The organism is Acrocarpospora sp. B8E8 (assembly GCF_039871605.1).
GTDB lineage: Bacteria > Actinomycetota > Actinomycetes > Streptosporangiales > Streptosporangiaceae > Acrocarpospora > Acrocarpospora macrocephala.
Map to the genome: position 1 here is coordinate 57,097 of NZ_JBDPLV010000016.1, position 55,630 is coordinate 112,726.

The following is a 55,630-nucleotide window of genomic DNA, read 5'->3' on the forward strand; positions in this document are numbered from 1 at the left end:
TCGGCCCGGTTCCGAGTGGTTTGCTCCGTCCCCAGGGCTTTCCGAGTTCGGCGAACGTGAGCCGCGCCTTCTTGTCCGTGACCTGGCCGATCACCGGAGAGCCCGTCCCGGGGAATCGTTTCAGCCGGACGATCTCGCCTTCGGGGATGCGCTTGACTTCCATCGTCGGAGTAGGGCTGGGGCTCGGAGTAGGCGGTTCGACCGGAGTGGCGACCACTACCTCAGGGGTCGGAACCACGTTGATCGTCGGGGGCGGTGGCATCACGGCAACCGGATCCGGTTCGCCCGAGCCGACAGTTAGCGAGATGCCCACCACAACCTGGGTGATCAGCAGAGCCGAGCCGACGACGTTCACGGCGGTGGGAACGCGGCCGAAGATCTTCTCGGCCCGGGGGGAGACCTTGGGCATCAGCTGGCCTCGGGCAGCAGCACGAGCCCGGCCCGGCGGGCGTCCTTGACGCTCTCGCGGAGCGCGGCCTCGACCAGGCGGGCACGTTCGGTCATCGCGTCGATCTCCCCGGCGGCCAGGCGGTCCCGCACCGTCCTGGCCAGCAGCTCCCGGTACGCGTCGCTGTCCTCAGCCAGGTCCTGGAGCGTACGCCACTCGACATACGCCTCATCCGCCGCCATCGTCCGCAACGCGTAGTCCTCCAGCGCGTCCACCCGCTCAGCCAGCGACTCGGCGGCCAGCCGCAACGCGTCCTGATGCGAGTCGAGCATGGTGGAGATCCGGTCGGTGACCTTTCCTTTCCGTACGGAGCGCTGCTCGCGGCGGAGCCGGGTCATCTCGGCCAGTGTTTCCGCGATCTCCCATTCCTGGCGAGGGAGGGTGACCCGGTTGGCGATGTCGTCCAGCAGCCCGGCCTCGTTGACCTTGGATTCCAGCACGGCGGCGACGGCGGCCTGGGCGCGCTTCATCAGGGCGGCGTCCTCCCGGTCGAAGTCCGCGGCCAGCCGGAAGCGGCCACGGTGACGGCGGGCCAGGCGGCTCACCGGGGACTCGCCGGACAGCGCGAGCAGGAGCAGGAAGGCGACGAGCTCGATCGTGAGGCCGGTCAGGAACATGGCGGTGAAGCCGTACCCGATCCAGACGGCGAGCAGGCCGGCTTGCAGGAGCAGGCCGCCGATGAGGGCGAGGCGGCCGTAGAGGGGGGCGACGAGGGCGGGGAGGAATCCCCACAAGGAGGCCGAAAGCAGGCTGGCCCAGGCGTCGGCGGGCACGCGGCCACCCCAGCGGGGGCGGGCCTGCGGGGTGTTCAGGAACTCGGGATGGGCCGCCATCTTGGCACGGTCCGACGCCGGGAGCTCCGGGTCCAGGATCGGGTTCATCCGACGGTTTGACCCCAGATCAGGAGCATGGTGATGACGAACACGATCATGACTCCGGCGTACGCGACATTGCCCAACCGGAAGAACCTGCGCACCTTGTTCAGCAACCAGACGAACAGGAACGCCAGGAAGATCAGGAGAATCAGCCCGGTGGTGTCCATGGGCTCATTATGAGCGGATATCCGGGCCAGTGGCGGGCATCAGTCAGAAGCCGAAAGAGCGGCCGATGATTTCCTTCATGATCTCGGTGGTGCCGCCGTAGATCGTCTGGACGCGGCTGTCCAGCCAGGCCCGGGCGACCGGGTATTCGGTCATGTAGCCGTAGCCGCCGTGCAGCTGCACGCAGCGGTCGATGAGCTTGGTCTGGAGCTCGGTAGTCCACCACTTGGCCTTGGCGGCGTCCACCGCCGTGAACTCGCCGGCGTTCAGGGCGAGGATGCACTTGTCGATGTAAAGCCGGGCGATGTCCACTTCGGTCGCCAGTTCGGCCAGGACGAACCGGGTGTTCTGGAACGAGCCCAGATTGCGGCCGAACGCCTGCCGGGTCTTGCAGTAGTCGATGGTCATCGCCAGCACCGCCTCCGCCGCCGCGACCGCGGCAACCGCGATCGACAGGCGCTCCTGCGGGAGGTTCTTCATCAGGTGGAAGAAACCGTGGCCGTCCTCGTCGCCGAGCCGGTTGGCGGCCGGGACCCGGACGTTCTCGAAGAACAGCTCGGCGGTGTCCTGGGCGTGCATGCCGACCTTGTCCAGGTTGCGGCCCCGGACGAAGCCCTCCATGCCGCGCTCGACCACGAACAGCGTGGTGCCGCGCGCTCCAGCGGTGGGGTCGGTCTTGGTGACCACGACGACCAGGTCGGAGTTGATGCCGTTGGTGATGAACGTCTTCTGGCCGTTGACGATGTAGTCGTCGCCCTCGCGGATGGCGGTGGTGCGGATGCCCTGCAGGTCGCTGCCCGCGCCCGGCTCGGTCATCGCGATCGCCGTGATCAGCTCACCGGAGGCGAAACCGGGCAGCCAGCGCTGCTTCTGCTCGTCGTTGGTGAGATCCACGAAGTACGGCGCCATCACGTCGTTGTGCAGCGAGAAGCCGATGCCGGACGTGCCGGCCCGCATGATCTCCTCGACGATGACCGCGTTGTAGCGGAAGTCGGTGATGCCGGCGCCGCCGAACTCCTCGGGCACGCCGAAGCCGAACATGCCCAGCTTTCCGGCCGATTTCCAGACTTCGCGGGGGATGATGCCGTCCTTCTCCCACTGGGGGTGGTGCGGGACGACCTCGCGGGCCAGGAACTCGCGCACGGTCTCACGGAAGAGCTCGTGCTCTTCGTCGAAGAGGTCACGCTGCATCGGGTACGCCTTCCGGGGTTCGGGCCGCTTCCGCCGTGGCCAGAATACGATTCGGTTTCGTGTGGGTACACCGTTCTGGAGGATTCGTACCCGCCCTCCGGTCTCCGACGATCTCCTCAAACGTTCCTTCTGTTACAACTGGGCCACATCTCGTCGAACTGGTGCTGAAGTGGCTGCTGGGGCATCCTCGAACCCCCTAGGCTCTCGCCTGATTCGTGTTGAGTGGTCCGATCTGGGCCGATCTTCGACCACTTGGGGTGTGCGGTGTTCAGGCGGCGATCAGTACTCCGACAAGCAGCGGTCGCGTCCACAGTTGGCCTCCTGGGAAGCACACTGTTACTGACCTCATCGGCCGAGGCTGTGGATACCGGACACCATCACTTCGTGTATCGCTGTGAGCTGGGACCCAAGCAGGGCGCGCTGCTCGGTGCGAGTCCAGTTGATATTGATGTCACCATTTCGGTCCCTGAAACGGTCTTTGTCGGTCAGGCGCTGCAGATCGGATGGTCGATCAAGCAGCCTGCTAGCGGATCAAGCCTGAAGTTCCCGAACGACTACATCGCGGGAGGGAAGGTCTCCGCCCTGGGTCGTGTCAACGTGAGTGGTCTGCTGAACGGGAGCCTGGATTCCTTGGGCGCAACGGCTGCGCTCCCCGCATTGAAGGCAAAGGACAACGTCACCTACCCTGACCTGTCCTCGGGTACTGCGGCGACTGACAAGGAGGGCCAGATCTCGGTTGCACCGGGAGGGCTGAGGATTTCCTTCACTCCGCCGAAGTCGAAGATCGAGGTCAACGACAACGTTTCGCGCACCGCGTCCGCGCCGGTGCCTCAGCCAGCCCACACTGAAGGGCCGATCGCGTACCCCTCCGGATGGGGTTACGACACAGGCAGGGCCAGCAACACAGACATCAAGTGGGGCGACGACAAGCGCGACCGCAAGGACGACATTCACCTGAACACCGCCACCGGTTCCGCGACCATCGACTTCGAGGGCACCGGAATCGAATACGTCGGCGAGCGTCACCGGCTCTATGGTGATGTCCAGGTTCAGGTGCTGAATCCTGCGGATAACGGGCCGATCACTGGGCATCCTGAGGAAACGGTCCGCCCCTGGCAGAAGTCGGCCACGAACCCCGAACCGGTCGACGCGAACACGTGGTTCGCGGATCAGATCCTTTGGAGCAAGACCGGCCTTCCGTATGGCAAGTACCGCGCGAGGATCTCTTACGATCATGATCCGGCGCGCACCTTCGTCGTCGTGGACGGTTTCAACGTCCTGACGCAGGAACTCGCTACTCCGCCGCAATACTTCGATGTCCTCTGTGAGCCCCCAGCAGGGGCGGTACCTGCCACGGTGAAGGTCGTCAAGCCTTCGGCCACTCCGACGCCTACTACTACCCGGACGGCGACGGTGACGCCGACGCCGAAGCCCACTACGACGGTTACGGTGACGTCGTCCGCTTCTACCAGTCAGTCGCCGCAGGTGATTGTGACTCCTAAGGGTGGGGCGCAGACCGGGGAGATGGCGGTTGGCGGGCCTTCGGGGCGGGTTTATGTGTGGTTCGGGATTGTGCTGGTGTTGGGGAGCGTTGGCGCGGGGCTGGTTTGGCGGCGGCGTGTCAGGGCGGATTCCGGGCGCGTGGGCTGAGGTCGTCGGGTTGTCATGAACGAGCTGGAGCCTGGGCAGATGCCGGTGCCGTCGGCTGAGGAGCAGCGGCGGCAGCGGTGGAACAAGGCGCTGCCCGCGATCCTGATCGTCGGGTCCTTCGGCGGCATCGCGCTGATCATGGCGGGGTTGCTGGCAGTGCTGGCACCGGAGGAGGTCTCGGTCGAAGGCATGCCGGGTCCGGGGACCACGCCGATGGCGCAGCAGATGCCGGGCGCGCTACCGCCGACCGTGGGACCAGGAGGGGCCGATGTTCCGCTGACGGCGGCGGCCCCGAGCGCACCCCCGCCGATCCCGGCTGTGGTCCCGGTCGCCCCCATCGTCAGCACCGGCTCGGTCGCTCCAGCCAAGATCGTGATTCCGCAGGTCGGACTCAACGCCGCATTGCGCACGGTCGGCGTGCAGCGTAATGGCGAAGTTCAGGTGCCTCCGCTGTCCCAGCCAAAGGTGGCCGGGTGGTACAAGCTCGGCCCGGTGCCCGGCCAGCCGGGACCCGCGGTGATCCTCGGCCACGTGAGCACCCGCCGGGGACCGGCCGTTTTCTCCCGCCTCCGCGAGGTGAAACGCGGCCACAAGATCCAGATTGTCCGAACCGACGGCACGGTAGCCGAATTCACCGTGGACGGGGTCGAACAAGTCAGCAAGAACACCTTCCCGACCAATCGTGTGTACGGCAGGCTGGATACTGCCGGGCTTCGCCTCATCACCTGCGGCGGCGTCTACAACCGCAGAACCGGCCACTACACCGACAACATCATCGTCTACGCCACCCTGAGCGCCACCAAGACCGCGTAGACCCGCTCGGCGGCGATGGATTCCAGCCGAATTCACACCGGATTCTCAGGATCTACGCCGCATAACACCAGATATTTCCTGAAATGCTGTTGCGCGATCTGGCCACCATCTAGGGGAGCGGAAGTGACGACGACAACAGGACGGCACCGTTCAGCCGCCAGAGCCGCCGTCGCCGGGGCCGTCACGCTGATCGGCTTGATTGCCATTCCGGTCCTCGCCGCCGACACGACCACGCCGGTGCGCTACACGTGTGGCGGCCCGACCTACCCCCTCACCGTCGTCCTCGACGGCCCGGACACCAACCCGGAGCCCAGCGACACGATCACGGTGCTGTGGCGGATGACCCCGGCCTCGCCGTCCAGTCCGCCGGGGGGTGGGGCGGTCACGGAGTCGCTGATGACCGCTCCCGTTGACCTCGCCACCAGCCATGCCATCATTGTCGACGGCCTGGCCACCATCTCGGGACCGCCCCTTGCCGGTATCACGGTGACGGCGTCCCCGAGTGCGAGCGACGAACCAGCCAATTCAGTCACGCAGGGTGCGACGATGTCGCCCATTCCCGAAATGACCATTCTCCTCACGCCCTCGGCGGCTGGCACTTTGGGAGTCGTGGCGGGTGGCTTCAATCTGAAGATCAGCCCGTCTGGGGGAGCTGTCAGCACGCCCTACATCTGTACCCTCGCCAATCCGGCATCCGCAGCCACGCTCGCCATCGTCGTGGCGACGTCCGCCTCTTCCTCCGACGACACTGACGACACCACCACTGCGACCGCGACCTCCACCGTGTTCGAGACCGAGACCGTCATGGAGACGGAGACGGTCACCAGCACGGTCGACACCACGAATACGTCAACAGTTTCGGTCACCAACACGGCGCAGGTTGGGCTGACCCCGGTCGGAGGGGCTCAGACCGGAGGCGGCGGAACCATGGGTCCGGACGGACGGCTGATCACGCTACTCGGAACCGCGCTGATCCTTGCCGCCGTCTTCGGCGGCCTGGTGCTTCGTCAGCGGCTGAGCCGCGGCAGCGACGCACGAGACGTGTGATGCGATAGTTTCGGACTTGACTGTTACCTTGAGCCAATGTGGGTAGTCGATGACGGATGGGCCGTATCCACCACAGATCCCACGCCAACTCCATAGGATCGGGATACCGAACCGTGACCATGGCCTGGAAAGCTGGCCCAACCGTAAACCGGGCAGACTGTCTGAAATGGGAGAGAAGTCAGTGCTGAAGTTGAGGGCACGGCGTCGCATCGCCACCAAGGCCGCCGCAGCCGGAGTTGTCAGCGCAGGCATGCTCTTAGGCGTCTTTCCGCTGTTCGGCGCCGCCGCCGACACCAAGACGATCAGCTACAACTGCACGATCACGTCAGGCACCACCCAGACCCCCGACCTCAGCGTCACGCTGACCGGCTCAGCCACCGCCGGGACGCCGGTTCAGAAGATCTCCATGGTCTGGACCAACCTGAACACGGGCACGGGCACCAAGTTGATGACCGCGCCCGTGGCCATCGCCACCACCGACACCGTCCTGTTCGACGGCGAGATCGTGGTGACCGGTCCTGGCACGGCCGAAGCGGCCACAATCTCGGCCGTGGCCACTCTGACACCCACTGCGCCGGTTGCGGTGGGAGCGGCGATTCCGTTCCCGACGGTCTCGGCGACCGCCACCCCGGCCGCGACGGGCTCCGTCACGGTCAAGACGGGCGCTTTCACCTTGCGCATCGGCCCGGCTGGCGCGCCCGGCACGCACGTTTACGATTGCAATATGGCCACTACCGCGACCGCCGCCTCCGCCGTCGTCGTGGTGGCGTCGGGTTCGAGCAGCACGACCCCCACACCCACGCCTACGCCCACTCCCTCGGCCACGACTCCCACGCCCAGGCAGACCCGCACCTTCACTGCGACCGTCACGGCCTCCCAGCCCGGCCAGGTGACCAACACGCCCGACGGCGGTATCGCGACCGGCGGTGGCGGGGAGATGGGCCCCGATGGCCGGGTCCTCGTCCTGACCGGGACCGCGCTCATCCTCGCCGCCATCACCGGCGGCCTGATGTTGCGTTCGCGTCGCAGCTCCGTACGCGACTAGGACGCGTATGACGACGCCGCCGGGACACTTTCCACCCGGACATCCGGGTTACCAGCAGCAGCCGGTCTACGGGCAGTCCGTCTATCAGCCGTACGTTCAGGAAGAACGTCCCCGGCTGAACGGCACCCAGGTCGTGCGGGCGGTGCTGATTCTGGCGGCGTTGGCCGGGATGCTCACGGTCGGGGCCGGGCTGATGTTCTGGCTGGGCTCCCCGGAGGAGTATGCGGCGCCCGAGCGGACCACGCTCCGGGCGCAGACGGGCGCGCTGGCGCCGAGCGTCGGGCCTGGCGGTCCGGGCCAGCCGCTGACCCAGGCGGATCCGACGGCGCCGCCACCGGCCCCGCCCCTGCCCGCCGCCGAACCCCTGTTACCCTCCTCGCCCAAACGGCTGATCATCGCCAAGCTGGGCATCAACGCCCCGATCAAATCCGTGGGCGTGGACAAACGAGGCGCGATCGAGACCCCGCCGATCAGCAACCCCAACCTGGTCGGCTGGTACCGGGGCGGACCCACAGCCGGCGAGGCGGGCCCCGCCATCATGCTGGGGCACAAGGACACCCAAACCCGCAGCGCCGTCTTCAGCCGCCTGCACGAACTCCGGTACGGCGATACGATCGAGGTCATCCGGGGCGACGGCACCATCGCGATCTTCACCGTCGGCGGCGTCGAACAGGCCAACAAGGAAACCTTCCCCACCAATCGGGTGTACGGCAACGCCGACGACGCCGAACTGCGCCTGATCACGTGCGGGGGCACGTATAACCGGAGCACAGGTCACTATGTGGACAACGTCATCGTGTACGCGAGGATGACCAGCACGCGGCTCGCCAACTCCTGATCACAAAGACCATCAAATACGACTATCGTGCTCCTCAAAAAGAGGAGGAGGACTCGTGGGCCTGCTATCGAATCTTCTGTTGCCCGGGCGGCTGAGGACGGGTCCGACGGTTTTGCTGCCCGCGAAGGTGAAGCCGGACGCGTTGCTGGAGGCCGTTCAGCTCGCTGACCCGACCGCCGCGCAGGACGGCGAGGAACTGCTGGCGGCCGGAACCCGGATCCACGCACCCCTGGAACTCACCGCCGACCTGCTGCGCAAGCTGAGCATCCAGGACGAGGATCGGCTCTGGGCCTACCGGGTGGTGGCCGAGCGGCCACTGCCGATGGACTACTACGACAAGTTTCTCGCGGCTGGAATCGCCTACCGGTATGGCGGCTGGTCCCTCTGCGAGGGCTCGGCGGACGACCCGGCCGAGGACGAATCCCGCCTTGCCGCCGTCTATTTGCCGGAAATGCCCGACCAGGAGGAGCTCGCCACCCTTCTCCGTGGCCTGCTCCGCCTCCCAGAACCCACCGCCGAAACCGACGCTGAGACCGACACCGATGCTGAGGCCGGAACCGACACCGAGGTAGCAGAGGCGGCCGAGACCGCTGAGGAGTCCTCGGACGAAGCCACGGCAAGCGCGGACGCGTCGGACGAAACCGCAGCTGAGAAGACGGCTTCGGAGGAATCGGCACCCGAGGAAGCCGCGCCCGCAGCCACTACGGCTGACGAACCCGCTCCCGAAGCGTCCGGGGAGTCCGCGTCTGACGAAACCGCGTCCGCGGATGATTCAGCGGAGGGTGCGTCGGAGGAAGGGCCCTCTGACGAGGCCGCGGAAGCGGGGGATGACGACGAGTCCGACAAGAGTGGGCTCGTGCAGATCCAGTCAGGGCAGACCATCGTCTACACCGGCGCCGACATTCAGGTCACCGCCAGCTATGAAACCCGATTTCCGGCTGTGGTCGCGGGGCTGATGCCGTACGCGACGGAAGTGGTCAGGATCGCGGTGCGGGCCCTTGAGGATGGCGAGCTGGACGGGGACGGTCTCGTGCTCGAACCCGGGAAGGTGGCCCTGGCTCTGGGGAACGCGCTGGACGGGCCGGTCGTGGACGCCTGGGGGTTCCAGATTCTCGAGGTGGAGGATCTGCTGCCCGCGCGGCGCGTCTGATTAGACGGAACAAACAGACGGATCCCTCCGTGCCAGGCACGAAGGGATCCGTTTCTGTTTTTTCCTATTCTCGCTAGGTCACCCCGGCAAGACCTCGGCTATCGCCTTCAACCAGCAACCGCGAACCGGCCGCAGTGGTGGTGGCGGTGGTGGATGACGCCGTGGTGGTGGTGACGGTGGTGGAAGTGGCCGTGGCCGTGGTGGTGGTGACGGTGGTGGCCCCAGTGGCGGTGCTCACCGTGGTGGTGGGCCCAGTGCCGGTGCTGTCCGAACTCCTGGTGGAACAGACGGTGGTGCCCGAACAGGCGGTGGTGGCCGCGGTGCTCGTTGAAGAAGCGGTGCTCGCGGTGATCGTTGACGCGCTGCTCGACGAACTGGCGCTGGTCGTTGTCCTGACGCTGACGGTTGTCGATGTCGATGTCGATGTCGTCCCGGTTCTTGTTCCGGTTCTCGACCTCGTTCTCGTTCTCGTTGTCGTTCTCGTTGTCAGGGTCGTACGGCAGGAGGTTGGCCTCCTCCTCGACCGGCTGAACCGGCTGCGGCTGAACCGGCTGGACCTTCACGACCTTGGTGCCGATAGCGACAGCCGCGGCCTGGGCGCTGGGGGCCATGGCGAACATGGCCGCCATCGCCGGGACAACGGCGAAGCCGGTCGCCACTGCGAGCTTGAGTTGGCTCTTCATTAGACGATCCCTTCTTATTATGAAGAAACGATGCGAGATTGTCGATCTCGTATCTAAGTGATCTTCTTACTCGAATCGCTTGCTAATTGTCGATCTCCCCGATTCTCGAAAGAACCAGACACACTAATGCGTAAAGGACGCTTGATTTTCGCACAAGCCGTTTCTTTGCCATTTAGTACGGCGTGGCGCGATTGATTGACCGGGACAGGATGGTAGGGGACCGGGCTGGTTACCGGGAACGCTCGTGTCGCTTCTCCTAATTTCGGGTCTTCGCGTGCCATAGTTCTTTCGTTGGTTTCTTTCGGAGGTGTCCGATGCGAGTACCTTTTCTGCTCTCAATAGCCACGGGCGGCGCGCTCTGCGTCGCGGCTCCTGCTGTCGTCGAGGCCATGGGCGCGACCGCCTACGCCGAGACCGTCCACGCCAGGACCATCCACGCGCAGCACGTCGACAGGACTGCTTCGCACGCGAGCCCGCCAGGTGAGGTCAAACGCCCTCATGACCGGAAATCCCGGCACGCCAAGCGACCCCAAGAGCGGCGACAACGCGAGGCCAGGCGAGCGCAGCACCAGCGATCACGTGAGGTCAGGCGGTCGCATGCGGGGCGGTCGCATGCGGGCAGGCGGTTCTCTGAGGGGCGAGCGCAGGAGATCAGGCGCTCGCATGTGAGGCGGTCCCATGAAGAGCCACCGCGTGAGATCGGCCGGTCTCAAGTAGTGCGGCAACATCAGATCAGCCGGTCTCACGACGATCGCTCGCGTGAATTCAGCCGGTCTAACGACGATCGCCCGCGTGAAATCAGCAGCTCTTACGACGATCGCCCGCAGGCGATAATGCCGAGGCAGCTTCCGTCCGGACTAAAGAGACAATTGCCCCGCACCACGACATGGGCGACATTGCGGAGGGTTCCGCTGGATCGGGACACCTTCGACCGCACAGAAGGCCGCACAATCCATCCGAATAAGCAAAAAGTCGTATATAACCGCCCAGGCGGCATGCCCGTCGCGGTCCTGCCCACCCATTTGCTGGGTAATCCGACATGGGTGCCCGTGGTGGATTCTTACGGCGATTGGGTACGCGTACTGCTCCCCAGCCGCCCTAATCGTTCGACCGGCTGGGTCCACACCGGTTCAGGCGTGGATTGGGGCCAAACCGACTACAAAATCTACGTTTCCCTGCGACTACACCGAATGTCGATCCACAAAGGCGGACGCCGGATCGGCACCTGGCCCGTCGCCACCGGTGCGCCGAACACTCCCACCCCCGTCGGGCGGACCTTCGTCATGGCCTCGGTCGACACCGGCCACGGCTACGGCGTGCCGGTCCTTCCCTTGGGCACGCATTCGCCCACCATGAGTCACTTCGGCGGCGGCCCTGCCACGATCGGCCTGCACGGCTGGCCCCATGGCAGCGGAGTGTTCGGCCACAGCGTCAGCAATGGCTGCGTCCGGGTGCCCCAGTCCGCGCTCCCCGTCATGCGCCGGGTCCCGCTCGGCACCGTGGTCACGATCACCAGGTGACCCGTCGACGGAATAACGTTCTGGGTTACGCTGTTACCCGAACAATGCTCGGTTTCTTTGTTGGAGGGCACTGTGGCAGAGGCGTACATCGTGGGAGCGGTCCGGTCCCCGGTCGGTAAGAAGAAGGGCGGCCTGTCCACAGTCCACCCCACCGACCTGGCCGCGCACACGCTCAGCGCGCTCATCGAGCGCACCGGCGTCGACCCGGCGGCCGTCGAGGACGTCATCATGGGCTGCGTCATGCAGTTCGGACCGCAATCGATGGACATCGCCCGCAACGCGTGGCTGAGCGCGGGCCTCCCGGAGACCGTGGCGGGCGTCACCATCGACCGCCAGTGCGGCTCCTCCCAGCAGGCGATCCACTTCGCCGCGCAGGGCGTGCTGTCCGGCACCCAGGACCTGGTCGTCGCCTCCGGCGTCGAATCCATGTCCATCGTCCCGATGGGATCGAGCATCACCGCCGCCCTGGAGAAGGGCATGCCCTTCCCGTTCGGCGAAAAGTGGGTCGAAAGGTATGACAAGCAGGAGATCTCGCAGTTCCGCGGCGCGGAGTTGATGGCCGAGAAGTGGAACCTGTCCAGGGAGGACCTGGAGCGCTACGCGTACGAGAGCCACCAGCGGGCGGCGAAGGCGGTCGCCAACGGGTACTTCCGCGAGCAGATCGCGCCGCTCAACGGGGTCGAGGACGACGAAGGGCCGCGGCCTGACACGACCCTGGAGAAGATGGCCGAACTGCGGACGCTGCGGGAGGACGGTCGCATCACCGCCGCCACCTCGTCCCAGATCTCCGACGGCGCGGGCGCGCTCCTGATCGCCTCAGAGCAGGCCGTACGCGATCACGACCTGACACCCAGGGCGCGAATCGTGACGCTGGCCCTGACCGGTGACGATCCTGTCTACATGCTCACCGCGCCGATCCCGGCCACGCACAAGGCCCTGAAGAAGGCCGGTCTGAGCATTTCCGACATCGACGTCATCGAGATCAACGAGGCGTTCGCTCCGGTTCCGCTCGCCTGGCTTCAGGAGCTGGACGCCGATCCGGCCCGTACGAACCCGAACGGGGGCGCGATCGCGCTCGGCCACCCGCTCGGCGGCACCGGCGCGATCCTGATGACCAAGCTCCTGCACGAGCTGGAGCGCACCGGCGGTCGCTACGGGCTCCAGACGATGTGCGAGGGCGGCGGCCAGGCCAACGTCACCATCATCGAACGCCTTTGACATCCTCCCCGGCGTGAACGCCGGGGACTCCCCCACGTCGCCGTGGAGTTCTTACTGCTTCTGCTACGCCGCGTGAGCGTCGTAGGTTGCGGGCGGTGCCAGGGTCGGAATTGCCTCACCTGGTCTTACCTGCCCTCGACAGTCGTTTCGCGTGTCCGCCAGCCCGGCGGCCACCATCTCCTTGTCCTGCTCTCCCCCGGTCGGGGTCACCTCCGCCTGCGCGCGCAGGTGGAGGCCCTCGGCCAGAATGTTCAGCGCGGCGGCGCGGTCGCGGTCGTGGTGTTCCCCGCAGGACGGGCAATCCCACTCCCGCACCCCCAGCGGTGTCTTCCCGTTCCGCCACCCGCAGCACGGACACAACTGCGAGGAGGGAAACCAGCGGCCGACCGTGACGACCGTCCGCCCATAGCGGGCCGCCTTCCCGCCCAGCAGAGTACGGAACGCACCCCAGGACGCGTCGTTCACCGATTTGGCCAGCCGGCCGCGGGCCAGACCCCGCACCGCCAGGTCCTCGATCGCCACCGTTTGGGTCTCGCGGATGATCGATGTGCTGGTCTGGTGCAGGAAATCCCGGCGCGCGTCGCCCACCTTGGCGTGCTGGCGAGCCACCGCGATCCGCGCCTTCTCCCGGTTCTTTGATCCCTTCTGTTTGCGTGACAGCGCCCGTTGCAGGCGGGCCAGCCGTTTGGCCCGGCGCCGCAGCCACCGCGGATTGGCGATCTTCGTGCCATCCGACAAGACCGCATAATGAGTCAAACCCAGATCGATCCCGATCTCGGCCTCCGCCTCGGGCGGCACCTGCCCGGCATCCTCGACCTCGATCACGAACGAGGCGAAACAGCGGCCCGCCGCATCCTGGACGACCGTGACCGACGACGGGACCGCCGGCAGCTCCCGCGACCAGCGCACCTCGATCTTCCCGATCTTGGCCAGGTACAGCGTCCCGTCGCCGGGCAGGCGGAAGGCGGTACGGGTGAACCGGGCCGCCTGACGCCGATCCCGGCGCGACTTGAACACCGGCAGCCCCATCCGCGGTCCCTTACGCTTCCCACTGACGGAGTCGAAGAAATTCTGGTACGCCTGATCCAGGTCACGCAGCACCTGCTGGAGCGGGACCGCCGACACCTCACCCAGCCACTCCCGCTCCGGCGTCCGTTTCGCCGCGGTGATACAGATCTTCTGCAGATCCCCGCCACCGATCCACGGCAGCCCGGCCTTACGCGCCGCCTTGCGCATCGCCAGCGCGTCATTCCACACCACCCGGACACACCCGAACAATCGCGCCAGGGCCTGACGCTGGGAGGGGTCGGGGTAGATCCGGAAGTTGTAGCGCAGCCTCACCTCCCGGCCCCCTTCCGTACGCCAGCTACACACCGTCGCGACTCGAACACACTAACGCATGGCCGAGGGCAAGCGGAAGCCGAATACCAGCGTGGCAGGCACGTTGTCGCCGCGGTTCACGTCAATCTGGTCTTTGTGACCAAGTATCGAAGGAATATCTTCGATGTGGAGATACTCCGCCGGTGCGAGGAAATCATGATCGAGGTGTGCGACGTACTGGTGCATGGACCTCTAATCCTCCTGCCGGTATCCGGCGCCGACCACGTTCGAGACACTTCTCGCCGTACCGGCGCCAAAGGGGGGACCGCCCGATTAGAGGCATCAAGCCAATGAGAAGACCGACCCGGGGCATCCGGGGCGGTCTTCTCGTCTCTCCACAGCCGATCGCGCAGCTACTCCGAGCCCACCAGTTCGCCCACGTGCAAGGCCGGGAGTTCGATGTGGACGATCGTGCCGGAGCCGAGGGCGGAGGTGATCCAGCAGCGGCCGCCGTGGGCGTCGGTGATGGCCTTGACGATGGACAGGCCCAGGCCGGCGCCGTCGGAGAGGCGTTCTTCGCCTCGGTGGAAGCGGTCGAAGGCGCGGGCGGCCTGTTCAGGGGACATGCCGGGGCCGTCGTCGGCGATTTCGAGGAGGAACTTGGTGCCGATGCGGGAGATCCGGACGAAGGCGGGCGTGCCTGGGGGAGTGTGGGCGCGGACGTTGGCGAGGAGGTTGACGACGACCTGGCGGATGCGGGCCTCGTCGACGACGGCGACGAGCGTGGGGGGCGCGTCGACGATGATGGGGGAGTCGGGGTCCAGCGCGGTGGCATCCGCAGCAGCTTCTCGCGCTATTTCCGACAAGTCGGTTTCGGAGAGGGTGAGGGCGGCGCTGCGGTCCAGGCGGGCCAGTTCCAGCATCTCGGAGACGAGCTTGCCCATCCGGGTGGCTTCGTCCTCGATGCGGCCCATCACCTTTGGGAGTTCCTCTTCGGGGATGGCCCCGGCACGGTGGAGCTCCGCGTAGCCGCGGATGGCCGCGAGCGGGGTCCTGAGCTCGTGGGAGGCGTCGGCGGCGAACCGGCGGATCCGATCCTCGGAGGCCCAGCGGTCCCGGAACGAGGCGCTGATCCGGTCCAGCATGAGGTTGATGGCACTGCCCAGCTTGCCCACCTCGGAGGTGCCTTCCGGCATCCGGGCGGACAGATCACCGCCCCGCGCGATGCCCACGGCCATCCGCGCCATCCGCCCCAGCGGCGCCAGCCCGGTCACGATGAGCAATCTGCCGACGAGGGCGAGTAACACGATCAGCAGCCCACCGGTGACGAGTTCGGCGAGTAAGATCTCGCGGACCGGATCGTTGACCCCGTCCAGCGGGACCGCGACGATCACCAGCCGAGCCCCGATCCGGGTCCGCGCCGCCGCGGCCATCAGGTCACCGCCGAGCTCGAAAGTACGCCCCGCCGAGGCGTGCGCGGTGAGCCGCTCCTGCCCGAGCTGCTCCACCAGGCCCGGCACCGACCCCGCCTGCGGCGCGTCCCCGCTGACCAGCCGGGTCCGCTGGTTGTTGAGGTTGAAGGTGACCACCGCGAAGGTGGACCCGGTCAGCGCCTGGGTGAGCGTGTCGGTGGCCTCCACCCGGCGGGAGGCGGTGGCGGTGGCCGCCAGCAGCTGCCCCTCCAGCCGGTTGTACAGGTGCCCCCGCAACACGACCGCGCTGACCACCGACAGCACCACCAGCAGCAGGGCGCTGATGGCGAGTAGTCCGGCCAGGAGTCGGGTGCGCAGCGACATTACGGCCGCAGGGCGTACCCCACACCCCGCTGGGTGTGGATCAGCGGCGGCCCGAGCGGGTCGAGCTTACGGCGGAGGTAGGAGATGTAGGTCTCCAGCACCTGGGAGGACCCCCCATACCCCCAGACCTGATCGAGCAGCTGCCGTTTGGTCAGCACCAACCCCGGATGCTCCATCATGAACGCCAGCAACCGGAACTCGGTCGGGGACAGATCCACCCGGACGCCACCCCGCCGCACCTCCCAGCGCGCCTCGTCCAGCTCCAGGTCGGCCACCCGGAGCACGTCCCCGCTGGGCCGCTCCTCGGCGTCCGGCACGCTCGTACGGCGCAGCACCGCCCGGATCCTGGCGACCAGCGCCTCCACCGAGAAGGGTTTCGTCACGTAGTCATCGGCGCCCATGGTCAGCCCGCGCACGGTGTCCGACACGGCGTCCCGCGCGGTCAGGAAGATCACCGGAGTCTGCACGCCTTCGAACCGGATCCGGCGGCACACCTCGAACCCATCGATGTCGGGCAGCATCACGTCGAGGACGACGAGATCCGGCCGCCTGGCCGCGAACTCGCGCAGCGCGTCGCGCCCGGTGGCCACCGCGGTCACGCTGAAGCCGTGAAACCGCAGCGCGACATCGACGATGTCGCGGATGTTTGGTTCGTCCTCGACGACGAGGATTCTGGTCTCACTCATGACGGGATAAGTATGGGGCCTCCGTACTAGCCGGAAGCCCCATATGTCCGTATTTAGCTCACCACGGCTTTGTTCTTCGGTACGAACACCGCGGTGGCGGTCGGGTTCGGGGTCCCGGGGACGCCGATGGCGAACACCCAGTCGCCCACCATGAGCTTGGTGAAGTCGGCCTTCTCGCCGGCCCGGCGGAACCGGGTGTCGGTGGCCGTGTTCCAGGTCCAGGTCACCCCGTCACGGCTTTTCACGGTGAGCGTGGCGGCGCCCTTCGCGATGATCGCGCCCCGCTGCCAGGTGTAGGTGACGAAGGTGTTCTTCTTCTCCCGCACGGTCGCGGAACCGTGGATGCCGACCACCCACCGGTTGAACTTGCCGCGCAGGCGCGGCCCGCGCAGCGTCGAGTCCGCCGTCACCAGCGAGTCGGCGATCGTGTACGCCCCCGCCGGGATGTACGCGGCACCGGTGGTCACCGCGGGCGCGGCCGGGGCGGACGGCGCGGCGGGGTCCGCGGCGGCGGTGGCCGAGGCCAGGAACACCGTGGCGACGATGGTGGCGCCAAGCGCGAGCTTCGTTCTCATGGAACTCAGCAAAGCGCCGCAGACTGGGCCGACGACCGGAGAAAGGTGGGAAATCCGTGGGAAAACTAACCAGAAACCCGTCCTATAGACAGCCGCCTAGCCGCCGCCCCGGCGACTCACCGCCGCGGCTGTCCAGATCACGACTTTCTGATTAGAACGGAACCCGGGCCACGCAGAACACCGTCTGCCCGAACGGCGGCCGGACGAACCGCTCGATGAAGCGCGTGGCCGGCACCACCGTACGGTCATAGATCTTGACCAGCCGGGGATTCGGATACCCGACCCCGCCCCGCCGCACGGCCAGCCACCAGGCGATGCCGCCGAGGAAGTTGATCGGCTTCAGCACGTCCACGTCCAGCCCCGCCGCGGCGATGGTCCGCCCCAGCGTCGCCGGCGTATACCGCGTGACATGCCCGACCTTCTTATCGAAGTCCCCATAAAGCTGCATATACCCAGGCACCCAAATAATGATCTTGCCGCCCGGCTGGGTGACCTTCGCCAGCGAGCGCAGCGCCGCCACGTCCTCCTCGATGTGCTCCAGGACGTTCATCAGCACAACGGTGTCGACCTTGTTCTCCAGCGGAATCGCGGTCGGCAGCCCGAAGTGGAGCACCTCGATGTCATCCCGCTCGACGAACCGCTTCTCCAACTGCTCCACGCAGTACGGATCGAAGTCGCTCACCACCAGCCGATCCAGCCGGGGCAGGAACTGCTCCGCGAAGTGCCCGAGCCCGGACCCGATCTCCAGCATCGACCGCCCGACATGCGGCGCGACCATGTCGAACTCATATTGCCGGTAATTCCGGGCTTCGTCCCCGCCCAGGTGGTTCTCCAGGGCCTCGTCTCCAGCCGCCGGCTGAACTACTCGGTCATACCCAGACATGAAATCCTCGTTCGTGACAGGGGGCGGTGCGGAAAGTCTAGTGCCCCGAGCCGCACGGATGATTCAGAACCCGCGGTCCCGGCATCGAGGGTTACGATTCGTTAATGCCCGCCGAACTGGCCAGCTTCGTCGGCCGCAGGTCGGAAATCGCCGTGATCACGCGACTGCTGGACCTGTCTCGCCTGGTCACGCTGACCGGAGTCGGCGGAATCGGAAAGTCCCGGCTGGCTCTGGCGGTGGCCGAGACCGTGCGGGCGAGCTTCCCCGACGGCGTCACCCTGGTGGATCTCGCCAAGGTCCGCGATCCCGACCTGCTCAGCCACACGGTGGCGGGCGCGCTCGCCGACCAGACGACCCGGCTGCAGGAGGAGTCGCTCGCCGCCTACCTGGCCGACCGCCGCCAGCTGCTGATCTTCGACGGCGCCGACTCGCTGGTGGACGGCTGCGCCCAGCTGGCCGAGACCCTGCTCAAGGCCGCCCCCGACCTGCGGATCATGGTCACCAGCCGGCAGGCGCTGGACGTGGCGGGGGAGCACCTGTTCGTGGTCGGCCCGATGGCCAAACTCGAAGCGATCGCCCTGCTCAACGAGCGCGCCCAGCGCTCCCTGGTCGAGGACGGCGGGCTGTGCGAGCGGCTCGACGGCATCCCGCTCGCCATCGAACTGGCCGCCGTCCGCCTCGCCGACCAGTCGGTGGCCGAGATCATCCGCGGCCTCGACGACCGCTTCCACCTGCTGGACGGCCTGCGAGCCGTGATCGGCTGGAGCCACGAGCTGTGCTCCCCGGGCGAGCGCCTGCTCTGGGCCCGGCTGGCGGTCTTCGCCGGCCGCTTCGACCTGTCCGCCGCCGAGGAGGTCTGCGCCGACCGCGTCATCCCGTCGCACGAGGTGCTGGACCTGATCAGCGGCCTGGTGGAACGCTCGATTCTGGTCCGCGAGGAGGGTTCCCGCTACCGCATGCTGGCCACCGTCCGGGAGTACGGCGAGGAGTGGCTGCACCGCCTCGGCGAGGAGGAGACCTTCCGGCTCCGCCGCCGCCACAAGAACTACTACCTGCGGCTGGCCCGCCAGGGCGAGACCGAGTGGTTCGGCCCCGGCCAGGAGGAGGTCTTCGCCAGGACCCGCGCCGAGCACGGCAACCTGCGCAGCGCGCTGGAGTTCTGCCTGAGCGTGCCCGGCGAGGTCCGCGACGGCCTCGACCTGGCCGCCAGCCTCTGGTTCTTCTGGGTCGGCTGCGGCTACCTCGGCGAGGGCCGCCACTGGCTGGAGCAGGGCCTGGCGCTCGACTCCGCGCCGACCCCCGAGCGGGCCAAGGCGCTGTGGGCGGGCGGCTACGTGGCCCTGCTGCTCGGCGACATCGACCACGCCGTCGCCCTGCTGGAGGAGTGCCGCGAGGGCGGCGACAACCGGGCCGACAACAGGACCAGGGCCAGGGCCGTGCACCGGCTCGGCTGCGCCGCCCTGTTCGCCGACGACCACGCCGCCGCCGTCCCGCTCCTGGAGGACGCCCTGGACCAGTACGCCTGGCTCGGCATCGTGGACAGCCAGGTCCTGCTCGGCAAGGTCGAGCTGGCCATGTCCCTGGCCTTCGCCGGCCGGTTCGACGACAGCGCCAAGCTCTGCCAGGAGGTCACGGCCGAATGCGAAGCCCACGGCGAGAGCTGGGTGCTGTCGTATGCGCACTACGTCCAGGCGTACGCGCACTGGGCGAACGGCGAGCTGGCCGCCGCGGACCGGCTGGCCCGCGAGTCGCTGCGGCTCAGCCGGGCCTTCAACGACCCGGTCGGCACCGTGCTGGACGTGCAGCTGCTGGCCCTGGTGCTGGGCGACGCGGAGGAGCACGAGCGGGCGGCGCTGCTGCGGGGCGCGGCGGCCAGGCTGTGGCGTTCGGTCGGCCCGCCGCTGTTCGGCTCGCGGCATTTCCACGCCTCGCACGCCGCCGGTGAGACGCGGGCCAGAAGTGCCCTGGGGGACGCCGGGTACGAGGCCGCGCTGGCCAGGGGCCGCCAGGCCGGTCTGGACTATGCGTTAGAAATATCTTCCCAAGGAGTGGTTTTCTCCACAGGTGTGGTCCATTACCGGCCCTGAGCGTGATTTGCTGCGGGCGTGAATCTGCCCGCCGAGACGAGCACCTTTGTCGGCCGCGACACCGAATTAGCTGAGGTCAGCCGATTAATGGGCGATTCACGACTGGTCACGCTCACCGGCCCTGGCGGGGTCGGCAAGACCAGGCTCGCCATCCGCGCCGCCGCCACCGGATCGGAGCACGTTTACTTCGCCGAACTCGCCGCCGAGCAGAACGGCGACCTGCTCGCGCACGCGGTCGCCGCCGCGCTCGGCCTGCGCGAGCAGTCGGTGCGCCCGCAGGCCGAGGTGGTGGCGGAACACCTGGCCGACAAGCGCCTGCTGCTCGTCCTGGACACCTGCGAGCACCTCATCGACGCCACCCGCGACCTGGTCACCCACATCCTGGCCACTGCCCCCGGCGTGCGCGTGCTGGCGACCAGCCGCCAGCCGCTCAGCCTGCCGTCCGAATGCGTCTACCGGGTCGAACCGCTCACCGACGCCGACGCCCAGCGCCTGTTCTGCGACCGCGCCGTCGCCGTCCTCCCTCAGTTCACCCCCACCGACGCGGTGGTACGGCTCTGCACCCGCCTCGAAGGCATCCCGCTCGCGCTCGAACTGGCCGCCCGGCGGCTGCGCGCGCTCTCCCCCGAGGAGATGGCCGACCGGCTGGACGACCGGTTCGCGTTGCTGGGCGGCGGGGGCCGTACCGGACGGCATGACGGGCTGCGGTCCGCGGTGGGGTGGAGCCACGAGCTGTGCACGCCCGACGAGCGGCTGCTCTGGGCCCGGCTGTCGGTCTTCGCCGGGTCCTTCGACGTGGAGGCGGCCGGGCAGGTCTGCGCCGACGAGCGGCTCGGCAACGTGCCCGGGGTGCTGGCCCGGCTGGCCGACAAGTCCATCGTGCGGGCCGACGACGACCGCTACCGCATGCTCGACACCATCCGCGAATACGGCCGGGACTGGCTGCGCGAGCTCGGCGAGGAGGAACTCCAGCTCCGGCGGCACCGGGACTATTACCTGACCCTGGCCCGGGAGGCCGACGCCGACTGGTTCGGCCCCAACCAGTTCACCTGGGCGCTGTGGGTCCGCTGCGAGCTGCCCAACCTGCGGCTGGCCCTGGACCACAGCATCGCCAGCGCGGTCGGCCTGGAGCTGGTCGGCGCGCTCTGGTTCGTCTGGTTCTGCCTCGGCGAGATCCGGGAGGGGCGCTACTACCTGGACCGGGCGCTGGAACGCAACGGCAAGCCGGGACCGGCCAGGACGAAAGCGCTGTGGGCGGCGGCCTGGGTGTCGTTCGCCCAGGGCGACCTGGATCTGGTCGCGCACCGCACCGCCGAGGCCTGCGAGGCCGCCCTGGAGCAGCAGGACTGGGTCGGCGCCGGCTACGCCCACCTCGGCCTGGGCGCGCTGACCATCGTCAAGGGCGATCCAGAACGCGGCGGCGTGACGGTGGAGCAGGCGATCGGCTACTTCGAGCGGGCGGGCGGGCGCCATGTCGGCAAGCTGGTGGCCGCGACCGTGCTCGGCCTGTGCCTGCTGATGCGCGACGAGCACGAGCGGGCCGCCGCCCTGATGGCCGAGCAGCGAGCCGAGTGCGAGAGCGCCGGGGAGGTCTGGGCCAGGTCCGGCGGCGACTACATCAGGTCCCGGGTGGAGCTGGGCCGGGGCGACCCGGTGGCGGCCGACCGGCTGGCGCGCGCCGGGCTGCGGGCGGTGTGGCGGTTCGGCGACCTGGTGAGCAGCGCGGTCGCGGTCGACCAGCTGGCGATGACGGCGTGCGCTGTGGGCGACCATCCGCGCGCGGCCCGGCTGCTCGGCGCGGGCCAGCGCATCTGGGACAGCTTCGGCCTGAGCCAGTTCGGCTCGCCCGACTTCGGCGGCCCTCGCCTGGAGACCGAACGCCAGGCCAGGGGCGCGCTGGGGGACGCGGAGTTCGAGCGCGAATACCGCGAAGGCGAGCAGTCGCCGGAACGCGCGATCGGATTCGCCCTGGGCGGGCTTCCCAATTCGCGAGTTGTACGGTGGAATCTTCCCGCTCCCGAATGATCCCGTCCCCCTGGAAGTTGATCCCCCGCGCATGCAGGACGACGAGGCGATAGCCCGCGCGTTGTCCGGCGATCTGGGCGCCTACGAGGTGCTGGTCGCCCGGTACAGCGCGGTCGCGCACCGGACCGCCCACCTGCTCGGCGCGGGCCACGAGGCCGAGGACGTGGTCCAGGAGGCGTTCGTCAAGGCGTACCGTCATTTGTCGGGATTTCGGCGGGATTCGGCGTTCAAGCCGTGGTTGCTGCGGATCGTGGCCAACGAGACGCACAACCTGACGCGCTCGCGGGGGCGGCGGGCCGAGCTTGCTGTTCGCCTCGGTCAGGAGCCTGAGGGTGGGTCCGCGGAAGGGGATCCGGAAGAGGTCGTCGTCGCGGCTGACCGGTCGTCGCGGTTGCTCGCCGCCGTGCGAGGGTTACCTGATCGGGAACGTGAAGCGGTGGTTTGCCGGTATTTCCTGCAGTTGTCGGAAGCCGAGACCGCCGAGGTGCTGGGTTGCCCCGTGGGTTCGGTGAAGTCCCGGACCTTCCGTGGCCTGCGGCGACTTCGAGAGGAGGTGGGCCGTGAACTCCTCTAACGATTCTGATGACATTTCGGGATTCGCTGAGCTGGAGGCTGAACTGCGCGCGCTGAGCGACGCGCTGGCAGTCCCCGAGCCAAGCCCACCCGCCGACGTCGCCCGCGCCGTCCGCGCGACCCTGGAACGCGAGGTTTCCGACGCGACCGCGCCGAATCGGGGAGTTCTTCGGCGGTTCCGTTTGCGAGGTTCCGATAAGGCCGCGCCGAATGGCGGAATGCGAGCTTCCGACCCAGCCGCGTCGGGACGCCGGCGGTTCCGCTTGCGGCAGAAGATCGCGGCGGTCGTCGCCACGTTCCTCGTGGTACTGATCGCGGCCACCCCGCAGGGCCGCGCCGCCGTCGTCTCCATCCTCCGCTTCGCGGGAGTCGAGATCCGCGTCGGCGAACCGGCCCCGCTCCCGTCCGGCGCGTCCTCCCCACTGCCCGGCGAACGCCGCGTCACCTTGGCCGAAGCCCGCACCCAGGTACGGTTCCCCCTGGTCGTCCCCACCGCCCTAGGCGACCCCGCCGACGTCAGGATCGCCGACGGCGGCCGGGTGGTATCGATGTTCTGGCCCGGCATCCGCCTCGACCAGTACGACGGCCGCCTCCAGAGCACCTGGCGCAAGGAAATGGGCCCACCCTGGCCGGAGGAGGTGACCGTCGACGGCGTCATCGGCGTCTGGATCCAGCAACCGCACGGCCTCCAGTACACCCCGGCCACAGGCCCGCCCCAGGAACTCCGGCTGGCCGGACCAACCCTGATCTGGCAGCACGGCCCAGTCGGCATGCGCCTCGAAGGCCCCACCACCATCGTCGAAGCCCGCCAGCTCGCCAACTCGGTACGCTAGCCCGCCACCCGCCAGATCCTCGGGCGTGGTTCTCCCACCCGCCCATCCTTTGTTTCTCCTCGGGCTCCGCCCGCCCCCCGTCACCGCCGTGGCCACGAGAGAGGCAAACGCCCCCAGCGGCAGCGTCGAAAAAGGTAGGGTGGGTGGGGAGAACCCCTGGTCCGGTTGGAATGTCCCAGAGGGTGCGAATCGGCAATGCGCTAGCCCGCCAGCCAGGTGTCGATCTCGGTGAGTAGTTCCTTCTTGAGTGAATCCGGGGCCGCGGAGGAGCGGATCGATTGGCGGGCCAGTTCGGCGAGTTCGGCGTCGCGGAAGCCGTACACGTCTCTGGCCAGTTCGTACTGGGGGAGTAGCCGGGCGCCGAACAGGAGCGGGTCGTCGGCGCCCAGAGCGATCGGGACGCCGGCGTCGAAGAGCCGTCGTAGTGGCACGTCCTCGGGCCGCTCGACCACGCCGAGTCCGACGTTGGACAGCGGGCACACCTCGCAGGCGATCTGCCGGTCGGCAAGACGCTCCATCAGCCGGGCGTTTTCGGCGGCCCGCACGCCGTGTCCCACCCGGTCGGCGTCCAGATCGTCCACGCATTCGGCCACGCTGACCGCGCCCAGCAGCTCGCCCCCGTGCGGCACGGCCAGCAGGCCCGCCCGCTTGGCGATCCGGAACGCGCCGTCGAAATCCCTGGCCCGGCCCCGGCGCTCGTCGTTGGACAGGCCGAAGCCGATCACGCCCCGGTCCTGATACTGGGTGGCCAGCCGGGCCAGCGTCCTGGCGTCCAGCGGGTGCCGGGTGCGGTTGGCGGCGACGATCACCGCCATCCCGACCCCGACCTGCTTGGCGGCGCGTTCCGCCGCGTCCAGCATGAGCTCCAGCGTCGGGGTCAGCCCGCCGAACCGCTGCGCGTAACCCGAGGGATCCACCTGGATCTCCAGCCAGCGCGAACCTTCCGCCCGCTCGTCCTCGGCGGCCTCCCTGAGCAGCCGGTAGACATCCTCGGGGCGGCGCAGCACCGAACGGGCGATGTCGTAGAGCCGCTGGAACCGGAACCAACCGCGTTCATCGGTGGCGCGCAGCTGCGGCGGCCAGTCCTGGACCAGCGCGTCCGGCAGGTGCACGCCGTGTTCGATGGCCAGCTCGATCAGCGTGCTGTGCCGCATCGAACCGGTGAAGTGCAGGTGGAGGTGGGCCTTCGGGAGGCCGAGGAGCGGGCGCGACATCTCCTTATCCTGCCGTAACCGCGCTCAACCTCAAGCGGGCTTCACGCGTTGTGGAGGATCGAAAGGGGAGCTCATGACCGAGGAAGACGAAGCGGCCTTCGACGAGTTCCTGGCCGCGCGCAGCACCGCTCCGCTCCGCACCGCCGTCCTGGTCTGCGGAGTGGAAAAGGACGGCGCCACGACCCTGGACCAGGACGGCAGGCTGGACGGCAAGAAGGTCGCCGAGAACACCTACCTGAACGACGGCAACATGATCGCCCGAGTCCTCGACGACACGCACGGCGTGCTCGTCGTCCTGGAACCGAGCCTGGCCGAGAAGCTGGACGCGGCCACGATCGAAGCCGAGCTCATCAAGGTCGCCGAAGGGCTCACCCTGGCGGACTAGCGCGCCTCGGCGAACAGTTTGGCCAACCGGCTGATGCCCTCGGCGAGGTCCTCATCACCGAGCGCGTAAGAGAGGCGGAAGTAGCCAGGTGTCCCGAAAGCCTCACCCGGAACCAGGGCGACTTCCGCCTCTTCCAGGATCAGCTCCGCCAACTCCGCCGTCGTCGCGGGCCGCTGCCCGCGCAGCTCCTTGCCCAGCAGCTCCTTGACCGCGGGGTAGGCGTAGAACGCCCCGAAAGGTTCAGGGCACACCACGCCCGGAATCTCGTTGAGCAGCCGCACCATCGCCTGCCGCCGCCGGTCGAACGCCTCCCGCATCGCGGTCACCGCGGTCAGATCCCCGCTGACGGCCGCCAGCGCCGCCGCCTGGGCCACGTTCGACACGTTCGAGGTGGCATGCGACTGCAGGTTGGTGGCCGCCTTCACCACGTCGGCCGGGCCGATCAGCCAGCCCACCCGCCAGCCCGTCATCGCGTACGTCTTCGCGACCCCGTTCACCACCACGACCTTGTCCCGCAGCTCGGGCACGGCGGTCGCCACGCTGGTGAACTTGGCGGAGCCGTACACCAGGTGTTCGTAGATCTCGTCGGTGACCACCCAGAGGCCCTTCTCCAGCGCCCAGCGGCCGATCTCCCCGATCTGGGCGGGGGAGTAGACCGCGCCGGTCGGGTTGGACGGCGAGACCAGCAGCAGCGTGGTCGTGCGCTCGGTCAGGCCGGCCTCCAGCTGCTCCACCGAGGCCAGATAGCCGGTGGTCTCGTCGGTGAGCACGTCCACCTGCACGCCCCCGGCCAGCTTGATCGCCTCCGGATAGGTGGTCCAGTACGGCGCCACCACGAGCACCTCGTCGCCCGGGTTCAGCAGGGTGGCGAAGGCTTCGTACACGGCCTGCTTGCCGCCGTTGGTGACCAGCACCTGCGCGGCGTCCACGGCGAAGCCCGAGTCGCGCTTGGTCTTCTCGGCGATGGCCTGCTTGAGCTCGGGCAGGCCGCCCGCCGGGGTGTACTTGTGGAAGCGCGGATTGCGGCACGCCTCGACCGCGGCCTCGACGATGTAGTCGGGGGTCGGGAAGTCGGGCTCGCCGGCGCCGAACCCGATCACCGGGCGGCCGGCCGCCTTCATCGCCTTCGCTTTGGCGTCCACGGCCAGGGTGGCGGATTCTGTGATAGCGGCGACACGCGCGGAGATTCGGGTCATGACTCCATGTTTTCAGAACACGCGCCGTGTCTCCCGCGCAATTCCATCATCCGGACAACCCCACACGGTAGCTTTGAGCTGCGGTGAAGGTGCGGCTGCCTACTGGTTCGACGAAGCAGCCATTCCCACGTACACTTCACCGTCTAGTGGGCCACAACGCCGAAACAGTCGGGTAGGGTGGTGCACGGCTTAGGGCACTAGCGCAATTGGTAGCGCACCGGTCTCCAAAACCGGCGGTTGGGGGTTCGAGTCCCTCGTGCCCTGCGGAGTGCGGTCCGCGCACTATAGGGCGTAAGAGCCGCCAGTTGCGATGGACACGACGGATCAGGTGAGGACTGTGGCGATCGACACGCGCGGCGAGGCCGCGGCACAGCCAGGCAAGCCGAGCGGCGAGAAGAAGAAACGCACCTCTCCCGCCCTTTTCTATCGGCAGGCCGTCAGCGAGCTGCGTAAGGTCATTTGGCCCACCCGGAAAGACCTGATCAACTACACCATCGTGGTGCTCGGGTTCTGTCTGATCATGGTGGGAATCGTGTCTCTGCTCGACTTCCTGCTGACGAGGGGCGTGCTCGCGGTCTTCGGTTCCTGATCGCGCCGCACGTCCAGTTCATCGAGGAAAGAGGAATAGTCACCGTGTCCGAGTCCCCGCTGCCGGTCGACGGCTCCCACGACGAGCACGACGAGTGGGAAGCCGAGACGACGGAAGAGGCAGAAGAGGTCGAGTCGGAGGTCGAGGAGGCCACCGGCGACGCTGAAGCCGAGGCTGTCTCCGCTGTTGACGAAGACGGTGATGTGCTTCCCGACGTCGACCCGATCGAAGAGTTCAAGCGCCAGCTCCGCGGCCAGTTCGGCGAGTGGTATGTCATCCATTCGTACGCGGGCTACGAGAACCGGGTCAAGCAGAACATCGAGAGCCGCACCGGCTCCCTCAACATGGAGGATTTCATCTTCCAGGTCGAGGTGCCGACCCACACGGTCACCGAGTTCAAGGGCGGCAAGAAGACGCCGATCAAGGAGCGGGTGCTCCCCGGCTACGTGCTGGTCCGGATGGACCTGACCGACGAGTCCTGGGCCGCCGTGCGGAACACGCCCGGCGTGACCGGCTTCGTGGGCCTGTCCAACAAGCCGAGCCCGCTCAACCTCGACGAGGTGGCCAAGCTGCTCGCGCCGGAGCCGACCGAAGAGGTCAAGAAGGCCTCCGCGAAGGCCACGGCCTCCACGGTCGAGTTCGAGATCGGGGAGTCGGTCACCGTCATGGACGGCCCGTTCGCCACGCTGCCCGCCTCGGTCAGCGAGATCAGCCCCGAGTCGCAGAAGCTCAAGGTGCTGGTGTCGATCTTCGGCCGGGAGACCCCGGTGGAGCTCTCGTTCAACCAGGTCTCGAAGATCTGACAGAGTCTCCGTCTCGGTAGCTGTCCCGGGTCTCTGTCTCGGTCAAGTAGACTCGTCTAGTTCTCCCCGCCACGCGGGGACGCCCTAGGCTGCCCTCAGGCAGGTAATGCCGGGGCACCACGGAAATCATTGAGGACCCGGAGAGAGTCATGCCTCCCAAGAAGAAAATCGCGGCGTTGGTGAAGGTCCAGCTTCCCGCTGGCCAGGCCACGCCCGCGCCGCCCGTCGGTACCGCGCTCGGTCCGCACGGCGTGAACATCATGGAATTCGTCAAGCAGTACAACGCGGCGACGGAAGCTCAGCGGGGCAACATCATCCCCGTCGAGATCACCATCTTCGAGGACCGCAGCTTCACCTTCATCACGAAGACGCCGCCGGCGCCTGAGCTGATCAAGAAGGCGCTCGGCCTCAAGGGCGGCTCCGCCAACCCGCTGAAGACCAAGGTGGGTCACCTCACCAAGGAGCAGCTGCGGCAGATCGCCGAGACGAAGATGCCCGACCTGAACGCCAACGACATCGAGATGGCCGAGCGCATCATCGCCGGCACCGCCCGTTCCATGGGCATCACGGTCGCCGAGTAGTAACTCCCCGAAAACCAGTGGAAGGGCCTCGCGCGGTCCGTACCACGAACTCCATTAGGAGAAGAAAGTGAAGCGCAGCAAGAGCTGGAAGAACGCGGCGCAGCAGATCGACCGCGAAGCCGTCCTGTCGCCGCTGGACGGCGTCCGGGTGGCCAAGAAGACCGCCACCACCAAGTTCGACGCCACCGTCGAGGTGGCCCTGCGGCTGGGCGTCGACCCGCGCAAGGCCGACCAGATGGTCCGCGGCACCGTCAACCTCCCGCACGGCACCGGCAAGACCGCCCGGGTCCTGGTCTTCGCGACCGGTGACCGTGCCGAGGAGGCCCGCGCCGCGGGCGCCGACATCGTGGGCGCCGACGAGCTCATCGACGAGGTGGCCAAGGGCCGGCTCGACTTCGACGCCGTCGTGGCCACGCCGGACCTGATGGGCAAGGTCGGCCGCCTGGGCCGGGTGCTCGGTCCGCGTGGCCTGATGCCCAACCCCAAGACCGGCACCGTCACCCCGGCCGTCGGCAAGGCCGTCACCGACATCAAGGGCGGCAAGATCGAGTTCCGGGTGGACCGGCACGCGAACCTGCACTTCATCATCGGCAAGGCCTCCTTCGAGGAGCGCCAGCTGGTGGAGAACTACGCCGCCGCCCTGGACGAGGTGCTGCGGCTCAAACCGTCCGCCGCCAAGGGCCGCTACCTGAAGAAGGTCACCTTCGCCACGTCCATGGGCCCCGGCATCCCGGTCGACCCGAACATGACGCGGGGCATGACCGCCGAGCTCGACGCCTGATCGTTTCAGGTCTGCACGACCCCCATCCGGGTAGCCGGGTGGGGGTCTTCGTTTGTGTGGAGAAAGTGTGCGGATATCGCGCCGGCGACGCGTCGATCTTCCCGCGAACGTAGGCTCTGGGCGACGAAAGGACGAACCATAATGCGCCGACTTCTGGTGGCCGCCGCGCTGATCGCCGCGGCCGGGTGTGGCACGACGACGGCTCAGCCCCTCGGGGAGGTCCAGCTTTCGGCGGCCGACGCCTTAGCGCAGACCGCCCAGAAGGCCGAGGATGTCACGTCCTACGCCGCCGACATCGTGGTCGACTTCAGTGACCCGAAGGGTTCCACGGGCAACGTGCGCGGCACCATGCTGCTGCAGCAGAAGCCCACGCTCGCCTCCGACATCAACCTCAGCCAGGTGAGCTTCGCGGGCCAGCCGCTGCCCGGCGGCGTGCGCGCCATCCTGGTCGACGAGACCGCCTACCTGAAGCTGGACGTGCTCAAGCAGCTGACGGGCACCACCAAGCCGTGGGTCAAGGTGGGCCTCAGCGAGGTCGGCGACGACGCCAGCGTGCGGCAGTTCCTCAGCCAGGCCCAGCAGATCGACCTGAAGTCCAGCGTGGCCCTGCTCACCGCCTCCAAGGACGTCAAGGCCGTCGGCAACGAGACCGTCGGCAACGTGCAGACCACGCACTACGCGGGCACCTTCCCGGTGGCCGAGGCGGTCACGCTGCTGCCCAAGGAATCGCAGGACGCGCTGAGCGGCCAGCTGTCCGCGGTCAAGGACATGAAGTTCGACGCCTGGATCGACGACCAGGGCCTGCCCCGCAAGATCCAGCTGAACGGCGCCGCCGAGGGCGCCACCTTCACCGCCGCCCTGCTCTTCACCTCCTTCAACGAGCAACTCTCCATCGACGCCCCACCCGCCGACCAGGTCGGCGAGATGCCGAAGAACGCCCCGGTCACTGAATAACCCCCGTGTCGGCATGGCCGCGCCCCCGGGCGCGGCCATGGACACCGATTTGGTTTCTGGGGGATTGACACGTACTCTGTGTTCTGCCAAAGACCGCCGGTCGTCTTCGGGTGCCTACAAGCCCGTTGACCGAAGGATCCACGTGAGTGGACGGCCCGCGCAGGTGTGGATGTGAGCTTCGCTTAACGTGAGCCCCGTGCGCCCTGCGCCGGGGCTTGTTCGTTTTCACGCCTTCGCCGGTGGCACATCTGGAAGGAGGGCCCATGGCGAAGTCGGAGAAGACCGGCGCGGTCGCCGAGCTCACGAGCGAGTTCGACAGCTCCAGCGCCGCTGTTCTGACCGAATACCGCGGTCTCACCGTCGCCCAGCTCAAGCAGCTGCGCGTCTCTCTCGGTGGGAATGCGAAGTTCGCCGTGGCGAAGAACACGCTGACCAAGATCGCGGCGAACAATGCCGGGATCACCGCCCTGGACGGGCTGCTCACCGGCCCGACCGCGATCGCCTTCGTCAAGGGCGACGTGGTGGAGGCGGCCAAGGGCCTGCGTGAATTCGCCAAGGCCAACCCCCTTCTGGTGATCAAGGGCGGTGTCGTCGACGGCAAGGCGATGACCCCGGCCGAGATCTCCAAGCTGGCTGACCTTGAGTCCCGCGAGGTGCTCCTCGCGAAGCTGGCCGGCGCCCTGAAGGCCAAGCAGTCCCAGGCTGCCGCCACCTTCGCCGCGCTGCCCACGCAGATGGCTCGACTGGCCGAAGCCCTGCGCGCCAAGCGCGAAGAGGCCGGCGAGTAATCAGGAAGGTCCGCGAAAGCGGGGGGAAGCGCAGACCGCGGTCCCTTTGAAAACGTAGCTAGATCACTGGAGGAACACCATGGCGAAGCTCAGCACCGACGAGCTGCTCGAGACCTTCAAGGAGATGACCCTCCTTGAGCTGTCCGACTTCGTGAAGCTCTTCGAGGACACCTTCGACGTCAAGGCCGCCGCCCCGGTCGCCGTTGCCGCCGCCGCCGGCCCCGCCGCCGCGGTGGAAGAGGTCGAGGAGCAGGACGAGTTCGAGGTCATCCTCGAGTCGGCCGGCGACAAGAAGATCCAGGTCATCAAGGAGATCCGGGCCCTCACCAGCCTGGGCCTCAAGGAGGCCAAGGACCTTGTGGACGGCGCTCCCAAGTCGGTCTTCGACGGTAAGGTCAGCAAGGAGCAGGCGGAGAAGGCCAAGGCCGCCCTGGAGGGCGCTGGCGCCGGCGTCACCGTCAAGTAACGCTTGTCGCGGTAGTCAAGAAGGAGCGGTTCACTTCGGTGGGCCGCTCCTTTCGCATTCCTATACCGTGCCCTGTGTGGGCGTGGAAATCGGGATATCGGAGGACGTCGCCGAGCTGGCGGCCGAGGCGCTGCTCTGCCACGATCCCGGCGAGCCGCTGCCGATCCCGCCGCAACTGACCCCCGGAGGCCGGTGGCGGCCGTCCGTTCGGCGAGGAGGTCTATTGCCGCGGTTGACGTCCTACGGAGGTGGGTGGCGGCCGTCCGTTCGGCGAGGAGGTCTATTGCCGCGGCTGACCTCCTGCGGAGGCCGGGGTGCGTGATGTGCGCCGGGCCCCGGTCCGGCTGAACGTCGCCCTGGCCCTGCTCAGTGTGGGGTTCGCGGGGCTGGGCTGGCTGGCCTGGCAGAGCAGGGCCGAGGAGCTGGCCGTGGCCGCCGACCGGCAGGCCGCCATCCAGACCGCCGCCACCCATGCGATCAACCTGCTGTCCCTGGACCACCGCACGCTCGACTCCACCCTCGACCGCATCCTGGCCACCTCCACCGGCGAGGCCAGGGCCGGCTACGAGACGACGCTCCGGCAGGCCACCCTGGCCAACAAGTCCCAGCAGACCGGCGTGCTCCGCGGTACCGGGCTGACCTCCTTCACCGGTACGACCGCCCAGGCGCTGGTGGTGGCCGACGCGGTGATCGACTGGGCGGACCGGGACGACCCGGCGGAGGAGCGGTTCACCCGCTGGCGGATGACCCTGGTCAAGGAGTCAGGCAAGTGGCTGGTCGCCAAGGCGGAGTTGGTGCGATGAAACTCCGGCTGGCCGGAACTGTGAGGTCTGAATCCCCAGCGGATGGAGCGGGGCTGGTGCGATGAAACTCCGGCTGACCGCGTTCCTGGCCCTCCTGGCGGTCGTGACGGGTGTGGCGGCCCTGTGGGTGTTTCTGGACGCGCGGCGGCTTGAGGAGAGCCGGCGGGCGGGCCAGGAGGCGTCGAACGCGGCCGTCACCTACGCGGCGGACATGTTGTCCTACGACTACCGGACGATCAAGGAGGATCTGGCCCGCGCCAAGGGGCACGCCACCGGTGATCTCGTGGCCCGCTACGAGCGCCTCGCGGCCACCCTCGAGCCCGCCGCGACCCGGCAGAAGACGGTGCAACAGGCAGTAGTCGCCGACGCCGCCGTGGAGTCGGCGACCCCGGACGAGGTCCGCGTACTGGTCTTCCTCAACATGACCACATCCTCGTCCGAAACCGGCGCCGGAAGCCCTGTCCGGCAGGTGGTCCAGAACAGAGCGCGCCTGGTCATGGTACGGATTGATGATCGTTGGCTGGTTTCGGACCTTTCGACCCTCTTGGGCAACACGCCCATCCGATGAGCCGCGTTATTCAATTGTTAGTCAAGGTTGGGTTTAGCCCCCACCTGTCCGGGCATGCCCCATGCACGGCAGAGGTCGACCGTCGGTCAACGTTCGGTCCTCCGCGTGACAGAGCGTTAGCTGCCCCCGGTCGAGGGTATCGACAGGGTCTTGCGGCTTTCGAATGTGGCGCGGAAGGGAAAAACCCAGCGTGCTGGCCATTGGTTAGCTGAAATGTCGGCTCTCGGGCTTGACGTTTCGGCGCAGACGGGTGATGCTGCCAGCAACGTGGAGCGCAGAGCGAGAGCGGAGTGGACAGGTGTATGCCCATCGGCTACACTGCCCCTTTGCGCTGCCCTTTGACGACCGCTTCTCTCAGTAACCTTGCTGCATGGTCGTCTGGCGTGCGTGTAGTCAGTCCGCGAGCCCTCGGAAGGACATCTGTTGGCAGCCTCGCGCAACGCCTCCGCCGTACCCGCCGGTCCCCGTACCGTGTCTTTCGCACGTATTCAGGAGCCACTCGAAGTTCCTGATCTTCTAGCTCTGCAGACCGAGTCCTTCGACTGGTTGCTCGGTAACGAGAAGTGGAAGGCTCGGGTCGAGGCGGCCAGGCTGGCCGGACGGAAGGACGTACCCGCCCAGTCGGGCCTCGAAGAGATTTTTGAGGAGATCAGTCCCATCGAGGACTTCTCCGGAACCATGTCCCTCTCGTTCCGGGATCACCGGTTCGAGCCGCCCAAGTACTCGGTCGACGAGTGCAAGGACAAGGACATGACCTACTCCGCGCCCATGTTCGTGACCGCGGAGTTCATCAACAACACCACCGGTGAGATCAAGAGCCAGACCGTGTTCATGGGCGACTTCCCGCTCATGACCGGCAAGGGCACCTTCATCATCAACGGCACCGAGCGTGTCGTGGTCTCCCAGCTGGTGCGGTCCCCGGGCGTCTACTTCGACCGCAGTGTCGACAAGACCTCCGACAAGGACCTGTACGGCTGCCGGGTGATCCCGTCCCGCGGCGCCTGGCTCGAGTTCGAGATCGACAAGCGCGACAGCGTCGGCGTCCGCATCGACCGCAAGCGCAAGCAGGCCGTCACGGTCCTGCTCAAGGCGCTCGGCTGGACGACCGACCAGATCTTGGAGCGTTTCGGTCAGTACGAGTCGATGCGCGCCACCCTGGAGAAGGATCACACCTCCGGCCAGGACGACGCGCTGCTGGACATCTACCGCAAGCTGCGGCCGGGTGAGCCTCCCACCAAGGAGTCCGCGCAGACGCTGCTGGAGAACCTGTACTTCAACCCCAAGCGGTACGACCTGGCCAAGGTCGGCCGATACAAGATCAATAAGAAGCTGGGAGTGGACTCTGAGATCACTCAGGGCACCCTCACCGACGAGGACATCGTCTCCACCATCGAGTACATCGTCCGGCTGCACGCCGGCGAGGAGACCATGGGCCCCGACGGTTCGGTGATCATCGAGACCGATGACATCGACCACTTCGGCAACCGCCGCCTGCGCACCGTGGGCGAGCTCATCCAGAACCAGGTCCGGCTGGGCCTGGCCCGGATGGAGCGCGTCGTCCGCGAGCGCATGACCACCCAGGACGTCGAGGCGATCACGCCGCAGACCCTGATCAACATCCGCCCGGTGGTGGCGTCAATCAAGGAGTTCTTCGGCACCTCGCAGCTGTCGCAGTTCATGGACCAGACCAACCCGCTGGCCGGTCTGACCCACAAGCGGCGCCTGTCGGCCCTCGGCCCCGGCGGTCTGTCACGGGAGCGGGCCGGGTTCGAGGTCCGTGACGTGCACCCGTCCCACTACGGCCGGATGTGCCCGATCGAGACGCCGGAAGGCCCGAACATCGGCCTGATCGGCTCGCTGGCCTCCTTCGGCCGGATCAACTCCTTCGGGTTCGTCGAGACGCCGTACCGGAAGGTGATCGACGGCAAGGTGTCGGCGCAGGTCGACTACCTCACCGCCGACCAGGAGGACCGGCACGTGGTGGCCCAGGCCAACACGACGCTGCACCCCGACGGCGCCTTCGCCGAGGAGCGCGTGCTGGCTCGCCGCAAGGGCGGCGAGTTCGAGGCCGTGCACCCGAGCGAGGTCGACTACATGGACGTCTCGCCGCGCCAGATGGTGTCGGTGGCGACCGCGATGATCCCGTTCCTGGAGCACGACGACGCCAACCGCGCGCTCATGGGCTCCAACATGCAGCGCCAGTCGGTGCCCCTGCTGAAGAGCGAGGCCCCGCTGGTCGGCACCGGCATGGAATACCGTGCCGCCACCGACGCCGGCGACGTGATCAACGCCGAGAAGGCCGGCGTGGTCGAGGAGGTCTCGGCCGACTACGTGACCGTCATGAACGACGACGGCACCAGGACCACCTACCGGGTGGCCAAGTTCAAGCGCTCCAACCAGGGCACCTGCTTCAACCAGAAGCCGATCGTGGTCGAGGGCGACCGGGTCGAGGTCAACCAGGTCATCGCCGACGGGCCGTGCACCGACACCGGTGAGATGGCGCTCGGCAAGAACCTGCTCGTGGCGTTCATGCCGTGGGAGGGCCACAACTACGAGGACGCGATCATCCTCTCCCAGCGGCTGGTGCAGGACGACGTCCTGTCCTCGATCCACATCGAGGAGCACGAGGTCGACGCCCGCGACACCAAGCTGGGCCCCGAGGAGATCACCCGGGACATCCCGAACGTCTCCGAGGAGGTCCTGGCCGACCTGGACGAGCGCGGCATCATCCGGATCGGCGCCGAGGTCGTCACCGGTGACATCCTGGTCGGCAAGGTCACGCCCAAGGGTGAGACCGAGCTGACCCCGGAGGAGCGGCTGCTGCGCGCGATCTTCGGGGAGAAGGCGCGTGAGGTCCGCGACACCTCGCTGAAGGTGCCGCACGGCGAGTCCGGCAAGGTCATCGGGGTGCGCGTGTTCTCCCGCGAGGAGGGCGACGAGCTTCCCCCCGGCGTGAACGAGCTGGTTCGCGTCTACGTGGCCCAGAAGCGCAAGATCACCGACGGCGACAAGCTGGCGGGCCGGCACGGCAACAAGGGCGTCATCTCCAAGATCCTGCCGGTCGAGGACATGCCGTTCCTGGAGGACGGCACCGCGGTCGACATCGTGCTCAACCCGCTGGGCGTGCCCGGCCGGATGAACGTCGGCCAGGTCCTGGAAACCCACCTGGGGTGGATCGCCGCCCGAGGATGGGACGTCAGCGGGATCGAGGACGCGTGGGCCGAGCGCCTGCGCGACAAGGGCCTCGGCGAGGTCGACCCGTTCACCAAGGTCGCCACGCCGGTGTTCGACGGCGCCCAGGAAGAGGAGATCGTCGGCCTGCTGAGCAACACCCTGAAGAACAGGGACGGCTCGCGCATGGTCGGGGAGAACGGCAAGGCCCGGCTGTTCGACGGCCGCTCCGGCGAGCCGTTCCCGCACCCGGTCTCGGTCGGTTACATCTACATCCTCAAGCTGCTCCACCTGGTCGACGACAAGATCCACGCCCGCTCGACCGGGCCGTACTCGATGATCACCCAGCAGCCGCTGGGTGGTAAGGCGCAGTTCGGCGGGCAGCGATTCGGCGAGATGGAGGTGTGGGCGCTGGAGGCATACGGCGCCGCCTACGCGCTGCAGGAACTGCTCACCATCAAGTCCGACGACGTGCTGGGCCGCGTGAAGGTCTACGAGGCCATCGTCAAGGGCGAGAACATCCCCGAGCCGGGCATCCCGGAGTCCTTCAAGGTCCTCATCAAGGAAATGCAGTCGCTGTGCCTGAACGTCGAGGTGCTCTCCAGCGACGGCATGTCCATCGAGATGCGCGACACCGACGAGGACGTCTTCCGCGCCGCGGAGGAGCTCGGTATCGATCTGTCCCGGCGCGAGCCGAGCAGCGTGGAAGAAGTCTGAGGGGGAGATAGCACATGCTGGACGTCAACTTCTTCGACGAGCTCAGGATCGGCCTGGCGACCGCAGACGACATCCGTCAGTGGTCGCACGGCGAGGTCAAGAAGCCGGAGACCATCAACTACCGAACCCTCAAGCCCGAGAAGGACGGACTCTTCTGCGAGAAGATCTTCGGCCCGACCCGGGACTGGGAGTGCTACTGCGGCAAGTACAAGCGCGTCCGGTTCAAGGGCATCATCTGTGAGCGCTGCGGCGTTGAGGTGACCCGGGCCAAGGTGCGGCGTGAGCGCATGGGCCACATCGAGCTGGCCGCGCCGGTCACCCACATCTGGTACTTCAAGGGTGTCCCGTCGCGTCTGGGCTACCTGCTGGACCTCGCCCCGAAGGACCTGGAGAAGGTCATCTACTTCGCGGCGTACATGATCACGCAGGTGGACGCGGAGATGCGCGACCGCGACCTGCCCTCGCTGGAGGCGAAGATCTCCGTCGAGCGGCAGCACGTCGAGCAGCGGCGCGACGCCGACATCGAGGCCAGGCAGAAGAAGCTGGAAGGCGACCTGGCCGAGTTGGAGGCCGCCGGGGCCAAGGGCGACGCGCGCCGCAAGGTGCGCGAGGGCGCCGACCGCGAGATGCGCCAGCTCCGCGACCGGGCCCAGCGCGAGCTGGACCGGCTGGACGAGGTCTGGAGCCGCTTCAAGAACCTCAAGGTCCAGGACCTTGAGGGCGACGAGATGCTGTACCGCGAGATGCGCGACCGGTTCGGTCGCTACTTCAAGGGCGGCATGGGCGCGCAGGCGATCCAGGAGCGGCTGCAGAGTTTCGACCTCGATCAGGAGGCAGAAAACCTGCGCGAGACGATCCGTAGCGGCAAGGGGCAGAAGAAGGCCCGCGCGCTTAAGCGGCTCAAGGTCGTGGCGGCGTTCCTGAACACCAGGAACTCGCCCGCCGGCATGGTTCTGGACTGCATCCCGGTCATCCCGCCGGACCTGCGCCCGATGGTGCAGCTGGACGGTGGCCGGTTCGCGACCTCCGACCTGAACGACCTCTACCGCCGGGTCATCAACCGCAACAACCGCCTCAAGCGGCTGCTCGACCTCGGCGCGCCCGAGATCATCGTGAACAACGAGAAGCGCATGCTGCAGGAGGCCGTCGACGCGCTGTTCGACAACGGCCGCCGCGGCCGCCCGGTCACCGGTCCTGGCAACCGCCCGCTGAAGTCCCTCAGCGACATGCTGAAGGGCAAGCAGGGCCGGTTCCGCCAGAACCTGCTGGGCAAGCGTGTCGACTACTCCGGCCGTTCGGTCATCGTGGTCGGCCCGCAGCTGAAGCTGCACCAGTGCGGCCTGCCCAAGCAGATGGCGCTGGAGCTGTTCAAGCCGTTCGTGATGAAGCGGCTGGTGGACCTCAACCACGCGCAGAACATCAAGTCCGCCAAGCGCATGGTCGAGCGGGCCCGCCCGGTCGTGTGGGACGTGCTGGAAGAGGTCATCACCGAGCACCCGGTGCTGCTCAACCGGGCGCCGACGCTGCACCGCCTGGGCATCCAGGCCTTCGAGCCGCAGCTGGTCGAGGGCAAGGCCATCCAGATCCACCCGCTCGTCTGCACCGCGTTCAACGCGGACTTCGACGGCGACCAGATGGCCGTGCACCTGCCGCTGTCGGCCGAGGCCCAGGCCGAGGCGCGCATCCTGATGCTCTCGACCAACAACATCCTCAAGCCGGCCGACGGCAAGCCGGTGACGATGCCCACCCAGGACATGGTCATCGGGCTCTACTCGCTCACCACCCAGGGCGACGACGCCGTCGGTGAGGGGCGCGTGTTCGGCTCGGTCTCCGAGGCGCTCATGGCCTACGACCGGCGCGAGCTGGACCTGCAGGCCAAGGTCCAGGTCAGGCTGAAGGACGTCGCCCCGCCGCGTGGCTGGGAGGCGCCGGACGGCTGGGAGGTCGGCGACCCGCTGCGTCTGGAGACGACGCTCGGCCGCTGCCTGTTCAACCAGACGCTGCCCGCGAACTACCCGTTCGTCAACTACCAGGTCGGCAAGAAGCAGCTGTCCGCGATCGTCAACGAGCTGGCCGAGACCTACCCCAAGGTCGAGGTCGCCAACGCTCTGGACGCGCTCAAGGACGCGGGCTTCCACTGGGCCACCCGGGCCGGGGTCACCATCTCGATCGACGACGTCATCGCCCCGCCGAACAAGGCGGCGATCATGGAGTCGTACGAGAAGCGGGCCGACAAGGTCCAGCGGGAGTACGACCGCGGTCTGATCACCGACGAGGAGCGCCGCCAGGAGCTCATCGAGATCTGGACCCACGCCACCAGCGACGTCACCGAGGACATGCAGAACGCGTTCGCCAAGACGAACCCGATCTGGATGATGGTGCAGTCCGGCGCGCGTGGAAACCTGATGCAGGTCCGGCAGATCGCCGGTATCCGCGGCCTGGTGTCCAACACCAAGGGTGAGACGATCCCGCGGCCGATCAAGTCCTCCTTCCGGGAGGGCCTGTCGGTGCTGGAATACTTCATCTCCACCCACGGCCAGCGGAAGGGTCTGGCGGACACCGCGCTGCGGACCGCCGACTCCGGCTACCTGACCCGTCGACTCGTCGACGTGGCCCAGGACGTCATCGTCCGCGAGATCGACTGCGGCACCGACCGCGCGGTCCCGCTGCACACCGCCGAGCGCGACCTGGCCGGGAACCTGGTCAAGGCCGAGAACGCGGAGAGCAACATCCACGGCCGGATCCTGGCCGAGGACGTGGAGGTCGACGGCAAGCTGATCGCCACGGCGGGCACCGACATCAACGACCAGACGGTGACGGCGCTGGTCGAGGCCGGCATCGGGACCGTGCGGACCCGCAGCACGCTGGTCTGCGAGGCCAAGATCGGGGTCTGCGCCACCTGCTACGGGCGGTCGCTGGCCACCGGCAAGCTGGTCGACGTCGGCGAGGCGGTCGGCATCATCGCCGCCCAGTCGATCGGTGAGCCCGGCACCCAGCTGACCATGCGGACCTTCCACACCGGTGGTGTGGCGGGCGCCGACATCACCCACGGTCTGCCGCGTGTGCAGGAGCTGTTCGAGGCCCGCATCCCCAAGGGCGTGGCTCCGATCAGCGAGGTCACCGGCCGGGTCCGGATCGACGAGACCGACAAGACCCGCAAGATCGTGATCACGCCGGACGACGGCTCGGACGAGATCGCCTACCCGGTCTCGATGCGGTCGCGGCTCGCGGTCTCGGAGGGGCAGCACATCGAGGTCGGCCACCAGCTGATCGCCGGTGCCCGCAACCCCAACGAGGTGCTCCGCATCCTCGGCCCGCGCGCCGTGCAGCTGCACCTGGTGGAGGAAGTTCAGCAGGTGTACCGCTCGCAGGGTGTGTCCATCCACGACAAGCACATCGAGGTCATCGTCCGCCAGATGCTCAAGCGCGTGAACGTGCTGGAGTCCGGCGACGCCGACATGCTTCCCGGTGAGCTCGTGGAGCGTCCGAAGTTCGAGCGCATCAACCGCGAGTGCGTCGCCGAGGGCGGCACCCCCGCCTCCGGCCGTCCCGTCCTGATGGGCATCACCAAGGCGTCGCTGGCCACCGAGTCCTGGCTGTCGGCGGCCTCCTTCCAGGAGACCACCCGAGTGCTGACCGACGCGGCGATCCACGCCAAGTCGGACTCGCTCCTGGGCCTCAAGGAGAACGTCATCATCGGCAAGCTCATCCCGGCTGGTACGGGCATGCCCCAGTACCGCAACATCCGGGTCGAGCCCACCGAGGAGGCCAAGGCCGCCATGTACACGGTCGGCGGCTACGACGGCTCCGCGTCGGACTACACGTTCGGCTCCGGCTCCGGCGAAGCCGTCCCGCTGGAGGAGTACGACTTCGGCCAGTACGGCCGCTAGTCCTGCCCAACGAAGCACCCGGATCCTCAGGGTCCGGGTGCTTCGTTCATTTTGTTGTTGCGGGGTTCTCCCACCCACCCAGCCCTTTGCCTGCCCTCGGGCTCCGCCCGCCCCCGCCAAAGCCGTGGGGCGGGCGGAGCTCGAGGATGAACGGGGAAGCCTGTTTGGGGTTTGGGGGAAATGGTCGGGGGAGTCGGGGCGGCGGGGTAAACTGGTGGCGGACTCAATTTCGGCCTGCGTGAGAAAGGTGGGCCGGGGACCCGGGCACGGGATCCCGATGACCCGCTGAGCGCGGCCGTTTTGACGTGTTGCGGGGGGCTGGGTAGTCTTGCTCTTCGTGCCCATGGTTCGTGGGTCCGCATGCGTGCGCGCAGGTCGCGCCGCGTGGCTCTCTCCAAATCCAGCAAGGGTGTAACGCGATTAGATCGCGACACGCCCGACCGCGTGGGTCGGCGGAGAGGGAAAACCAGCAGGTCATGACACCGGCAGCACCTGCGAAAAAGCATGTCACCGTATCACCGGCATAGGCACGAAACGGAGTTGTAGTGCCCACGATTCAGCAGTTGGTCCGCAAGGGCCGGCAGGACAAGGTCTCCAAGACCAAGACTCCTGCGCTCAAGGGCAGCCCGCAGCGGCGCGGTGTCTGCACCCGCGTCTACACCACCACCCCGAAGAAGCCGAACTCGGCGCTTCGGAAGGTCGCGCGTGTCCGCCTGACCAACGGCATCGAGGTCACGGCCTACATCCCTGGTGTGGGTCACAACCTGCAGGAGCACTCGATCGTGCTCGTCCGTGGCGGTCGTGTGAAGGACCTCCCCGGCGTTCGCTACAAGATCATCCGCGGCTCGCTCGACACCCAGGGCGTCCGCAACCGCAAGCAGGCTCGCAGCCGCTACGGCGCCAAGAAGGAGAAGAAGTAATGCCTCGCAAGGGTTCTCCTGGGCGTCGCCAGCTCATGTCCGACCCGGTGCACAACTCGCCGCTGGTCACCGCCCTGATCAACAAGGTCCTCCTGGACGGCAAGCGCTCGATCGCCCAGTCGATCGTGTACGGCGCCCTCGAGGGTTGCAAGGATAAGACCGGCAACGACCCGGTCGTCACGCTCAAGCGCGCTCTCGACAACGTCAAGCCGACTCTCGAGGTCCGCAGCCGTCGGGTCGGTGGCGCCACGTACCAGGTTCCGGTCGAGGTGCGCGCGGCGCGCAGCACCACCCTGGCCCTGCGCTGGCTGGTGCAGTACTCCCGCGCCCGCCGCGAGAAGACCATGACCGAGCGCCTCATGAACGAGCTCCTCGACGCCAGCAACGGCCTCGGCGCGAGTGTCAAGAAGCGCGAGGACACCCACAAGATGGCCGAGTCCAACAAGGCCTTCGCTCACTACCGCTGGTAGCCGGGCGCACCACCAAGCAAAGGACGCAGAGAAGTGGCCACCCAACTGGCTCTTGACCTGGCCAAGGTCCGCAACATCGGGATCATGGCCCATATCGACGCGGGCAAGACCACCACGACCGAGCGAATCCTGTTCTACACCGGGATCAACTACAAGATCGGTGAAGTTCATGAGGGCGCTGCCACCATGGACTGGATGGAGCAGGAGCAGGAGCGCGGCATCACCATCACCTCCGCCGCGACGACCTGCGAGTGGCTCGGCCACACCATCAACATCATCGACACCCCGGGGCACGTCGACTTCACCATCGAGGTGGAGCGCTCGCTCCGTGTCCTCGACGGCGCCGTCGCCGTGTTCGACGCTGTCGCGGGTGTCGAGCCGCAGTCGGAGACGGTGTGGCGCCAGGCTGACCGTTACGGCGTGCCACGCATCTGCTTCGTGAACAAGATGGACCGGGTCGGCGCGGAGTTCCACCGCTGCGTCGACATGATGGTCAGCCGTCTCGCGGCCACCCCGGCCGTCATCCAGCTTCCCTGGGGCGTCGAGTCCGACTTCAAGGGCGTCATCGACCTGGTGAAGATGAAGGGCCTGATCTGGAGCGCCGAGGCGGCCAAGGGCGAGATGTACGACGTCGTCGACATCCCGACCGACCACGTCGAGATCGCCCGTGAATGGCGCGACAAGCTGGTCGAGACCGTGGCCGAGAACGACGACGAGCTGATGGAGCTCTTCCTCGAGGGCATCGAGCCCACCGAGGAGCAGCTGGTCGCGGCGATCCGCCGGGCCACGCTGGCCAGCGCCATCAACCCGGTCCTGACCGGCACCGCGTTCAAGAACAAGGGCGTGCAGCCGCTGCTCGACGCGATCGTGGCCTACCTGCCCGCGCCGATCGACCTCCCGGCCTTCCAGGGCCACGCGGTCGGCAAGGAAGACCAGATCGTCGAGCGCAGCTCGGACGTGAACGAGCCGTTCTCGGCGCTCGCGTTCAAGATCATGAGCGACCAGCACCTGGGCCGCCTCACCTACATCCGGATCTACTCCGGCACCCTGGAGACCGGCACCGCTGTGGTGAACTCGGTCAAGGGTCGCAAGGAGCGGATCGGCAAGATCTACCAGATGCACGCGAACAAGCGCGAGGAGCGCCCGTCCGCGCACGCCGGTCAGATCGTCGCCGTGATGGGCCTCAAGGACACCACCACCGGTGACACCCTGAGCGACCCGGCCCACCCGGTCGTGCTGGAGTCGATGACGTTCCCGGCGCCGGTCATCAGCGTCGCGATCGAGCCCAAGACCAAGAGCGACCAGGAGAAGCTCGGCACCGCGATCCAGCGCCTGGCGGAGGAGGACCCGTCCTTCCAGGTCCGCCGGGACGAGGAGACCGGCCAGACCGTGATCCACGGAATGGGCGAGCTGCACCTGGAGATCCTGGTCGACCGCATGCGCCGCGAGTTCAAGGTCGAGGCGAACGTCGGTCGTCCGCAGGTGGCGTACCGGGAGACCATCCGCCGCAAGGTGGAGAAGGTCGACTACGTGCACAAGAAGCAGACCGGTGGCTCCGGCCAGTTCGCCAAGGTCATCATCGACCTTGAGCCGCTGGGCGAAGGCAACGATGGGTACGAGTTCGAGAACAAGGTCTCGGGCGGTCGCATCCCGCGGGAGTACATCCCGTCGGTGGACGCGGGCGCCCAGCAGGCCGCCGAGTTCGGTGTTCTCGCCGGCTACCCGATGGTAGGCGTGAAGGTCACCCTTCGGGACGGAGCTTTCCACGAAGTGGACTCCTCCGAAATGGCCTTCAAGATGGCCGGCTCGATGGCCTTCAAGGAGGCCGCCCGCAAGGCCGACCCCGTGCTCCTCGAACCGATGATGGCCGTGGAGGTCACCACGCCCGAGGACTACATGGGCGACGTCATCGGCGACCTGAACGGCCGCCGGGGGCAGATCCAGGCCATGGACGAGCGGGCCGGCGCCCGTGTCGTCAAGGCGCTCGTGCCGCTGTCCGAGATGTTCGGGTATGTGGGTGACCTGCGGAGCAAGACGCAGGGTCGCGCGAGCTACAGCATGCAGTTCGACTCTTACGCGGAGGTGCCTCCGGGCATCGCCAAGGAGATCGTCGCTAAGGTCCGGGGCGAGTAGCCCCAGGCCTGTTGGAAGACGAAAGTCAAGTCAGAAATCTCTAAGGAGACAGACCAGTGGCCAAGGCCAAGTTCGAGCGGAACAAGCCGCACGTGAACATCGGCACCATTGGGCACATCGACCACGGCAAGACCACTCTGACCGCGGCGATCACCAAGGTGCTTCACGACCGTTACCCGCAGCTCAACGAGGCGACCCCGTTCGACAAGATCGACAAGGCGCCCGAGGAGAAGGCGCGTGGCATCACCATCTCGATCGCGCACGTCGAGTACCAGACGGAGAAGCGCCACTACGCGCACGTCGACTGCCCTGGTCACGCCGACTACGTGAAGAACATGATCACGGGTGCCGCGCAGATGGACGGCGCGATCCTGGTGGTCGCCGCGACCGACGGTCCGATGCCGCAGACCAAGGAGCACGTGCTCCTGGCCCGCCAGGTCGGCGTTCCCTACATCGTGGTGGCCCTCAACAAGGCCGACATGGTGGACGACGAGGAGATCCTGGAGCTCGTCGAGCTCGAGGTCCGCGAGCTGCTCTCGGCTCAGGAGTTCCCCGGCGACGACCTGCCGGTGGTCCGCGTCTCCGCGCTGAAGGCGCTGGAGGGCGACGCGGCCTGGGGCGACTCGATCATCGAGCTCATGACCGCCGTGGACGAGAACGTCCCCGAGCCGGTTCGTGACACCGAGAAGCCGTTCCTGATGCCGATCGAGGACGTGTTCTCGATCACCGGTCGTGGCACCGTCGTCACCGGCCGGATCGAGCGCGGTGTCGTCAAGGTCAACGAGACCGTCGACATCATCGGCATCAAGGAGAAGCACACCACGACCACCGTCACCGGTGTCGAGATGTTCCGCAAGCTGCTCGACGAGGGCCAGGCCGGCGACAACGTCGGTCTGCTCCTGCGCGGCATCAAGCGCGAGGACGTCGAGCGTGGCCAGTGCATCATCAAGCCGGGCACGACCACCCCGCACACCGAGTTCGAGGCGCAGGTCTACATCCTGTCCAAGGACGAGGGCGGCCGGCACACGCCGTTCTTCAACAACTACCGTCCCCAGTTCTACTTCCGGACGACGGACGTGACCGGCGTGGTGAACCTCCCCGAGGGCACCGAGATGGTCATGCCCGGGGACAACACCGAGATGAACGTCAGCCTCATCCAGCCGATCGCGATGGAGGACGGACTCAAGTTCGCCATCCGCGAAGGTGGCCGCACCGTCGGCGCCGGACGAGTCACGAAGATCATCAAGTAGTACCAGGCGGCCGGGTCCACCAGGACCCGGCCGCACCCCGTGATGCCGCAGTCCCTTCGGAGGAATCCGAAGGAGCTGCCGGATCACGGAAAAAGCAAAGCGGCAACCTGCCGCACGTTACTTGTTCAGACGACAGCGAAGGACACCGAGGCCATTATGGCGGGACAGAAGATCCGCATCCGGCTCAAGGCGTATGACCACGAGGTCATCGACAGCTCGGCCAAGAAGATCGTCGAGACGGTGACGCGTACCGGCGCGAAGGTCGCGGGCCCGGTGCCGCTGCCGACCGAGAAGAACGTGTACTGCGTCATCCGTTCGCCGCACAAGTACAAGGACAGCCGCGAGCACTTTGAGATGCGCACGCACAAGCGGCTGATTGACATCATCGACCCGACACCCAAGACCGTCGACTCGCTCATGCGGCTCGACCTGCCCGCGGGTGTCGACATCTCGATCAAGCTCTGAGGGAACGCACTGACATGGCTAAGCAGATCAAGGGCGTCCTGGGCAAGAAGCTCGGCATGACCCAGGTCTTCGACGAGGGCAACCGGATGGTTCCGGTGACCGTCGTCGAGGCCGGTCCGTGCGTGGTGACCAGGGTCCGCACGGAAGAGCGCGACGGCTACGCCGCCGTACAGCTCGGTTACGGGCAGGTCGACCCGCGCAAGGTCAACAAGCCGCTCGGCGACTACCTGCGCAAGCACGACATCACCCCGCGCCGCTTCTTCGTCGAGGTACGCACCGACGACGCCTCCGACTACTCCCTGGGCCAGGAAGTCCTCGCGGACACCTTCGAGGCCGGCCAGCACGTCGACGTGACGGGCAAGAGCAAGGGCAAGGGCTTCGCGGGCGTCATGAAGCGCCACAACTTCAAGGGTCTCAGCGCCTCGCACGGCACCCAGCGCAAGCACCGCTCGCCTGGTTCCATCGGCGGCTGCGCCACTCCGGGCCGCGTCTTCAAGGGCCTGCGCATGGCCGGTCGGATGGGCAACGTCCGCACCACCATCCAGAGCCTGAAGGTGCATGCCGTGGACGTCGAGAAGAATCTCATCCTGATCAAGGGTGCGATTCCCGGCGCCAACGGCAGCCTGGTCCTCATCCGTACCGCAGCCAAGAAGGGGGCCGGCAAATGAGCACGGTTGACGTTCTCGACGCCAGTGGCGCCAAGACGGGCAGCAGTGTGGACCTGCCGGAGGACATCTTCGGTGTCAAGGTCAACATCCCGCTGATCCACCAGGTCGTCGTGGCCCAGCTGGCCGCGCGCCGGCAGGGCACCCACGCCACCAAGACCCGCGGCCAGGTCCGCGGCGGTGGCAAGAAGCCGTACCGGCAGAAGGGCACCGGCCGGGCCCGCCAGGGTTCGACCCGGGCGCCGCAGTTCACCGGCGGTGGCACCGTGCACGGCCCGCAGCCGCGCTCGTACGAGCAGAAGACGCCCAAGAAGATGAAGGCCGCCGCGCTTCGCGGCGCGCTCTCCGACCGCGCGGGCGGCGGCCGGGTGCACGTGGTGAGCGAGCTGGTCACGGGCGAGACGCCCAAGACCAAGACCGCGCTCCAGGCGCTTCGCAAGATCACCGAGGCGCGCAGCGTGCTCGTCGTGGTCGGCGAGGACGACGAGCTCACCTGGCTGAGCCTGCGCAACGCCCCGGAGGTCCACCTGCTGGACGCCGGGCAGCTGAACACCTATGACGTGCTGTGCCACGACGACGTCGTCTTCACTCAGGAGGCGTACGACACGGTGGTGGCGCGGCTCGCGAAGAGCGGGAAGGAAGAGGCCTGATGCAGAAGATCGCCGACCCGCGCGACATCATCATCAAGCCGATCGTCTCTGAGAAGAGCTACGGCCTGATCGACGAGCACAACAAGTACACGTTCCTGGTTCGGCAGGGGGTGAACAAGACGCAGGTGAAGATCGCCATCGAGCAGATCTTCGGGGTCAAGGTGACCAGCGTCAACACCATCAACCGCCAGGGCAAGCGCAAGCGGACCCGGTTCGGTTACGGGCAGCGTCCGGCTACCAAGCGCGCGATCGTGAGCCTGGCCGAGGGCGAGCGTATCGACATCTTCGGCCAGATCGGCTGAGTCGGCTTGGCCGCGCCTGTGTCTGGACTGAGGAACGCAGGGTCGCGAAGCGGCCCGGAGTGACGAGGGAAGACACAGGCTGAAGGCGGCCAAGCCCGCCGATCCGAAGGATCGGCCATGATCACTGAATCGACAAGGATGAACGAAAAAGATGGGCATCCGTAAATACAAGCCGACGACCCCGGGTCGCCGCGGCGCGAGTGTCTCGGACTTCGCCGAGATCACGCGCAGCACGCCCGAGAAGTCGCTGCTTGCTCCCCTGCACAGCAAGGGCGGCCGCAACGTGCACGGCCGGGTCACGGCCCGGCACCAGGGCGGCGGTCACAAGCGCGCCTACCGGATCATCGATTTCCGCAGGCACGACAAGGACGGGATCCCGGCCAAGGTCGCGCACATCGAGTACGACCCGAACCGCACCTCCCGCATCGCCCTGCTGCACTACGCCGACGGCGAGAAGCGCTACATCCTCGCGCCGACCGGCATCAAGCAGGGTGACCGCATCGAGAACGGCCCCGGCGCCGACATCAAGCCGGGCAACTGCCTGCCGCTGCGCAACATCCCGACCGGTACCTTCATCCACGCGGTGGAGCTCCGCCCGGGCGGCGGCGCAAAGCTGGGCCGCAGCGCCGGCGCGCAGATCCAGCTGCTGGCCAAGGAGGGCACCTACGCCACGCTGCGTATGCCGTCCGGTGAAATGCGCCAGGTCGATGTGCGCTGCCGGGCCTCCGTCGGGCAGGTCGGCAACGCCGAGCAGGCCAACATCAACATCGGCAAGGCGGGCCGCAACCGGTGGAAGGGCAAGCGCCCGACCGTCCGTGGTGTCGCCATGAACCCCGTCGACCACCCGCACGGTGGTGGCGAGGGCAAGACCTCCGGTGGTCGCCACCCGGTCAACCCCAAGGGCAAGCCCGAGGGACGGACCCGGCAGGCGAACAAGGCCAGCGACCGGCTGATCATCCGACGTCGGAGCAAGAGGAAGAAGCGGTAGGAGCAGCCGAAATGCCACGTAGCCTTAAGAAGGGTCCCTTCGTGGACGATCACCTTCAGAAGAAGGTCGACGTCCAGAACGAGAAGGGCACCAAGACCGTCATCAAGACGTGGTCGCGGCGCTCCATGATCGTGCCCGACATGCTCGGTCACACGATCGCCGTGCACGACGGCCGCAAGCACGTCCCGGTGTTCATCACCGAGTCGATGATCGGCCACAAGCTCGGGGAGTTCGCGCCTACGCGGACCTTCCGCAGCCACGTCAAGGAAGACCGCCGCAGTCGGCGGTAGCGCCTTCATAAGCAACTAGGAGACAGCGATGGAAGCCAGGGCACAGGCGCGGTACGCGCGCCACACGCCCCGGAAGGCCCGCCGGGTGGTGGACCTCATTCGCGGCCTGCCCGCTTCGGAGGCGCAGGCCGTACTGCAGTTCGCCCCGCAGGCGGCGAGCGAGACCGTTTACAAGGTGCTCTCGTCCGCCATGGCGAACGCCGAGCACAACTTCAAGCTCGACCGTGAGACGCTCGTCGTGAGCCGTGCGTGGGTGGACGAGGGACCGACGCTCAAGCGGTTCCGTCCCCGGGCCCAGGGTCGCGCCTATCGGATCAACAAGCGGACCAGCCACATCACCGTGATCGTGGAGTCCCGCGAGCCGAAGGGGAGGACCCGCTAGTGGGCCAGAAGGTTAACCCGCACGGGTTCCGTCTCGGTATCACGACCGACTTCAAGAGCCGGTGGTACGCCGACAAGCTGTACAAGGCGTACGTGGCCGAGGACGTCTCGATCCGCCGCATGCTGCAGAAGGGCATGGAGCGGGCCGGTATCTCCAAGGTCGAGATCGAGCGGACCACCGACCGCGTCCAGGTCGACATCCACACCGCCCGGCCGGGCATCGTCATCGGCCGTCGCGGCGCGGAGGCCGACCGCATCCGCGGCGACCTGGAGAAGCTGACCAAGAAGCAGGTTCAGCTCAACATCCTCGAGGTGAAGAACCCCGAGATCGACGCGCAGCTGGTCGCGCAGGGCGTGGCCGAGCAGCTCTCCAGCCGGGTCTCGTTCCGCCGCGCTATGCGCAAGGCGATGCAGTCCGCCATGAAGAGCGGCGCCAAGGGCATCCGGGTGCAGTGCTCGGGTCGCCTCGGCGGCGCGGAGATGTCCCGTTCGGAGTTCTACCGCGAGGGCCGCGTGCCCCTGCACACGCTCCGCGCGGACATCGACTACGGCTTCTACGAGGCCAAGACCACCTTCGGCCGGATCGGCGTGAAGGTGTGGATCTACAAGGGTGAGGCCCCGACCTCTCGCGCCGAGCGCGAGGCGGCGGCGGCCGGAGCCCGCGCGGGCCAGCGTCGCGAGCGTGACGACCGTCGCGGTGGTGGCGGTGGTGGCGGTGGCGCCGAGCGTCCTCGTCGCGGTGGTGGCGGTGACCGTCCCCGTCGTGGCGGCGCGGGCGGTGGCCGTACCGAACGCGCACCCCGTACCGAGGCGGCCGCGCAGGCCGCCCCCGAGAGCGGCCCGGCGGAGCAGCCGGGTGCTGAAGGGAGCTGACCATGCTGATCCCGCGCAGGGTCAAGCACCGTAAGCAGCACCGGCCCGACCGTCACGGCGCCGCCAAGGGCGGCACCAGGGTCGTGTTCGGCGAGTTCGGCATTCAGGCGCTGGAGCACTCCTACGTGACCAACCGCCAGATCGAGTCGGCTCGTATCGCCATGACCCGGCACATCCGCCGTGGCGGCAAGGTGTGGATCAACATCTACCCGGACCGCCCGCTCACCAAGAAGCCGGCCGAGACCCGCATGGGTTCCGGTAAGGGTTCGCCCGAGTGGTGGATCGCCAATGTCAAGCCCGGCCGCGTCATGTTCGAGCTGTCCGGTGTCCCCGAGACCATCGCCCGTGAGGCGATGCGCCGGGCCATCCACAAGCTGCCCATGAAGTGCCGGTTTATTAAGCGTGAAGTGGGTGAGGCGTGATGGCTAAGGGCCTGACCGCCGGTGAGCTGCGGGTGGAGGACCAGGAAGCCCTGGTCCAGAAGCTCAAGGAAGCCAAGGAGGAGCTGTTCAACCTCCGCTTCCAGTCAGCGACCGGTCAGTTGGAGAGCCACGGGCGGCTGCGTGCCGTCCGCCGCGAGATCGCCCGTATCTACACCGTGATGCGCGAGCGGGAGCTCGGCATCGTCACGGTCGAGAAGGAGTCGAGCGATGGCTGAAGCAACTGAGAACACCGAGAAGACCACGCGTAACTACCGCAAGACCCGCGAGGGCCTGGTGGTCAGCGACAAGATGGAGAAGACCGTCGTCGTCGCCGTCGAGGACCGCGTGAAGCACCCGCTGTACGGCAAGGTCATCCGCCGTACCACGAAGTACAAGGCGCACGACGAGGCCAACACGGCCGGCGTCGGCGACCGCGTGCTCCTGATGGAGACCCGGCCGCTGTCCGCCACCAAGCGGTGGCGGGTCGTGGAAGTGCTCGAACGCGCCAAGTAACACAGACGCGCCTCGTGGGGGGTGGGTGACCGCCCCCCATGGTGGTGTCCAAGGGGCCGCACGGCCCGCCTGCGGCGACGGTTCCACGCGGACTGACGTCGGGGGAAAAAGACCACATTGGTTCCGCCAGGCTCATCTCCGGATGAGAACCGGCGAGACACACAGGAGTTAGACGTGATCCAGCAGGAGTCGCGACTCAAGGTCGCCGACAACACGGGTGCCAAGGAGATTCTCTGCATCCGCGTGCTCGGTGGCTCGGGCCGGCGCTACGCGGGGATCGGCGACATCATCGTTGCGACGGTGAAGGACGCCATCCCGGGCGGCGGCGTGAAGAAGGGCGACGTCGTCAAGGCCGTCGTCGTGCGCACCGTCAAGGAGCGCAGGCGGCCGGACGGTTCGTACATCCGCTTCGACGAGAACGCGGCGGTCATCATCAAGGACAGCGGTGACCCCCGGGGCACGCGTATCTTCGGCCCGGTGGGCCGCGAGCTGCGTGACAAGAAGTTCATGCGCATCATCTCGCTCGCGCCGGAGGTGTTGTAAATGGCGAAGTCGCTGCATGTGAAGAAGGGCGACCTGGTTCAGGTCATCGCCGGCAAGGACAAGGGCGCCAAGGGCCGGGTGATCGTCGCGCTGCCCAGCGAGGACCGCGTGGTCGTCGAGGGCGTCAACATGATCAAGAAGCACTCCAAGGTGACCAACAACGGTCCGCGTGGCGCCCGCGAGGGCGGCGTGACCACCCTGGAGGCTCCCATCCACGTGAGCAACGTCAAGAAGCTCAAGGATGACGAGAAGGATCACGAGGAGAAGCCCGCCAAGGCGTCGGCCAAGAAGGCCGCGGACGAGACGGGTGAGGACGACTGATGACTGCCCAGACGGAAGAGCGGGTCGCCCCGCGCCTCAAGCAGCGCTACCGCGAGGAGATCGTGGCGCAGCTGCGCGAGCAGTTCGGCATCGAGAACATCATGCTGGTGCCCGGCGTCACCAAGATCAAGGTGAACATGGGCGTCGGCGAGGCCGCGCGCGACTCCAAGCTCATCGAGGGCGCGGTCCGCGACCTCACCGCGATCACCGGCCAGAAGCCGGCCGTGGTCCGGGCCCGCAAGTCCATCGCGCAGTTCAAGCTGCGTGAGGGCATGCCCATCGGCGCGCACGTGACGCTGCGCGGCGACCGCATGTGGGAGTTCCTGGACCGGCTGCTGTCGCTGGCGCTGCCCCGTATCCGGGACTTCCGCGGCCTGTCGCCCAAGCAGTTCGACGGCCACGGCAACTACACCTTCGGTCTCACCGAGCAGGTCATGTTCCACGAGATCGACCAGGACAAGGTCGACCGCCAGCGCGGCATGGACATCACCGTGGTGACCACGGCGACCAACGACGAACAGGGCCGGGCGCTGCTGAAGCTCCTCGGATTTCCCTTCAAGGAAGCATGAGGCAGCCGTGACCATGGCTGAGAATCGCAACAGGGAGGCCTGATCATGGCGAAGACGTCGCTGAAGGTCAAGGCAGCGCGTAAGCAGAAGTTCGACGTCCGCGCGTACACTCGCTGTACGCGGTGCGGACGCCCGCGTGCGGTCTACCGGAAGTTCGGCCTGTGCCGTGTCTGCTTCCGCGAGATGGCCCACCGGGGCGAGCTGCCCGGTATCACGAAGTCCAGCTGGTAAAGACCAGAGTCATATTCACCGGGTGTTCCTTTCGAACGCCCACGACCACACCGTAGGTCCCGCTGGGAAACCGCGGTGAGGAAGGCCGCCGGCCATGACGATGACCGACCCGATCGCGGACATGCTCACGCGTCTGCGTAACGCGAACTCGGCGTACCACGAATCCGTGAGCATGCCGTATTCGAAGATCAAGGCGCACATCGCCGAGATCCTCCAGCAGGAGGGTTACATCCAGGCCTGGACCGTCGAAGACGCCAAGGTCGGAAAGAACCTCGTGGTGGAGCTCAAGTTCGGGCCGACCAGGGAGCGCTCGCTCTCGGGCATCCGCCGGGTTTCCAAGCCCGGCCTGCGGGTCTACGCAAAGAAGGACAACCTGCCTCGGGTGCTGGGCGGGCTCGGCGTCGCGATCATCTCGACGTCGGGCGGGCTCATGACCGACAAGCAGGCCGGCAAGCGCGGAGTGGGCGGGGAAGTCCTCGCCTACGTTTGGTAAGAGGGGAGTAACCACAGCATGTCGCGAATCGGACGACTGCCCATCCCCGTACCGAGCGGTGTCGAGATCGCCATCGACGGCCGGGATGTCCAGGTCAAGGGCCCGAAGGGCACGCTTTCACACACGGTCGCCGAGCCCATCGAGGTCGCGCGCGCCGAGGACGGCACCATCGCCGTCACCCGTCCCAACGACGAGAACAAGGTCCGCGCGCTGCACGGCCTGTCTCGGACCCTGATCGCCAACATGGTGAGCGGGGTCACCCAGGGATACACCAAGACGCTGGAGATCGTCGGCGTGGGTTACCGCGTGCAGGCCAAGGGCCCGACGCAGCTGGAGTTCGCACTGGGCTTCAGCCACCCCGTCGTCGTCGACGCTCCGGAGGGTGTCACCTTCCGGGTCGAGCGCCCCACGCTTTTCCACGTGGACGGCATCGACAAGCAGAAGGTCGGCGAGGTCGCCGCGAACATCCGCAAGCTGCGCAAGCCCGACCCGTACAAGGGCAAGGGCGTGCGCTACCAGGGTGAAGTTATCCGCCGCAAGGTCGGAAAGGCTGGTAAGTAAAATGGCCGCGAAGTACGGCAAGCACACCGCCGCTCGCGCCATTTCGCGAGCCCGTCGCCACCGTCGCGTGCGCAAGAAGGTCGTCGGGACCGTCGAGCGTCCGCGTCTGGTCGTCAACCGGTCCACCCGGCACATGTTCGTGCAGATCGTGGACGACACCGCCGGTCACACGCTGGTGAGCGCGTCCACTCTGGACGCCTCGCTCCGTACGGCGGAGGGCGACAAGACCGAGAAGGCCAAGCAGGTCGGCGCGCTCCTCGCTCAGCGGGCCAAGGCCGCCGGGATCTCCGCCGTGGTCTTCGACCGCGGTGGCAACCGCTACGCGGGCCGCCTGGCGGCGCTCGCCGATAGCGCCCGTGAAGGCGGGTTGGACTTCTGATGACCCGTCTTATGAGCAATGAGAAGAGGAACCACTGATGGCTGGAGCTCCGCGTCGCGGTGCCGGCGGCGGTGGCGAGCGGCGGGAACGTCGTGACGATCGCCGCGGTGGCGCCCAGGACAAGGGCGTCTCTTACATCGAGCGCGTCGTGAAGATCAACCGAGTGGCCAAGGTCGTCAAGGGTGGCCGGCGCTTCAGCTTCACCGCGCTGGTCATCGTCGGCGACGGCAACGGCCTCGTCGGGGTCGGCTACGGCAAGGCCAAGGAGGTGCCCGCGGCGATCGCCAAGGGCGTCGAGGAGGCCAAGAAGCACTTCTTCAAGGTGCCGCGCATCCAGGGCACCATCCCGCACACCGTGCAGGGCGAGGACGCCGCTGGCGTCGTGCTCCTGCGGCCGGCCTCGCCCGGTACCGGTGTGATCGCGGGTGGCCCGGTGCGCGCGGTGCTGGAGTGCGCCGGGATCCACGACGTGCTGTCCAAGTCGCTCGGCTCGGACAACCCGATCAACATCGTGCACGCCACCGTGGCGGCGCTGAAGGGCCTGTCCCGGCCTGAGGAGATCGCGGCCCGCCGCGGTCTGCCGATCGAGGACGTCGCCCCCAAGCGGATGCTCAAGGCGCGCGCCGAGGGTCTCGCCGAGGCCGCCGCGGCGGCGAAGGCGGTGAGCTAGTCGATGGCTCGTCTGAAGATCACCCAGACCCGGTCGAAGATCGGTGGCAAGCAGAACCAGCGGGACTCGCTGCGCTCGCTGGGCCTGAAGCGCATCGGCGATGTCGTCGTCAAGGAGGACCGGCCCGAGATTCGCGGGATGGTCGCCGTGGTGACGCACCTCGTCGAGGTTGAAGAGGTCGACTAGTCATGACTGATAACACCCCGCTCAAGCCGCACGACCTGCGTCCGGCCCCGGGCGCCCACAAGGCCAAGGTCCGCAAGGGCCGCGGCGAGGGCTCCAAGGGCAAGACCTCCGGTCGCGGCACCAAGGGCACCAAGTCCCGGACGAACGTCCCGCTCGGCTTCGAAGGTGGCCAGGTTCCGCTCCAGCGGCGGCTGCCGAAGCTGAAGGGCTTCTCCAACTCCCTGTTCAAGACGACCTACCAGGTCGTCAACCTGGACCGGCTCGGCGAGCTGTTCCCCGCCGGCGGCGACGTCACGGTGGACACGCTGGTCGAGGCGGGCGCGGTTCGCAAGAACCAGCTCGTCAAGGTGCTGGGAACCGGCGACATCTCCGTGGCGTTGAACGTGCAGGCGCACGCTTTCTCCGCCAGCGCCAAGGAGAAGATCGCCGCCGCCGGTGGCTCCGTAACGGAGTTGTAGGCAGATGCATCACGAGGCGCGGAGGCTCGGAATGAGTCTCCGCGCCCGTAGTGCGTTAGAGTTCGCTGGACAGTGGGGTTCGTTCGCTGTCCACCCGTACAGTTTGTGCAGTTCGTACTTGAAGACCTGACTGATGGACGACCCCCGGACCATCGCTGACCGTAACGCGTCTTAGGCGCGCAGGAGGGACCGTGCTAACCGCTCTCACCCGGGCATTCCGTACTCCGGACCTGCGCAAGAAGTTGCTCTTTACCTTGGGCATCATCGCGTTGTTCCGACTCGGCTCGGTGCTTCCGACCCCCGGTGTCAACGCTGAAAACGTCCGTGTCGCCCTTGAACAGGCGCAGGCGGGTGAACTGGGCAACATCTATGGGATGGTGCAGCTGTTCAGTGGCGGTGCGCTGCTGAAACTTTCGGTGTTCGCGCTCGGCATCATGCCGTACATCACCGCGAGCATCATCCTGCAGCTGCTGACCGTCGTCATTCCCCGACTGGAAGCCCTGAAGAAGGAGGGGCAGGCGGGTACGGCGAAGATCACGCAGTACACGCGTTACCTCACCATCGGGCTGG

63 protein-coding genes and 1 tRNA gene (2 of these 64 running past the window's edge) are annotated in these 55,630 nt (G+C 67.3%); 52 read left to right on the forward strand and 12 right to left on the reverse strand.

Annotated elements, in window-relative coordinates; translation table 11 throughout:
- The 4 genes in view from ABGB08_RS17690 to ABGB08_RS17705 are tightly spaced (at most 43 nt apart) and all read right to left on the reverse strand, a layout consistent with a single transcriptional unit that may run on beyond the window.
- On the reverse strand, positions 1-409 hold the 5' end (the start) of the coding sequence (locus ABGB08_RS17690) for a hypothetical protein (RefSeq protein WP_347591568.1). Its footprint begins 428 nt before the window's first position; the window shows 409 of its 837 coding nt (coding positions 1-409); it begins with the start codon at positions 407-409; its stop codon lies off the left edge, out of view.
- Positions 409-1,329 carry a hypothetical protein gene (locus ABGB08_RS17695; protein ID WP_347591570.1) on the reverse strand — a complete coding sequence of 307 codons (921 nt, stop codon included), beginning with the start codon at positions 1,327-1,329 and terminating at the stop codon, positions 409-411. Before ABGB08_RS17695 ends, ABGB08_RS17690 begins: the two co-directional genes overlap by 1 nt.
- A complete protein-coding gene (locus ABGB08_RS17700; protein ID WP_347591572.1) occupies positions 1,326-1,490 on the reverse strand; it encodes a hypothetical protein in 165 nt (54 codons plus the stop codon). Before ABGB08_RS17700 ends, ABGB08_RS17695 begins: the two co-directional genes overlap by 4 nt.
- A gap of 43 nt (positions 1,491-1,533) precedes the next feature.
- Entirely contained in the window at positions 1,534-2,679 is a 1,146-nt protein-coding gene (locus ABGB08_RS17705) for an acyl-CoA dehydrogenase family protein (protein WP_347591574.1), read from the reverse strand.
- A 384-nt stretch (positions 2,680-3,063) separates the two neighbouring features.
- Here ABGB08_RS17705 and ABGB08_RS17710 point away from each other — a divergent pair, with 384 nt between their 5' ends.
- The 9 genes from ABGB08_RS17710 to ABGB08_RS17750 all read left to right on the forward strand — a co-directional run bounded on the left by ABGB08_RS17710 (position 3,064) and on the right by ABGB08_RS17750 (position 12,643).
- A complete protein-coding gene (locus tag ABGB08_RS17710; RefSeq protein ID WP_347591576.1) occupies positions 3,064-4,329 on the forward strand; it encodes a hypothetical protein in 1,266 nt (421 codons plus the stop codon).
- A 15-nt stretch (positions 4,330-4,344) separates the two neighbouring features.
- The gene (locus ABGB08_RS17715; protein ID WP_347591578.1) at positions 4,345-5,142 is read left to right on the forward strand and encodes a class F sortase; all 798 of its coding nucleotides are present in this window, start codon (positions 4,345-4,347) and stop codon (positions 5,140-5,142) included.
- 123 nt (positions 5,143-5,265) lie between these two features.
- Positions 5,266-6,189, forward strand: coding sequence for a hypothetical protein (locus ABGB08_RS17720; RefSeq protein WP_347591580.1), 924 nt, complete (start codon positions 5,266-5,268; stop codon positions 6,187-6,189).
- Between the two features lie 166 nt (positions 6,190-6,355).
- On the forward strand, positions 6,356-7,234 hold the full coding sequence (locus ABGB08_RS17725; protein ID WP_347591582.1) for a hypothetical protein: 879 nt from the start codon (positions 6,356-6,358) through the stop codon (positions 7,232-7,234).
- A gap of 7 nt (positions 7,235-7,241) precedes the next feature.
- Positions 7,242-8,072 (forward strand): class F sortase, encoded by an 831-nt coding sequence (locus tag ABGB08_RS17730; protein WP_347591584.1) that lies wholly within the window; start codon positions 7,242-7,244, stop codon positions 8,070-8,072.
- 55 nt (positions 8,073-8,127) lie between these two features.
- Positions 8,128-9,222 carry a hypothetical protein gene (locus tag ABGB08_RS17735; RefSeq protein ID WP_347591586.1) on the forward strand — a complete coding sequence of 365 codons (1,095 nt, stop codon included), beginning with the start codon at positions 8,128-8,130 and terminating at the stop codon, positions 9,220-9,222.
- A gap of 146 nt (positions 9,223-9,368) precedes the next feature.
- Positions 9,369-9,908 carry a hypothetical protein gene (locus tag ABGB08_RS17740; protein WP_347591588.1) on the forward strand — a complete coding sequence of 180 codons (540 nt, stop codon included), beginning with the start codon at positions 9,369-9,371 and terminating at the stop codon, positions 9,906-9,908.
- Positions 9,909-10,900: 992 nt separating this feature from the next.
- Positions 10,901-11,425, forward strand: a complete 525-nt coding sequence (locus ABGB08_RS17745) for a L,D-transpeptidase (RefSeq protein ID WP_347591590.1) — start codon at positions 10,901-10,903, stop codon at positions 11,423-11,425.
- Positions 11,426-11,497: 72 nt separating this feature from the next.
- On the forward strand, positions 11,498-12,643 hold the full coding sequence (locus ABGB08_RS17750; RefSeq protein ID WP_347591592.1) for an acetyl-CoA C-acetyltransferase: 1,146 nt from the start codon (positions 11,498-11,500) through the stop codon (positions 12,641-12,643).
- A gap of 63 nt (positions 12,644-12,706) precedes the next feature.
- Here the strand turns inward: ABGB08_RS17750 and ABGB08_RS17755 are convergent, their stop codons facing one another.
- The 6 genes from ABGB08_RS17755 to ABGB08_RS17780 form a co-directional block, all read right to left on the reverse strand.
- On the reverse strand, positions 12,707-13,984 hold the full coding sequence (locus ABGB08_RS17755) for an RNA-guided endonuclease TnpB family protein (RefSeq protein WP_347591594.1): 1,278 nt from the start codon (positions 13,982-13,984) through the stop codon (positions 12,707-12,709).
- Between the two features lie 51 nt (positions 13,985-14,035).
- A complete protein-coding gene (locus ABGB08_RS17760) occupies positions 14,036-14,209 on the reverse strand; it encodes a hypothetical protein (RefSeq protein ID WP_347591596.1) in 174 nt (57 codons plus the stop codon).
- Positions 14,210-14,376: 167 nt separating this feature from the next.
- Positions 14,377-15,759, reverse strand: a complete 1,383-nt coding sequence (locus ABGB08_RS17765; RefSeq protein ID WP_347591598.1) for a HAMP domain-containing sensor histidine kinase — start codon at positions 15,757-15,759, stop codon at positions 14,377-14,379.
- Positions 15,759-16,445 (reverse strand): response regulator transcription factor, encoded by a 687-nt coding sequence (locus tag ABGB08_RS17770; RefSeq protein ID WP_155359861.1) that lies wholly within the window; start codon positions 16,443-16,445, stop codon positions 15,759-15,761. The genes ABGB08_RS17765 and ABGB08_RS17770 overlap by 1 nt, the downstream gene beginning before the upstream one ends.
- A gap of 53 nt (positions 16,446-16,498) precedes the next feature.
- Positions 16,499-17,020 carry a hypothetical protein gene (locus ABGB08_RS17775; RefSeq protein ID WP_347591600.1) on the reverse strand — a complete coding sequence of 174 codons (522 nt, stop codon included), beginning with the start codon at positions 17,018-17,020 and terminating at the stop codon, positions 16,499-16,501.
- Between the two features lie 151 nt (positions 17,021-17,171).
- Complete coding sequence (locus ABGB08_RS17780; RefSeq protein WP_347591602.1) at positions 17,172-17,903, reverse strand: class I SAM-dependent methyltransferase; 732 nt, start codon at positions 17,901-17,903, stop codon at positions 17,172-17,174.
- Between the two features lie 104 nt (positions 17,904-18,007).
- On the opposite strand from ABGB08_RS17780, the gene ABGB08_RS17785 reads away from it, so the two are divergent.
- From ABGB08_RS17785 to ABGB08_RS17800, 4 genes are read left to right on the forward strand one after another with little or no spacing between them, the layout of a single operon-like run.
- Complete coding sequence (locus ABGB08_RS17785; protein WP_347591604.1) at positions 18,008-19,990, forward strand: ATPase; 1,983 nt, start codon at positions 18,008-18,010, stop codon at positions 19,988-19,990.
- A gap of 18 nt (positions 19,991-20,008) precedes the next feature.
- Positions 20,009-22,015, forward strand: a complete 2,007-nt coding sequence (locus tag ABGB08_RS17790; protein ID WP_347591606.1) for an AAA family ATPase — start codon at positions 20,009-20,011, stop codon at positions 22,013-22,015.
- A gap of 31 nt (positions 22,016-22,046) precedes the next feature.
- Positions 22,047-22,589, forward strand: coding sequence for an RNA polymerase sigma factor (locus ABGB08_RS17795; protein WP_155359866.1), 543 nt, complete (start codon positions 22,047-22,049; stop codon positions 22,587-22,589).
- The gene (locus tag ABGB08_RS17800; RefSeq protein WP_347591608.1) at positions 22,576-23,421 is read left to right on the forward strand and encodes a hypothetical protein; all 846 of its coding nucleotides are present in this window, start codon (positions 22,576-22,578) and stop codon (positions 23,419-23,421) included. The genes ABGB08_RS17795 and ABGB08_RS17800 overlap by 14 nt, the downstream gene beginning before the upstream one ends.
- Before the next feature lie 200 nt (positions 23,422-23,621).
- Here ABGB08_RS17800 and ABGB08_RS17805 read toward each other — a convergent pair whose 3' ends face one another.
- A complete protein-coding gene (locus ABGB08_RS17805) occupies positions 23,622-24,635 on the reverse strand; it encodes an adenosine deaminase (protein WP_347591610.1) in 1,014 nt (337 codons plus the stop codon).
- 73 nt (positions 24,636-24,708) lie between these two features.
- Here ABGB08_RS17805 and ABGB08_RS17810 point away from each other — a divergent pair, with 73 nt between their 5' ends.
- Complete coding sequence (locus ABGB08_RS17810; protein WP_347591612.1) at positions 24,709-25,020, forward strand: hypothetical protein; 312 nt, start codon at positions 24,709-24,711, stop codon at positions 25,018-25,020.
- On the opposite strand, the gene ABGB08_RS17815 is transcribed toward ABGB08_RS17810, so the two are convergent.
- A complete protein-coding gene (locus tag ABGB08_RS17815; RefSeq protein WP_347591614.1) occupies positions 25,017-26,216 on the reverse strand; it encodes a pyridoxal phosphate-dependent aminotransferase in 1,200 nt (399 codons plus the stop codon). The two genes, ABGB08_RS17810 and ABGB08_RS17815, sit on opposite strands and share 4 nt — an antisense overlap.
- A gap of 191 nt (positions 26,217-26,407) precedes the next feature.
- On the opposite strand from ABGB08_RS17815, the gene ABGB08_RS17820 reads away from it, so the two are divergent.
- The 38 genes from ABGB08_RS17820 to secY all read left to right on the forward strand — a co-directional run.
- Positions 26,408-26,480, forward strand: a tRNA-Trp gene (locus tag ABGB08_RS17820).
- 73 nt (positions 26,481-26,553) lie between these two features.
- The gene (gene secE, locus ABGB08_RS17825; RefSeq protein WP_155361859.1) at positions 26,554-26,805 is read left to right on the forward strand and encodes a preprotein translocase subunit SecE; all 252 of its coding nucleotides are present in this window, start codon (positions 26,554-26,556) and stop codon (positions 26,803-26,805) included.
- Positions 26,806-26,849: 44 nt separating this feature from the next.
- Positions 26,850-27,608: a transcription termination/antitermination protein NusG gene (gene nusG / locus ABGB08_RS17830; RefSeq protein WP_155343417.1), complete on the forward strand. Its 759-nt coding sequence runs from the start codon at positions 26,850-26,852 to the stop codon at positions 27,606-27,608.
- Positions 27,609-27,757: 149 nt separating this feature from the next.
- Positions 27,758-28,189 (forward strand): 50S ribosomal protein L11, encoded by a 432-nt coding sequence (gene rplK / locus ABGB08_RS17835; RefSeq protein WP_155343418.1) that lies wholly within the window; start codon positions 27,758-27,760, stop codon positions 28,187-28,189.
- A gap of 67 nt (positions 28,190-28,256) precedes the next feature.
- On the forward strand, positions 28,257-28,970 hold the full coding sequence (gene rplA / locus ABGB08_RS17840; protein ID WP_347591617.1) for a 50S ribosomal protein L1: 714 nt from the start codon (positions 28,257-28,259) through the stop codon (positions 28,968-28,970).
- Positions 28,971-29,111: 141 nt separating this feature from the next.
- Complete coding sequence (locus ABGB08_RS17845; RefSeq protein ID WP_347591619.1) at positions 29,112-29,924, forward strand: DUF1396 domain-containing protein; 813 nt, start codon at positions 29,112-29,114, stop codon at positions 29,922-29,924.
- Positions 29,925-30,187: 263 nt separating this feature from the next.
- Positions 30,188-30,712: a 50S ribosomal protein L10 gene (gene rplJ, locus ABGB08_RS17850; RefSeq protein ID WP_155343421.1), complete on the forward strand. Its 525-nt coding sequence runs from the start codon at positions 30,188-30,190 to the stop codon at positions 30,710-30,712.
- A gap of 79 nt (positions 30,713-30,791) precedes the next feature.
- Positions 30,792-31,178 (forward strand): 50S ribosomal protein L7/L12, encoded by a 387-nt coding sequence (gene rplL, locus ABGB08_RS17855; RefSeq protein ID WP_347591621.1) that lies wholly within the window; start codon positions 30,792-30,794, stop codon positions 31,176-31,178.
- Between the two features lie 314 nt (positions 31,179-31,492).
- Entirely contained in the window at positions 31,493-31,981 is a 489-nt protein-coding gene (locus tag ABGB08_RS17860; RefSeq protein WP_347591623.1) for a hypothetical protein, read from the forward strand.
- Positions 31,982-32,042: 61 nt separating this feature from the next.
- Complete coding sequence (locus ABGB08_RS17865) at positions 32,043-32,549, forward strand: hypothetical protein (protein WP_347591625.1); 507 nt, start codon at positions 32,043-32,045, stop codon at positions 32,547-32,549.
- A 423-nt stretch (positions 32,550-32,972) separates the two neighbouring features.
- Positions 32,973-36,437 (forward strand): DNA-directed RNA polymerase subunit beta, encoded by a 3,465-nt coding sequence (gene rpoB, locus ABGB08_RS17870; protein ID WP_347591626.1) that lies wholly within the window; start codon positions 32,973-32,975, stop codon positions 36,435-36,437.
- Positions 36,438-36,451: 14 nt separating this feature from the next.
- A complete protein-coding gene (locus ABGB08_RS17875; RefSeq protein ID WP_347591627.1) occupies positions 36,452-40,327 on the forward strand; it encodes a DNA-directed RNA polymerase subunit beta' in 3,876 nt (1,291 codons plus the stop codon).
- A gap of 545 nt (positions 40,328-40,872) precedes the next feature.
- Positions 40,873-41,247 carry a 30S ribosomal protein S12 gene (gene rpsL / locus ABGB08_RS17880; RefSeq protein WP_030451506.1) on the forward strand — a complete coding sequence of 125 codons (375 nt, stop codon included), beginning with the start codon at positions 40,873-40,875 and terminating at the stop codon, positions 41,245-41,247.
- Entirely contained in the window at positions 41,247-41,717 is a 471-nt protein-coding gene (rpsG, locus tag ABGB08_RS17885) for a 30S ribosomal protein S7 (RefSeq protein WP_155351275.1), read from the forward strand. The genes rpsL and rpsG overlap by 1 nt, the downstream gene beginning before the upstream one ends.
- A 33-nt stretch (positions 41,718-41,750) precedes the next feature.
- Entirely contained in the window at positions 41,751-43,850 is a 2,100-nt protein-coding gene (gene fusA, locus ABGB08_RS17890; protein WP_347591629.1) for an elongation factor G, read from the forward strand.
- Positions 43,851-43,906: 56 nt separating this feature from the next.
- Entirely contained in the window at positions 43,907-45,100 is a 1,194-nt protein-coding gene (gene tuf, locus ABGB08_RS17895) for an elongation factor Tu (protein ID WP_155361233.1), read from the forward strand.
- A 156-nt stretch (positions 45,101-45,256) separates the two neighbouring features.
- Positions 45,257-45,565: a 30S ribosomal protein S10 gene (rpsJ, locus tag ABGB08_RS17900; protein ID WP_012887830.1), complete on the forward strand. Its 309-nt coding sequence runs from the start codon at positions 45,257-45,259 to the stop codon at positions 45,563-45,565.
- A gap of 14 nt (positions 45,566-45,579) precedes the next feature.
- Complete coding sequence (gene rplC, locus ABGB08_RS17905) at positions 45,580-46,233, forward strand: 50S ribosomal protein L3 (RefSeq protein ID WP_347591632.1); 654 nt, start codon at positions 45,580-45,582, stop codon at positions 46,231-46,233.
- Positions 46,230-46,880, forward strand: coding sequence for a 50S ribosomal protein L4 (rplD, locus tag ABGB08_RS17910; RefSeq protein ID WP_347591634.1), 651 nt, complete (start codon positions 46,230-46,232; stop codon positions 46,878-46,880). Before rplC ends, rplD begins: the two co-directional genes overlap by 4 nt.
- Positions 46,880-47,182 carry a 50S ribosomal protein L23 gene (gene rplW, locus ABGB08_RS17915; protein WP_155351280.1) on the forward strand — a complete coding sequence of 101 codons (303 nt, stop codon included), beginning with the start codon at positions 46,880-46,882 and terminating at the stop codon, positions 47,180-47,182. The genes rplD and rplW overlap by 1 nt, the downstream gene beginning before the upstream one ends.
- A 151-nt stretch (positions 47,183-47,333) precedes the next feature.
- A complete protein-coding gene (gene rplB / locus ABGB08_RS17920; RefSeq protein ID WP_155351281.1) occupies positions 47,334-48,170 on the forward strand; it encodes a 50S ribosomal protein L2 in 837 nt (278 codons plus the stop codon).
- A gap of 11 nt (positions 48,171-48,181) precedes the next feature.
- The gene (gene rpsS, locus ABGB08_RS17925; RefSeq protein ID WP_132617246.1) at positions 48,182-48,460 is read left to right on the forward strand and encodes a 30S ribosomal protein S19; all 279 of its coding nucleotides are present in this window, start codon (positions 48,182-48,184) and stop codon (positions 48,458-48,460) included.
- A 28-nt stretch (positions 48,461-48,488) separates the two neighbouring features.
- Positions 48,489-48,842: a 50S ribosomal protein L22 gene (gene rplV / locus ABGB08_RS17930; RefSeq protein ID WP_155336850.1), complete on the forward strand. Its 354-nt coding sequence runs from the start codon at positions 48,489-48,491 to the stop codon at positions 48,840-48,842.
- Positions 48,842-49,714 (forward strand): 30S ribosomal protein S3, encoded by an 873-nt coding sequence (rpsC, locus tag ABGB08_RS17935; protein ID WP_155351282.1) that lies wholly within the window; start codon positions 48,842-48,844, stop codon positions 49,712-49,714. Before rplV ends, rpsC begins: the two co-directional genes overlap by 1 nt.
- A 2-nt stretch (positions 49,715-49,716) precedes the next feature.
- Positions 49,717-50,136, forward strand: a complete 420-nt coding sequence (rplP, locus tag ABGB08_RS17940; protein WP_155351283.1) for a 50S ribosomal protein L16 — start codon at positions 49,717-49,719, stop codon at positions 50,134-50,136.
- Positions 50,136-50,372: a 50S ribosomal protein L29 gene (gene rpmC / locus ABGB08_RS17945; RefSeq protein WP_155336847.1), complete on the forward strand. Its 237-nt coding sequence runs from the start codon at positions 50,136-50,138 to the stop codon at positions 50,370-50,372. Before rplP ends, rpmC begins: the two co-directional genes overlap by 1 nt.
- Positions 50,365-50,649, forward strand: a complete 285-nt coding sequence (gene rpsQ / locus ABGB08_RS17950) for a 30S ribosomal protein S17 (RefSeq protein ID WP_155351284.1) — start codon at positions 50,365-50,367, stop codon at positions 50,647-50,649. Before rpmC ends, rpsQ begins: the two co-directional genes overlap by 8 nt.
- A gap of 174 nt (positions 50,650-50,823) precedes the next feature.
- On the forward strand, positions 50,824-51,192 hold the full coding sequence (gene rplN / locus ABGB08_RS17955; RefSeq protein WP_055482781.1) for a 50S ribosomal protein L14: 369 nt from the start codon (positions 50,824-50,826) through the stop codon (positions 51,190-51,192).
- Between the two features lie 12 nt (positions 51,193-51,204).
- Complete coding sequence (gene rplX / locus ABGB08_RS17960; protein ID WP_347591756.1) at positions 51,205-51,513, forward strand: 50S ribosomal protein L24; 309 nt, start codon at positions 51,205-51,207, stop codon at positions 51,511-51,513.
- Positions 51,513-52,082: a 50S ribosomal protein L5 gene (gene rplE, locus ABGB08_RS17965; protein ID WP_155351285.1), complete on the forward strand. Its 570-nt coding sequence runs from the start codon at positions 51,513-51,515 to the stop codon at positions 52,080-52,082. The genes rplX and rplE overlap by 1 nt, the downstream gene beginning before the upstream one ends.
- A gap of 45 nt (positions 52,083-52,127) precedes the next feature.
- Positions 52,128-52,313 carry a type Z 30S ribosomal protein S14 gene (locus tag ABGB08_RS17970; RefSeq protein ID WP_155336843.1) on the forward strand — a complete coding sequence of 62 codons (186 nt, stop codon included), beginning with the start codon at positions 52,128-52,130 and terminating at the stop codon, positions 52,311-52,313.
- Positions 52,314-52,407: 94 nt separating this feature from the next.
- On the forward strand, positions 52,408-52,806 hold the full coding sequence (gene rpsH / locus ABGB08_RS17975) for a 30S ribosomal protein S8 (protein ID WP_155361230.1): 399 nt from the start codon (positions 52,408-52,410) through the stop codon (positions 52,804-52,806).
- A gap of 18 nt (positions 52,807-52,824) precedes the next feature.
- A complete protein-coding gene (gene rplF / locus ABGB08_RS17980) occupies positions 52,825-53,367 on the forward strand; it encodes a 50S ribosomal protein L6 (RefSeq protein ID WP_347591640.1) in 543 nt (180 codons plus the stop codon).
- A gap of 1 nt (position 53,368) precedes the next feature.
- Entirely contained in the window at positions 53,369-53,746 is a 378-nt protein-coding gene (gene rplR, locus ABGB08_RS17985) for a 50S ribosomal protein L18 (RefSeq protein ID WP_155361228.1), read from the forward strand.
- Positions 53,747-53,783: 37 nt separating this feature from the next.
- On the forward strand, positions 53,784-54,416 hold the full coding sequence (rpsE, locus tag ABGB08_RS17990; protein WP_155361227.1) for a 30S ribosomal protein S5: 633 nt from the start codon (positions 53,784-53,786) through the stop codon (positions 54,414-54,416).
- A 3-nt stretch (positions 54,417-54,419) separates the two neighbouring features.
- A complete protein-coding gene (gene rpmD, locus ABGB08_RS17995; protein ID WP_030451484.1) occupies positions 54,420-54,602 on the forward strand; it encodes a 50S ribosomal protein L30 in 183 nt (60 codons plus the stop codon).
- A 2-nt stretch (positions 54,603-54,604) separates the two neighbouring features.
- On the forward strand, positions 54,605-55,060 hold the full coding sequence (gene rplO, locus ABGB08_RS18000) for a 50S ribosomal protein L15 (RefSeq protein ID WP_347591642.1): 456 nt from the start codon (positions 54,605-54,607) through the stop codon (positions 55,058-55,060).
- 191 nt (positions 55,061-55,251) lie between these two features.
- Positions 55,252-55,630, forward strand: partial view of a preprotein translocase subunit SecY gene (gene secY, locus ABGB08_RS18005; protein ID WP_155361225.1) — the start only. The gene runs 935 nt beyond the window's last position; 379 of the gene's 1,314 nt are visible here — the first part of the coding sequence; it begins with the start codon at positions 55,252-55,254; the stop codon falls past the right edge of the window.

Bases quoted from the DNA above. Each gene is read 5' to 3' on its own strand.
- ABGB08_RS17695 (WP_347591570.1), bottom strand. From the start codon at position 1,329: ATGAACCCGATCCTGGACCCGGAGCTCCCGGCGTCGGACCGTGCCAAG.
- ABGB08_RS17700 (WP_347591572.1), bottom strand. From the start codon at position 1,490: ATGGACACCACCGGGCTGATTCTCCTGATCTTCCTGGCGTTCCTGTTC.
- ABGB08_RS17705 (WP_347591574.1), bottom strand. From the start codon at position 2,679: ATGCAGCGTGACCTCTTCGACGAAGAGCACGAGCTCTTCCGTGAGACC.
- ABGB08_RS17715 (WP_347591578.1), top strand. From the start codon at position 4,345: ATGAACGAGCTGGAGCCTGGGCAGATGCCGGTGCCGTCGGCTGAGGAG.
- ABGB08_RS17725 (WP_347591582.1), top strand. From the start codon at position 6,356: ATGGGAGAGAAGTCAGTGCTGAAGTTGAGGGCACGGCGTCGCATCGCC.
- ABGB08_RS17730 (WP_347591584.1), top strand. From the start codon at position 7,242: ATGACGACGCCGCCGGGACACTTTCCACCCGGACATCCGGGTTACCAG.
- ABGB08_RS17745 (WP_347591590.1), top strand. From the start codon at position 10,901: ATGCCCGTCGCGGTCCTGCCCACCCATTTGCTGGGTAATCCGACATGG.
- ABGB08_RS17760 (WP_347591596.1), bottom strand. From the start codon at position 14,209: ATGCACCAGTACGTCGCACACCTCGATCATGATTTCCTCGCACCGGCG.
- ABGB08_RS17765 (WP_347591598.1), bottom strand. From the start codon at position 15,759: ATGTCGCTGCGCACCCGACTCCTGGCCGGACTACTCGCCATCAGCGCC.
- ABGB08_RS17770 (WP_155359861.1), bottom strand. From the start codon at position 16,445: ATGAGTGAGACCAGAATCCTCGTCGTCGAGGACGAACCAAACATCCGC.
- ABGB08_RS17775 (WP_347591600.1), bottom strand. From the start codon at position 17,020: ATGAGAACGAAGCTCGCGCTTGGCGCCACCATCGTCGCCACGGTGTTC.
- ABGB08_RS17780 (WP_347591602.1), bottom strand. From the start codon at position 17,903: ATGTCTGGGTATGACCGAGTAGTTCAGCCGGCGGCTGGAGACGAGGCC.
- ABGB08_RS17785 (WP_347591604.1), top strand. From the start codon at position 18,008: ATGCCCGCCGAACTGGCCAGCTTCGTCGGCCGCAGGTCGGAAATCGCC.
- ABGB08_RS17795 (WP_155359866.1), top strand. From the start codon at position 22,047: ATGCAGGACGACGAGGCGATAGCCCGCGCGTTGTCCGGCGATCTGGGC.
- ABGB08_RS17805 (WP_347591610.1), bottom strand. From the start codon at position 24,635: ATGTCGCGCCCGCTCCTCGGCCTCCCGAAGGCCCACCTCCACCTGCAC.
- ABGB08_RS17810 (WP_347591612.1), top strand. From the start codon at position 24,709: ATGACCGAGGAAGACGAAGCGGCCTTCGACGAGTTCCTGGCCGCGCGC.
- ABGB08_RS17815 (WP_347591614.1), bottom strand. From the start codon at position 26,216: ATGACCCGAATCTCCGCGCGTGTCGCCGCTATCACAGAATCCGCCACC.
- rplK (WP_155343418.1), top strand. From the start codon at position 27,758: ATGCCTCCCAAGAAGAAAATCGCGGCGTTGGTGAAGGTCCAGCTTCCC.
- ABGB08_RS17845 (WP_347591619.1), top strand. From the start codon at position 29,112: ATGCGCCGACTTCTGGTGGCCGCCGCGCTGATCGCCGCGGCCGGGTGT.
- rplJ (WP_155343421.1), top strand. From the start codon at position 30,188: ATGGCGAAGTCGGAGAAGACCGGCGCGGTCGCCGAGCTCACGAGCGAG.
- rplL (WP_347591621.1), top strand. From the start codon at position 30,792: ATGGCGAAGCTCAGCACCGACGAGCTGCTCGAGACCTTCAAGGAGATG.
- ABGB08_RS17865 (WP_347591625.1), top strand. From the start codon at position 32,043: ATGAAACTCCGGCTGACCGCGTTCCTGGCCCTCCTGGCGGTCGTGACG.
- ABGB08_RS17875 (WP_347591627.1), top strand. From the start codon at position 36,452: ATGCTGGACGTCAACTTCTTCGACGAGCTCAGGATCGGCCTGGCGACC.
- rpsG (WP_155351275.1), top strand. From the start codon at position 41,247: ATGCCTCGCAAGGGTTCTCCTGGGCGTCGCCAGCTCATGTCCGACCCG.
- rpsJ (WP_012887830.1), top strand. From the start codon at position 45,257: ATGGCGGGACAGAAGATCCGCATCCGGCTCAAGGCGTATGACCACGAG.
- rplC (WP_347591632.1), top strand. From the start codon at position 45,580: ATGGCTAAGCAGATCAAGGGCGTCCTGGGCAAGAAGCTCGGCATGACC.
- rplD (WP_347591634.1), top strand. From the start codon at position 46,230: ATGAGCACGGTTGACGTTCTCGACGCCAGTGGCGCCAAGACGGGCAGC.
- rplW (WP_155351280.1), top strand. From the start codon at position 46,880: ATGCAGAAGATCGCCGACCCGCGCGACATCATCATCAAGCCGATCGTC.
- rplB (WP_155351281.1), top strand. From the start codon at position 47,334: ATGGGCATCCGTAAATACAAGCCGACGACCCCGGGTCGCCGCGGCGCG.
- rpsS (WP_132617246.1), top strand. From the start codon at position 48,182: ATGCCACGTAGCCTTAAGAAGGGTCCCTTCGTGGACGATCACCTTCAG.
- rplV (WP_155336850.1), top strand. From the start codon at position 48,489: ATGGAAGCCAGGGCACAGGCGCGGTACGCGCGCCACACGCCCCGGAAG.
- rplP (WP_155351283.1), top strand. From the start codon at position 49,717: ATGCTGATCCCGCGCAGGGTCAAGCACCGTAAGCAGCACCGGCCCGAC.
- rpmC (WP_155336847.1), top strand. From the start codon at position 50,136: ATGGCTAAGGGCCTGACCGCCGGTGAGCTGCGGGTGGAGGACCAGGAA.
- rpsQ (WP_155351284.1), top strand. From the start codon at position 50,365: ATGGCTGAAGCAACTGAGAACACCGAGAAGACCACGCGTAACTACCGC.
- rplE (WP_155351285.1), top strand. From the start codon at position 51,513: ATGACTGCCCAGACGGAAGAGCGGGTCGCCCCGCGCCTCAAGCAGCGC.
- ABGB08_RS17970 (WP_155336843.1), top strand. From the start codon at position 52,128: ATGGCGAAGACGTCGCTGAAGGTCAAGGCAGCGCGTAAGCAGAAGTTC.
- rpsH (WP_155361230.1), top strand. From the start codon at position 52,408: ATGACGATGACCGACCCGATCGCGGACATGCTCACGCGTCTGCGTAAC.
- rplF (WP_347591640.1), top strand. From the start codon at position 52,825: ATGTCGCGAATCGGACGACTGCCCATCCCCGTACCGAGCGGTGTCGAG.
- rplR (WP_155361228.1), top strand. From the start codon at position 53,369: ATGGCCGCGAAGTACGGCAAGCACACCGCCGCTCGCGCCATTTCGCGA.
- rpsE (WP_155361227.1), top strand. From the start codon at position 53,784: ATGGCTGGAGCTCCGCGTCGCGGTGCCGGCGGCGGTGGCGAGCGGCGG.
- rpmD (WP_030451484.1), top strand. From the start codon at position 54,420: ATGGCTCGTCTGAAGATCACCCAGACCCGGTCGAAGATCGGTGGCAAG.
- rplO (WP_347591642.1), top strand. From the start codon at position 54,605: ATGACTGATAACACCCCGCTCAAGCCGCACGACCTGCGTCCGGCCCCG.